Genomic DNA, 55,658 nt, shown 5'->3' with positions numbered 1-55,658 from the left:
CGATCGCCTGAGCACAGTCCTCCACGACGGTGACGTCGTGCGCGGTCGCGAGACGCTCGACACCGTCAAGGTCGACCGGGCACCCGTAGAGGTGAACCGGGAGCAGGAAGCGGATCCGCTCATCGCGTGAGAGCAGATCAGCACAGCGCTCGAGATCGATCGCGCCGCGCGCGTCGGTATCCACGAACACGGGTACGCCGCCTGCTCTGATGATGGCCAGCGTCGTAGCGAACGCGCTCAAGGGCGTGGTGAGCACGTGATCCCCCGGTCGCAGGCCAGCTGCGCGCAGACCCAGTTCCAGGGCGTCGAGTCCGCTCGCACAGCCCGCCACATGGGCGCGGCCGAACCATCCACTGAGCTCCTGCTCGAACGAGGTCACCTCCGGACCCAGGATGTACCAGCCGCTGTTGCCTACGCGCGCCGTGGCCCGCAGGACATCGTCACCCACGGACCGCCACTGGGCGGCGAGATCGACCATGCGAACGGTCATCCCGATCCTCCGATCTCGGACCAGGGGAGCGTGTGGATCCGCACGGATCACAGGGGGACAACGTTCGCCCGTTCGATGCCGAGTCGGCGGTACGCCCCTCGGGTGTCGAAGACGAACGGCACGGAATCGGCGATACGTGCGAGGTCTATCGAATCGTGATCCGTCAGGATCACTGCCGCTTCGAAGCCCTCGAGAGAAGAGGGATCGGCGACGCCGAAGCCGTGATGCTGGATCCTGGAAGGAGGGACGTGCGGATCGAGAACGCTGATCTCGGCGCCGCGCCGCGCGAGGTGATGGAGAACGTCGAGCGCCGGTGATTCACGATCATCGGAGACGTTGCGCTTGTAGGCGAGGCCGACGGCGAGCACGGCCGTGCCGAAGACGGGTAGCCCGCGGTTGTTCAGTTCATCCCAGATCCGGTGCACGACGTACTCGGGCATCTGCGTGTTGACCTGGTCCGCGAGGTCGATGAACCGGGTGGCGAAGCGCAGCTCGCGAGCCCGCCAGGCCAGGTACTGCGGATCCAACGGGATGCAATGACCTCCCACGCCAGGTCCCGGCCAGAACGGCTGGAACCCGAACGGCTTCGTCGCCGCGGCCTCGATGACCTCCCAGATGTCGATGTCTAGGGCGTGGGCGAGCGAGGCCATCTCGTTCACCAACGCGATGTTCACCGATCGGTACGTGTTCTCGAGAAGTTTCGTCAGCTCCGCGGCGCGTGCGGAGCTCACGACGTGAACGCGATCGACGAGTCGTGCGTACGCGGCGGCGCCGACCTCGCCGGACAACGCGGTCACGCCACCGATGACCTTGGGGATCTGCCCGGTCCGGAGCAGGTTCCCGGGGTCGACACGCTCGGGCGAGAAGCAGACGGCAACGTCCTCGTCGACCCGGAGCCCCGCGGCTTCCACCGCGGGCACGACCATCTCCTCGGTAGTTCCGGGGTACGAGGTGGATTCGAGGGACACGAGCTGGCCGGGACGGGCCACTCGCGTGACGGTCTCGACCGCACGCTCGATGTAGCTCATATCGGGCTGGCGGTTGCGGCCGAGCGGGCTGGGCACACACAGGAACAGGGCATCGGCCTCGGCGAGCCGCGACTCGTCATCGGTGATGTCCAGGCCATCCGCCAGGGCTTGCTTCAGTTCGGCATCCGTGATGTCCTCGACGGGAGACTCGCCCTGGCGTATGCGCTCGACCCGTTCTGCATCGATGTCGAACCCGATGGCGCGCAATCCGCGCCGGCTGGCGGTGACCGCCAAGGGGAGGCCGACGTAGCCGAGACCGACGATCCCGGAGGTCCAGGACTCGGTGCGGAAGAACTCGGTGTGTCCCTGCACGCGCGTAGCTCCGAACGGGTGGGGGGAGTCTCGCACATGCTCGCGCGAGTGAAGGCGAGACGTCTCGGAGGGCGATCCAGGCTGCTGGCTCGACCGTGCTCGACCACAGCCGCTCCGGTGGGTGCCACGCCTCGGTAGCCTCCCCGACGAGGCTGCCCGCTCAGCGCGCACGAGGTCCGCTGGACCTACGGGGAGGTACGCGATGTCGAAGGGCAGGGCCTGGCCTCCGAGCCGGATCGTCGCCGTCGGTTTAGCTGCGGTGATGGTCATCGCCGTGATCGCGGCGCTCGTACCTGGGGAGACCGAGGTCCACCCTGGCCTGGCACCGTTCGAGCGTTCAGGCATCGTCGATCCGAGTGACCTCGCGGCCGCGCAGCTCATCGAGGCCGAGCCGTGGAGTGTCACGAGTTACGTGGTCGTGCCCGGCCAGGATCCCGACCGGCTCCTGGAGATCGATCCCCCGACCGGATGGGCCGCGCCCGCATCACCGGTCGATGAACTGGACCCCCACCTCCCGCATCCCTGGCCAGAGGACTACATCGACCGCTTCGAGCAACCGTTCGCCCCGCACGTCTTCATGAAGAACGCCGCCTCGTTCTGCTCCTGGCTCGAGGAGAACCCTGCCGACCGCGCGTCCATCGAGCGGCTGGCGGCGCTCCTCGTCGAGAGGCTGGAGGCCTACCTCGAACCTTCCATCGGTGGCCAGGTGGTCGTCTACCGGTTCGAGCGGGAGTACCGCTCCGCCGTCCTCGAGCCCGGCTGGGCCAGCGCGTACGCGAACGCTCGTGCCATCCAGGGTCTACTCGTGCTCGCGCGCTGCCTCGGTGAAGACCGGTACCGCGATCTGGCAGCGGACCTCACGGGCCCGTTGACGCGCAGCGACCCCGACGGCCGGCCGAGATCGATCGCGTTCGTCACCCCCGACGGTTACCTGTGGTTCGAGGAGGCTCCACTCGTGGGCCACCCCAGCCCGATGGTGTTGAACGGCCACGTGACGACCGTGTTCGCCCTGTACTACGCCTACGAGTGGGGCCATCCGGCCGCAGACGTCGAGCGGACGCTGCTAGGTGGCATGGCCAGCGTGAAACGCTACGTGGAGTCGTTCCGGCGTCCCGGCGAGGTCAACCGCTACGACCTACTCGATCCGCCAGTTGCTGACTACGGACCCGAACGGACGATCCGTCAACAGCGCGCGCTGCACGAGATCACCGGCGACCCGTTCTTCGAGCACATGGCCGAGCTGTTCGAACAAGACCTCGCGGCCAGTCGTTCGTAGACTCGTCGCAGCGGATCGGAGCCACGTGAAGCGCGCACTGATCACCGGGATCACCGGCCAAGATGGCAGCTATCTCACCGAGTTGCTGCTGTCGAAGGGGTACGAGGTGCACGGGCTCATCCGGCGCGCATCGAGCTTCAACACCGAGCGCATCGACCACCTCTACCAGGACCCCCACGAGGAGGACGTGCGCCTCTTCCTGCACTACGGGGATCTGACGGACGGCTCCCAGCTCGCGCGGCTGATCCGCACCAAGGAGCCGGACGAGATCTACAACCTCGCCGCTCAGTCGCACGTCGCCGTCAGCTTCCAGCAGCCCGAGTACACCGGCGATGTCGACGGACTCGGCACCGTCCGGTTGCTCGAGGCGATCCGCGAGGCGGGTGTCGAGACACGGCTCTACCAGGCGGGCACCTCCGAGATGTTCGGGGCGTCGCCGCCGCCCCAGAACGAGGACACGCCGTTCCATCCCCGCTCGCCGTACGCCGCGGCGAAGCTCTACGCGTACTGGATGACCCGCAACTACCGGGAGGCCTACGGCCTCTTCGCGGTCACCGGCATCCTGTTCAACCATGAGGGACCACGTCGCGGAGAGACGTTCGTGACGCGGAAGGTGACCCGGGCGGTCGCGGACATCGTGGCGGGGAACCAGCAGAGGGTGTACCTCGGCAACCTCGACGCTGAGCGGGACTGGGGGCACGCGCGCGACTTCGTCGAGGCGATGTGGATGATGCTCCAGCAGGACGAGCCTCGTGACTACGTCATCGGCACCGGGACGTCGCAGACCGTGCGGGACCTGTGTCGTGTCGCGTTCCAGCACGTGGGCCTCGACTGGGAGCGGTTCGTCGAGATCGACCCGAAGTACTACCGGCCGACCGAGGTGGAGAAGCTCCGGGCCGACCCCGGCAAGGCGGAGGCCGAACTCGGCTGGAAGCCGAAGGTGGCCTTCGAGGAGCTCATCCACGAGATGGTCGAGTCCGACCTCGCCGGCCGTGACCTATCGATCGACGGAGCGCGCGCCATCGTCGCCGAGCGGTTCGACGGAGACCAGCGTGCCTGACCCCGTCTACGACCTCAGCGGCAAGCGCGTCTGGGTGGCGGGCCATCGGGGGCTCGTCGGGTCCGCGGTGGTGCGGAGGCTCGCCGACGAACCCATCAGCGACCTCATCACCGCGACCTCGGCGGAGCTCGATCTGACCCGCCAGGAGCCGACCGAACGGTTCGTGGCGGACACGCGCCCCGACGTGCTCGTCCTCGCCGCCGCGAAGGTCGGTGGTATCCACGCCAACCGGTCGGCGCAGGGTGAGTTCCTCTACGACAACCTTGTTATCGCGGCGAACACGATCGAGGTGGCGCGGGTCAACGGGGTCGAGAAGATCGTCAACCTCGGGTCGTCGTGCATCTACCCCCGCGAGGCCCCGCAGCCCATGAAGGAGGAGCACCTCCTCACCGGGCCGCTCGAGGCGACGAACGAGGGCTACGCGATCGCCAAGATCGCGGCGCTCGAGCTGACGAAGATGTACCGGCGGCAGTACGGCCTCGACGCCATCAGCCTGATGCCGACCAACCTGTACGGGCCCGGCGACAACTTCGACCTCGAGACCAGCCACGTCCTGCCCGCGCTGCTGCGCAAGGTCCACGAGGCCAAGGTGGCCGGGGACGACACCGTGACGCTCTGGGGAACCGGCACCCCCCGTCGCGAGTTCCTCCACGTCGACGACCTGGCAGACGCCACCGTCTTTGCGCTGCGGCACTACGCCGGCGAGGAGCACCTCAACGTCGGCGTGGGCGAGGACATCTCGATCCGCGAGCTCGCCGACCTCATCGCCGAGGTGGTCGGCTGGGACGGCGAGTTCGTCCACGACACGTCGATGCCGGACGGCACGCCCCGCAAGCTCCTCGACGTGTCACGGCTGCACGGACTCGGGTGGCGAGAGTCCATCGGCCTCCGCGAGGGGATCGAGGGCACCTACGCGTGGTACCTCGAGCACGTCGACGAGGCTCGCGGTGTCGCCTGATCGTCAGGGTTGGCCGTGGAACCAGGCGACGGTCCGTTCCAGGCCCTCACGTAGCGACACCTGCGCCTTCCAACCCAGCTCGCGCTCGGCGACCGTCGTGTCGGGACGGCGCACCTCGGGATCGTCGACGGGGCGCTCGACGTAGGTGATGGTCGATGAGGAGCCCGCGACGTCCACGACCGTCTCCGCCAGTTCGCGGATCGTGACCTCGTCGGCGTTGCCGATGTTGACCGGATCCGTGTAGTCGGAGACGAGCAGACGCAGCAGGGCCTCGATGGTGTCGTCGACGTACGCGAGGGACCGGGTCTGCGACCCGTCGCCGTGGACGGTGAGCGGTTCGCCGGCGAGCGCCTGCTTGATGAAAGTCGGGACGGCCCGCCCGTCGTCACGCCGGATCTGCGGTCCGAACGTGTTGAAGATGCGGGCGACGCGGACGTCCACACCGTGGGCGCGGTGGTAGGCGTAGGTGAGAGCCTCCGCGAACCGTTTCGCCTCGTCGTACACGCCCCGCGGTCCGATCGGGTTGACGTGGCCCCAGTACGTCTCGGGCTGAGGGTGGACCTGCGGGTCACCGTAGACCTCGCTGGTCGAGGCCAGCAGCACCCGCGCACCCTTGTCCTTCGCCAGCCCGAGGACCTTGTGCGTGCCGAGCGCCCCGACCTTCAGCGTCTGGATGGGCAAGCGCAGGTAGTCGATCGGCGAGGCCGGTGACGCGAAGTGCAGGACGAAGTCGACGTCTCCTGGGACGTGGAGGTAGTTCGTGACGTCGTGGTCGAGGAACACGAACCCGGCCCGTCCGAACAGGTGCTCGATGTTGTCGACGTTGCCGGTGATGAGGTTGTCGATCGCGGTCACGCGCGCCCCAGCCTCCACGAGGTTGCGACACAGGTGGGAGCCGAGGAAGCCGGCCGCACCGGTGACCACGGCGTGGCGCCCGGAGACGTGGCTGGCGAGGTCGAAGCTCACGCCGGATCGCGTCCGGGGACGGGTCGGCCGATGCTGTGGTACGCCAACCCCGCCGCGACCATCGCAGCCGGATCGAACACGTTGCGCCCGTCGATGAGCACCGGGTAGGCGAGCGCCGCGACGAGATCGTGCGGTTCGAGCTGACGGATCTCGTCCCACTCGGTGCAGACGACCACCGCGTGCGCCCCGGTGCAGGCCGCCACAGGTTCCTCGAACACCTCGACGTCCGGCAGGACCTCCTTCACGCCGGACGTGGCCACCGGATCGTAGATCCGAACATCGGCCCCAGCCTCGAGGAGACGATGCGCGAGGTCGATCGCGGGAGCGTTGCGCAGGTCATCGGTGCCAGGCTTGAACGCCGCCCCGAGCAGGGTCACCGTCTTGCCCTCGAGGTGCCACAGCTCGCTGGCCAGCAGGTGCATGACGTGGTCGAGCTGTCCGAGGTTGATCGCGCGGACCTCCTCGAGCAGCTTGAACTCGTAACCCACGCTGCTGGCCAGGTGAACGAACGCATCGACATCCTTCGGGAAACAGTTGTGGGTGACCAGACCGCCCGTCGTCACGATCGTGTGCGCATCGGGTACCTCGAGGGAGTACACGAGACCATCGAAGTGCTCCCGGCGCGTCTCCGTGACGCGGACCCATGTGCTGCCATCACCCAACCATCGGTGACCCGTCGGAGCGATCCGCTTGCTCTGGCGGCCGATGTTCGCCTGGATCTCGGCGGCTTCGCCCGGCGGGAACAGCCATAGCGCCGCCTCGATCTGATCGGCGCCACTGAGCCGGATCCAGTACGTGTCGACGGTGGACTTCGCGGTCCGCCCGACGCGCAGGCTCGCGACGAAGCCGAGATCGCTGAGGAGACGAAGGATGCCGTCCGCCAGCATCGGTGACACGGTCCCGTACTCGAGGATGACGCTCGGCCCATCGTTGACCAGCGACCAGCTGCCGTCTCCGTCCCAGAGGCCGCGCAGCAACGCGCGCTTGTGCTCGTAGGGCGCGTCCCAGATGAGGTCCGGCACCCGCTTCGTGTACGCATCAGCGCCCAGCTCCAGGACGTCGATGAACCAAGACGCCAGCAACCTCGATGAGATCGACACGTTCGCCGCCGTAGGGGCGCGGTAGTTCGAGACCTTCACACCCTGCTGCTCCCAGTAGGCGTGCACGAACTCGACCAGGTCTCCCTCGTCGGTGGGGTGGAACGACCAGCTCACACGCATCCGGCGACCATCGGTGGAGACGTGACCCTCTGCGAGGAACAGGCCGATCATGCGCCAGAAGTCCTCATCAAGCGGTACCAGATCCGGAACGTAGGTGCCGTTCGTGGCCGTGCCGTACGTCCCGCCTGGCGGCAGGTGGCCGAGTCCGCGCGACTCATCGAGTCGGATCGTCCCGTTGCGGAGGACGTCGTACCGTCGAGGTGTGGGGATGGCCGCAGCACGTTCGCGTACCTCGTCGACCTGGGCGGGATCCAGTCGTTGGATCACGTCACCCTCCGACACCTTCCCTGCGCCGACGGCTGCGAGAGTGCTCACCGCCACCGGGTCCGGGAAGTCCGGCGTCTGCCTCCCGCAGGCGAGGGGCAGCCAGTCGGTGGTCGTCAACTCCTCCGCGAGCTTCACGGTGGTCGCCACTGTCGCCCCGTCGCCAACCACGAAGGGGTGGTCCGTCGTACAACGGAGTCGGCGCCCCGTCTTCGTCCGTACCTCGATGAGATCACTCTGGTAGGGACGAGCTGTGGCTGCACCCACTGGCAGGTACTCCGGTCGACGGCGCTCCGGGTGCCACGCGAGCACCTCCCACCCGTCCAGACCATGCTCGGTGACGTGCGCCCAGAAGTCCGCGATCGTCATGTGGCGGGGTGCCCCATCACGGCGCACGAGGACGGTCTCCTCGCCGACGAGGCAACTCCCGCCCCAACCAAGGCCCGCGTGGAGGAACGACCGACCGATGCGGTGGTCGTAGCCCATGCCATCGGCGACCGCCTCGACGTCAGCGCCGACCGCATCGCAGATGTGGGCAACCGCGTTGATGAAGGAGATCTTCATCGCGAGGAAGCCGTTCGAAGCGTGCTTGATGAGTTCCGCGGTCTGCAGGTCGGTCTGGATGACGGGGACGTCGTGCTCGGCGAGGAGCGGCTCGTAGATGGCCCGCACGACCTCGCCGGCACGCTCACTGCCCGCCCCGATGACGATGCGGTCGGGGTAGAGCGTGTCCTCGACCGCCGAGCCCTCGCGGAGGAACTCGGGGTTGGACGCGACCTCGACGTGGACCTCGTGACCGGCCCGGGCCTGCTCGCGCGCGATGACTTGCTGAAGGCGGACACCCGTGTTGGCCGGGACGGTGGACTTCTCGATCAGCACCAGCGAGTCGGTAGCGTGGACGGCGGCCTCACGACCGACGCGCTCGACGTAGCTCAGGTTCGGCGCCCCCCCGGGCAGCGAGGGTGTGCCGACGCACACGAACGCTGCCGCGGCGCCGTCGAGGGCCGCGGTCAGGTCGTCGGTGAAGGTCAGCCGCCCTTCAGCGACACCCTCGTCGACGAGCTCGGCGAGCCCCGGCTCGTGGAACGGCATCGTGCCGGATCGCAACGTCTCGATCTTGGCGCTGTCGTCGTCCATGCCGACCACATCGTGCCCCCACCTGGCGAGGCAGGCGGCGCTGACGAGGCCGACGTGGCCGACACCGATCACGGCGACGCGCATACGTCCTCCGGACTGACGGGGAGAGGGAGGAACCTTACCGGGCGTGAGGTGTCCGCTCACCCGTCACAGCTCAGCCCTCGGGCTCGAACGGAGGCGCCACGTCCGGGTCGAGAGTGACCGGCACCGCCCCGTGGTTGTCGCGGTGGGTGTCGACGTAGCCCTCGGGCACGCTCTCGCCCGGCGAGGGCTCGTGGACGAGGCCCTGGGGGGTCTCGTCGGTGGTGGCGAACGCGGCGTCGAGGTCGCCGGTCGAGAGGAACTCGACGACATCGAACCCGAGCTCGCCGGGATCGACGGTGCCGGTCACGTTCCACAGGTAGGTTCCATCCGGTCGTGTGGCGGTGAGGTCGCGATCCTCACCCACGACCGCGTTCCCGCCGGCGTCGAGGACGGGGCGGACCCGCGGCCGCGCCGTGTGGTGATCGTCGACGTAGTCGACCACGAGCGCGACCTCGCCGCTGTCGAGGCGGACGAGCGAGCCGATCGGGAACACCCCGAGGACACCGATGAACACGTTCACCATGCGCGGGTCGAAGCCCTTGCCGGCCGCGGACTCCAGGATGCTCAGAGCCTGCTGACGTCCCGCCGCGGCCCGGTACGCGCGTTTGGAGGTGACGGCGTCGAAGCAGTCGGCGACCGAGACGAGTCGCGCCGGTATGGATGGATGGGGCCGCCCCGTGAGGCTGGGGTAGCCCTTGAGGTCGTAGGCTGCGTGATGCTCGAGCACGACCGCGGCGGCGGGGTGGTAGAGCCCCTCGGTCGTGGAGAACAGCAGCCCCGCGCCTTCGATCGGGTGGCGCTGGATCAGGCGCCACTGTTCCTCGTCGAGCTTGCCGACGTGCGTGAGGATCTCGCTGGGGACGTTGACCTTCCCGACGTCGTGCAACAGCCCGCCGATCCCGAGCGCGACGACCTGCTCGCGGTGCAGACCGACGGCGTTGCCCAACGCGACCGACAGCATGCACACGTTGATCATGTGGTAGTAGGTGTACTCGTCGTACGACTTCACGGTCGTGAGCAACAGCGCGTTGGTGGGGTCGCGGACGACCTCGTCGGCCAGCCGCTCGACCAGTGACACCGCGGTTCCGAGGTCGACCGCGTCGCCGGATGCGACCCGCACCGCCGCCTGACGCAGGACCTCCAGCCCCTCGCCGTACAGAGCACGCAGCTCCTGCAACTGCAGCTGCTGCTCGGCTACCACGTCGAGGGTCGGCTTCACCCGGTTGATGCGCAGGCCGCCGTGCAGCTGGTCAGCGGGTCGATCACCCTCGAGCATCTGGATCAGGGCGAGGACGTCGTCCTCGTCCACGCCCGGCAGGATCTCGACCGCGAAGATCCCGGCGTCCTCGAAGCGCTTCACGAGGTCGGCGGACGCGAGCGATTCGCGCGCGAGGAGCGTGGGACCCAGGTACAGGCTGCGGCGCGCGACGAAGAGCACCGGTTCATCGACGCTGTCGAGCAACTTCCGCATGTGGTCACGCAGCTGGCGCACGACGGCTGTTCGCTCGGGGTGCCCACCGGGATAGAGCGCGAAGGTCTGGCGCGCTGACGACAGTGCCCGCAGGAGCGGACGGACCGCCTTGAGCGCCGCGAGACCAGGGGCCGGCACACGGGTCACGGTCGACGCTCCCGACGCCGCGCGAGCCTTCGCGCGAGGCGCCGCAGCGACCACGGCAAGCGCGGACGGCTCGAGCGTGCTCCGAGCGTCCGCAGTGTGACGGTCACCTCCGGATCGCGGGACACCGCGAGCGCCTCGAGCGCCCGCCGGCGCGTCTCCATCGCATCGGCGTTGCGCGCCAACTGCACCAGCGCCGCCGTCGCCGCCGGCGCACGCATCGCGGCGAGTGCGCCGACCGCCGCCTTGGCGACGCCGCCGTCGTCGTCGGCGCCCAGCCGCGCGAGATAGGGAACCGCGTCGACGCCCGCGCTGCCGACGAGGCTGCGCACGACCTCACGGCGCACCGTCGAGTCGGGATGGCTGGCCGCCTTCACCAAGGCGCTGAGTGCCCCTTCCCCCCCTATGCGGCCGAGGATCGTCACGGCGTTGCGCACGACGTACCAGCGGTTGTCATCGAGCCGCTCGGCCACGAGATCGGCGTGGCCCTCGCCGAGCTCGGTCACCATGCCCAGCATGACGGCGCGGCGACCGCGGTCCACCTCCGCCGCCAGGGCATCGAGCAGACCGTCGACGGCGACGGTGTCGAAGATCGCCAACAGCGAGCGGACCTGATCGACATCGCCGTCCTCACGGGCCCACTGGGCCATGTCCGCGACCAGCTCAGGGTCGAGCACGCCCTTGAGGGCCGTGCGCACGGCCCGCTGCTTGTCGGGTCCCACGTCCGCGGTCACGACCGCGTCGACGAACCTCGACACTCCCGCCACGTCCCGCTGCGAGAGCACATCACGCAGGGCCGTGCGCCAACTCTCGAGCGCCCCGTCGAAGAGCGGCCCGGGATCGAGGACCTGCAGGTAATCGCGGAACGCGGTGAGCGCGACCGCGTTCTGCTCCTCGAAGCTCTCGGGGAAGACGGCTCGGATCGCGGCGGCGTTCGGGGCGTAGCCCGCGGCGACTCGCTGCGAGACCAGGTCCGCGACGGCCGGTCGCACATCGTTGGCAGCGGAAGCCGCGGTGACCGTGGCGAGGGTCGGACCCTCGCCCTCGTCCAGCCCCGCAGGTTCGCGCTGTCCGAACATCGCGTCGACGAGATCGACGAACGTGCTCTGCCGCCCGACCACCTGCTGGAGGCGGCGCGCGAGATCGGTCGGGTCAGCCCCTCCCTGAGCCACCAACTCCAGCAGATCGGTCAGGTCAGAGTCGGTGAGGTGGCTGAGGAAGCGCTCCGCGAGAGCGTCGGACCCCGCCCGCATCATCGCGAGCGCGGCGAACTCACGCCTCAGCTCGTCGGGGAGTGCCGAGACGACCCGTTCCACCGCATCCACGAACTCGGCGCTCCTGCCGAGCGTGTCGGGCAGTTCGGCTTCGATCCGCTTGAGACGCCGGTAGACCTGATCGGCCTTCGTCGCGGTGGAGCCCTCGAACCCCTCGAGCACGGCCGAGACGAGCTCGTCGGGCTGCAGCATCTCGTCCCACAGCGCGAGCTGCTCGGGCCCCAGCAGGTCGAGCGACAACGCCCCGGCGTCACCCGGCCGTGGCGCGACCACTCCGACGCTGACGGAGGCGATGCCGCGTGCCCGGGTGAGCGCCTCGGCGCCTCCGGGTGCTGCGACGACGTCCTCCTCCGGCAGCGAGAGGACCTCGAAGAGGCCATCGAGCTCCTCGACGGTCGGCACCGCTCTCAGGTGCAGGTGCTCGATCCCACGGACGTAGGCCGCATCGGCTAGGCGCGCGACGTGATCGTCCTCCAGGATCTCGCCGTCGGCCGTCTGGAAGTGACCCGCACGCAGATCGAAGTGGACGACCCGAGCGGCGAGGGCGGTCTCGGCCGCTTCACGGATCCGCTCGCTCGCGGCTACGAACGCCGGTTGCTCGACCTCACCGGGGTAGAGACGGTACGTGGACAGACCGAGGGCGAGCTGGCGCAGCAGGTCGAACCCCACGCGCTCTGGTCGACGCCGGGCCAACGTCCCACCTCCCACGGAACGCGGCCACGCTACCGCTCGCCCCCCCGCGCGAGCGCTCCGTCACGAACCGGCGCCCCGAACCTCAGGTCCGACAGGATCGTGTCGAAGGTGGCTCGCCAGCGTTCGAAACGCTCGACCCCGTCCGTCTGGTCCACCGTCGGCGTCGGCTGGAAGAGCACCACGATCCCCTTGGAAGGGATCACCACCACCATCTCCCGGGTCGGCACCTGCTGCTCGGACTGGTCGATGACGAGCCGCGTGGCGGGGACCCCGCCGACCTCGATGGCCTCATCCTCGAGGATCGCCCAGCCCTGATCCGACGCAAGCTCACGCCAGTCATCGGGCGTCGTCGAGGGCTCGTAGGTGAAGAACGCCCCGACGACTCCGGGGCCTGGTTCCTCGCCGGTACCCAGCGGGGCGTCGGTGAGGGCGAAGTGGGTCGCCGCCTCCTCGTGGACCACCCAACCGTCCGGAGCGGTGATGCGCGCGTCACGCCAACGGTGCTCGCCTCCGTCGTCCGAGCAGGCCGCGAAGGCGATCACAACCGGGATCGCGAGCAGGCCGATGCGGATGCGGGACAGGGAAGCCCTCGGTTCGCGGGTAGCGCGCCTAGGCCACCAAGGTGCCCTAGGTTCCGTCGTGGTGGCGCTCGGTGTCGGGGCGCCAGTGGTCCTGTGCGAGCGCCTCCAGCGCCACCGCGGTCCGGAACCGATCCGCGGGGGCGGGCGCCGCGTCCAGCTCCAACAGGGCATCGGCCCCGGTCGACCGCGGGGGGCCCTCGGGTGGGCTCGCCGGTTCCGGCTCCACGACGCCCTCGTCCGCGGTGGGTGCGCCGGGAGCGGCGGGGACGTCCGGTACCACCACGTCCGCCTCACCAGTCACGGGCGCCGGCGCGATCTCGACCGACGCTCCCGAGGAGGGGACGTGATCGAGCTCCCCCTCCTGGGCGTAGGCCGTCGTCACGGCGTCCGGCCCCGCCGCCGAGGACCGTGGGACCGGGAGGGGAGCCGCTGGTGCCGCATCGTCGAGAAGCACGACCGATACCTCGGTACCCGACGACTCGAGCGCCTCGAGTCCGGCGAGCAGCTCGACGCGCCCCGTGGTCCCTGCTCGGGCGAGCAGGTAGGTCTCCTGCGCCCCCGCCACGGCGGCGAGCACGCCGGGACGATCGACGGCGGGGAGCGCCACGATGAGGACGTCGACGTCACCGGGCGCACGATCGATCACCGCCGACACGTGCTGCAGAGCGGTCTCGGGCTCGGCACCGGTCCCGACGCGGGCCAGCAACAGCTCGGGGTCGAACCGCACCACCTCGCCCAGCGAGTGGACGCCCCGCACCACGTCGCTGATACCGGCCTCCTCGGCGGTCGAGACCAGATCCACGAGCAGGACCCGGCGCCCGACCTGACACAGACCGGTCGCCAACGCGTCGGCGGTGATGACGACGTCGACGGCTGCATCCGTGGTGGGGACGAACCAGACCCGTTGACCACCGTGCGCCGCGTAGGCGCGGTTCAGGTCGCGGACGAGCGACCCGAGCGCCTGTGGGCCACCCGGCGGCGGGACCCAGCCTGCGAGGACCGCGCCCGTCGCGCGGACGTGACGCGGCCCGCGAACGTAGCTGTCACCGGCATCGACGGCCACGGCGGCAGCGGTCGCGAGCAGCACTGCCGCGATCCCGACGGCAGCCCCGACGAGCGGTTCGGGCGGAAGCAGTCCCGGGGCGATGAGCGTGACCAGCACACCGAGGAGGCTCAGCGCGATGGCGGTCGCCACGAGCACACCCCGACGCGCACGGAGGATCTGCACGAGCTCCGCGCCCCACGATGGCAGGTCCGCGCGCAGCGTCGAGGGCGTGGTCACGTCGTCGATGACAGCCTCGTCCATCTCCGCTCAGTCGCTCGGTCAGCCACTGGGTCAGCCACCCGGTCAGCCACCCAGTCAGGGACTCCGGCTCGGCGTGGCGCTGCCGGTTCCGAGCAGGTCGAGCGTACCGAGAGGGCCGGCTGCCCCCACGGAACCGTGACGTCAGCTCCCATCGGTCACGTCGGGCGGGTTGAGCGCCGCCTCGAGGCGATCGACCGCGGAGAGGACGGCCCCGACCGCGACCGAGGTGGGCAACTCGTCCTCCCAGCACGACACGTCGTCGCCGTCGAGGTCCGCCAGGCTGGCTCCGAGGCCGAGCGGATCCTGTGCGAGCTCGGCTCGTCGCTGGTCGAACTCGTTGCCCCGTTGCGAGGCGACGAGGTCGCGCAGCTCGGTGGAGGCCGCGCTCACGTGGCGGGCTGCAGCCAACCGATGCGCGATGGCGCGTGAACACTCCGTCCGTTGTTGCAGCTGTGTCAGCGACGTCTCGAGGTCGGCTGCCGCCGCAGCCGTGGCCTCGAGGCGTGCGATCTGCTCGTTGCGCGAGCCCGACTCCTGCCACGTCTCAGCGAGCTCCAACAGCGCCACCTCAGCCTCGAGCAGGCGCTCGAGGTGGTCGAGATCGTCCTGCACGGCACCCGGGACGCCGGCGGCGTTCGAGATCAGGACATCCCAGGCGGCCGTGATCGCCTCCGTCTGGGATGGGTCGGCGGTGAGATCGACGTCACGAGCGCCGTCGATCTCCTCACGCAAGCGGGGCAGGAGCTCCGCACGGATCCCATCGATCGCCGCCAGTCGCTCGTTCGGGTCGTCGCCGTCGGCGTAGACCTCGAGCAGGCTGCTGCCGATGGTCGTCACCGCCGAGGCGAGCTCGGCCGCCGGCGGTCCGAGTTGCTGGCGCGCGGCCGCGACCGCGGCGACGCGCTCCGCGGAGGGGCCGCCGTCCGAGTCCGAGCCGGCCTGGTCACTGCACGCGGTGAGCGCGAGGACCACGAGGAGGAGGGCGGCCGGGCGACGATCGGTGAGCACGGGCCCAGCGTAGGTGGGGTCTACGCTCGCGCGGTGTTCCGATGCTGCGCCGTCGCGCTCGCCGTCATGCTGTTGTCGATGTCCATGGCCGCCCCGAGCGTGGCGGTCCCCGGGCCCGCCGCCGTCGACGACGACGGTGGGCTGCACGGTGAGCTGCGCATCTCACCCGTTGGCGCCGTGGTCGACCTCGGGCCCCAGCGGAGTCGCCGACTCGACCTCGATGTGGAGAACGGTGGGGACCTCCGGCTCGAGCTGGCGCTGACGGTGAGGGACGTCGCGGCGGATGCGGCCGGGGCCCCACGGCCTGCCGACGCCGGGGCGCTTCCCTCGGCCGGACGGTGGCTGCAGCTCCCCACGGCGACCCTCCACCTGGGACCCGGCGAGCGCGCCCTGTTGCCGCTCGCGGTGAGGGTGCCGCCTGCGACCGCGTCGGGCGGGTACGTGGCACAGGTGGTGGCTACGAGCGTCGCCACCGAGCCTGCGGTCGAGGTGGCGGCGACCGTGATCGTGCGAGTCGCGACCGGATCCGACGACGTCGGAGCGCACATCGAGGTGCCGTCCGGTGCCGACACCGCGGCCGTGGAGGTCACCCTGGACGCGCCGGCAGGAGCGGTGGTCTCCTCGGCTCGGTTCGCGGTCACGTCGTGGCTGCGTACCCGCGCGGTGGACGTCACGCTCGGGCCGACGGTCGTGTTGCCCGGCGTACCTCGCACGATCCGCCAGCCGTTCGACGTTCCGGCGCTCCCCGGTGGGTACCGCGTGGATGCCGCCCTCGACATCGCCGACGCCGCGGTCGAGCTCACCACGACCGTGTGGCTGTGGCAGCGCGGGGTCTCGCTCGCCGTCGCGCTGGGCCTGCTGCTGTTGGCCTCGACGGCGCTCGTCATCACCGCTCGGCGTCGCCGACGTCACGCCTACGCTGACTCCGAGGCGACGGAACAGGAGCGGGGATGACACATCAGGCCTCACCCCCCAGGCCGGCAACGCCGGCCCCTCCCCCCTCCAGGGGGGAGGCATGACACATCAGGCCTCACCCCCCAGGCCGGCAACGCCGGCCCCTCCCTCCTCCAGGGGGGAGGCATGACCACCACCACCTGGCCCGGCCCGGTGGCGATCGTCGGCGCCGGCGCGATGGGGCGCGGCATCGCGTACGTCGCGGCGGTCGCGGACGCCGAGGTCCGGCTCGCGGACGTGTCACAGGACCAGCTCGACCAGGCACGTCGCACGATCGAGCGTGATCTCGAGGCGGGTGTCGACCGGGGGAAGGTGACCACGGAGCACGCCGCGGCGGTGCCCGACCGCGTGACGACGACCACGGACATCGCGACGGCCTGCGAGGGTGCGAGCCTCGTCATCGAAGCGGTGGTGGAGCGCATCGACGTCAAGCACGAGGTGTTCCGCGTCGCCGAGTCCACGGCTGCCGACCACGCCGTGATCGCCACCAACACCAGCGCCCTGTCGATCACCGAGATCGTGGCGGCGCTGGAGGACCCCTCACGTGGCGTCGGCATGCACTTCTTCAACCCGGTGCCGAAGATGAAGCTGTGCGAGCTGATCCGCGGTCTGCAGACCAGTACGGACACCATGGACGCAGCCGAAGCCTCCGCTCAGCGGATGGGCAAGCAGACCGTGCGGGTCGAGGACGTCCCCGGCTTCGCGACGTCACGTCTGAACGCGCTCATCGGCAACGAGGGCTTCCGCATGCTGGAGGAGGGGGTCGCACGCCCCGAGGACATCGATCGCGCCGCGCGGCTCGGGCTCAATCACCCCATGGGGCCTCTGGAGATGGCCGACCTGGTGGGCCTCGACGTCCGCCTCGCGGTGCTCGAGCACCTGGCCGACACGCTGGGAGAACGGTTCCGCCCCACGACCGTGCACCGCAACCTGGTCGCTGCTGGCCGCCTCGGGCGGAAGGTGGGGCGGGGCGTGTACCGCTACGCCGACGACGGCTCCCGTCTGGACGAGCCCAGCGACCTGCGCTGAGGCGAGTCAGCGGGCGAGACGCAGAGCGGTCGACGTCCGCCCCGCCTCGGGAGCGTGGCGCGGCGGCGGCACGACCTCCTTCCACGCCGCCCGAGCCTCCGCCAGCGCACCTTCGACCCCCATCGATTCCCGGGCGAGGTGGACGGCCCAGGCGAGGCCCGGCGGGGCGCGGACCGCGGCCTCCTCGAGCAGCTCGACGTCGCGGGTGAGGACGCCGGCGAACAGCAGGCCCTTGGCGAGGTGGTACTCGCCCCCGACCTCGTAGCGTTCGGGGATCATCACCTGTTCGCGGTCGTCGCTGAAGCTGGGGAGCATCGACAGCGTGGCGCCCTCGCCGGTGAGCAGCTGGATCTCGGCCGCGACCCAGCCGAAGCGGATGCGCTCGATCTCGGCATCGACGCTCTCGCCCAGCAGCGCTAACTCACGGCTGGCCTGTCGGAAGCGATGACGAGCCTCGGGGCCGTTGCCCAGCCCGATGGCGTCCGCCACGAAGCCGATCAGCAGACCCGCACGGTCCTCCTGCCGCGCCGCGACCGCGAGCCCGGCGCGATCCTCGGCCTCGGCCCGTTCGTGCAGGGCGAGGTCGCGCAGGGTCTGTGCGCGTGCCGCGCGTATCCGTGCGGCGTAGGCGGGGTCGGTGATGCGGTCCCACCACGCCCAGGCACGGTCGTAGCGGCCCGCGTACGCCCACAGCAGGCCGTTGCGCCACTGCTCCTCGGCGGCACCGATGGTCTCGGAGGTGCGCCAGGAGGGCAGGGAGAGCCCGTCGACCAGTTCGGCGGGCGGCACGGGCGGGGTCTTGGTCTCTGCCACGCGGGGAGCGTAAGCCCCGGCTCAGACGCGCAAGGACAGGTGCGACGCAGCGAGGCCCCGCCGGAGCGGGGCCTCGCGGGTGGGTGGGCACCTCGTACTTAGAAGTCCATGCCGCCCATGCCGTGGTCGTGACCGCCACCACCGGCGCCGTTGTCGGCGGGCTCGGGCTTGTCGGCCACGAGCGCCTCGGTGGTGAGCAGCAGACCGGCGATCGACGCGGCGTTCTGCAGCGCCGAGCGCGTGACCTTGGCGGGGTCGATGATCCCGGCCTTGATCAGGTCGCCGTACTCGCCAGTCAGGGCGTTGAGACCGTGGCTGGCCTCGAGACCGCGCACCTTCTCGACCACGACCGAGCCCTCGAGGCCCGCGTTCGCCGCGATCCAGTACAGCGGGGAGGACAGGGCGCGACGGACGATGTTGGCGCCGGTCGCCTGGTCACCGTCGAGTTCGAGCTTGTCGAGCGCCTTCTCGGCCTGGATCAGGGAGCTGCCGCCACCGGCGACGATGCCCTCCTCGACCGCCGCACGGGTCGCCGACAGGGCGTCCTCGATGCGGTGCTTGACCTCCTTGAGCTCGGTCTCGGTGGCCGCGCCGACCTTAACCACGGCGACGCCTCCGGACAGCTTCGCGAGGCGCTCCTGGAGCTTCTCGCGGTCCCAGTCCGAGTCGGTGTTCTCGATCTCGGCCTTGATCTGGGCGATGCGGCCCTTGATGTCCTCGTCGGACCCGGCGCCCTCGACGATCGTCGTGTTGTCCTTGGTGATGACGACCTTGCGGGCACGGCCCAGCAGGTCCAGCGTGGTGTTCTCGAGCTTGAGCCCGACCTCCTCGCTGATGACCTGGCCACCGGTCAGGATCGAGATGTCCTGCAGCATCGCCTTGCGGCGCTCACCGAACCCGGGTGCCTTGACCGCCGCCGACTGGAAGGTGCCGCGGATCTTGTTGACGACCATGGTCGCCAGGGCCTCGCCCTCGACGTCCTCGGAGACCACGATCAGCGGACGACCCGACTGCATGACCTTCTCGAGGATGGGCAGCAGGTCGTGGACGGCCGAGACCTTCTGGTTCGCGATGAGGACGTAGGGGTCCTCGAACACGACCTCCATGCGCTCGGGATCGGTCACGAAGTACGGCGAGATGTAGCCCTTGTCGAACTGCATGCCCTCGACGAAGTCGAGCTCCATGCCGAACGTCTGGGACTCCTCGACCGTGATGACCCCGTCCTTGCCGACCTTGTCCATCGCGTCGGCGATGATCTTGCCGATATCGGTGTCGTTGTTGGCGGAGATGGCCGCGACGTTCGCGATCTCGTCCTGGGTCTCGATCTCGCGAGCCTGGCTCGCGATCTCCTCGACGACACGCTCGACGGCGGCGTCGATACCGCGCTTGAGCAGCATCGGGTTCGCGCCGGCAGCCACGTTGCGCATGCCCTCGCGGACCATGGCCTGCGCCAGGACCGTCGCCGTCGTGGTGCCGTCACCGGCAACGTCGTTGGTCTTGGTCGCGACTTCCTTCGCGAGCTGGGCGCCCATGTTCTCGTAGGGCTCCTCGAGCTCGATCTCGCGGGCGACGGTCACACCATCCTTGGTGATGGTGGGCGCGCCCCACTTCTTGTCGATGACGACGTTGCGGCCCTTGGGGCCCAGCGTCACCTTGACCGCGTCGGCCAGCTTGTTGACGCCGTGCTCGAGACGGCGGCGGGCTTCTTCGGAGTACGCGAGTTGCTTCGCCATGGGTGTGTTGCCTCCTGGCAGAACGTGGTGGGTTGGGTCAGCCGATGACGGCGAGGACGTCGCGGGCCGACAGGATCAGGTACTCCTGCCCGTCGACCTTGACCTCGGTGCCGCCGTACTTGCTGAAGAGGACGGTGTCGCCCTCGCTGATGTCGAGGGGGACGAGGTCGCCGGTCTGCTCCGAACGCTTGCCCGGGCCGACGGCCACGATCGTTCCCTGCTGCGGCTTCTCCTTCGCGGTGTCGGGGATCACCAGACCGGAGGAGGTGGTCTCCTCCGACTCGTCCAGCGTCACCACGACCCGGTCCTCGAGGGGCTTGATGCGGACCTTCGTGTCGGTGGTCAACGTGCATCCTCCCTAGCGTCGTGTCCCCGGCGGGGCAGGGACGGTGGTCGGGTTACGAGGGTGGCGAGGTCCTCGGGGCCAGCGATCGGCCCGGTTCCCTCGGCGAGCGCGGTCCTCGCGGTCCCTCCGAGCCGACGGCCCGGTGCGGGAACCCCGCGTTGGCACTCTCCACCCTGTAGTGCCAGAAGCTAGCACTCGTCAGGGTCGAGTGCAAACCCGCGCGTTCACCTGTAGTCGACGTGCGCTGAACGCACACGACACGTCCGGAGTGCCTGGTTGCTGGCCCTCCCCAGGGGTGCTACACCCAGTGGTGGTGTCATCGTCCGTCCGGAGGAGCAGCGTTGGCATCCTCGACGTACCAGCAGGAGCTCGGTGAGCGCCTGCGCGCCATCCGCCAGCAGCAGGACCTGACCTTGCAGGACATCGAGACCCGCACCGGCGGCGCCTGGAAGGCGGTGGTCGTGGGTTCCTACGAGCGGGGGGACCGCGCCGTGTCCATCGCCAAGCTCGCCGAGCTGGCACGGTTCTACGGCGTGCCGCTGAGCGAGCTGCTGCCGCGCCCCACCCACGCCGCCCCACCGGACTCCGAGGCCGGTCTGCCCCGCACCGTCCTCGACCTGACCCGGCTCGAGCACGCCGCGTCGGGCCGGGAGGACCTCGGCCTGATCAACCGCTACACGCGCCGGATCCAGCTCGAGCGCGGTGACTACAACGGGCGTGTGCTGACCCTGCGCCAGGACGACGTGCGGGCGCTGTCCGCCGTGTGCGACGTCGAACCGAGCGCCCTGATCGACCAGCTCCGCGACGAGGACGTCCTCATCAACGGCTGAGCTACCCCTGGCGCGCTACGGCCGGACGGCGAGGCGCCACTCCTCGCGGTCGACGAAGCCCGCAGCCTCGTAGGCGCGTAGCGCCGAGGTGTTGGCCGCGCGCACGTGGAGCGAGACGACCCGTCCCGCTTCCCCCTCGGCCAAGGCGGCCCGGACCGCAGCGGCCACGGCCGCCCGTCCGAGGTGCTGGCCGCGGACCTCGCGGGACACGACGATGCCCGACAGCTGGACCCCGTAGCGGTCGGAGGACACGGACCGCTCCACCTTCGCGACCGGCCGACCGTGGGGACCCACGCACCAGACCACGCCGCGCTTGATGGACTCCTCGATCCGGGCGGCGTACCCGCGGAAGCCGGAGGGACCAGGGTCGGGTCCGAAGCCATCGTCGACGTGCAGATCGACGGCCAGCGCGGCGAGCGCATCCAGATCGACGAGCGTGGCACGACGCAGACCCGGGTTCGGCAGGCTCGTCGCGTCGGGCACGCGCTCCGGATCGACCTGGAGCAGCCTCTGGTGGTGCACCCGCACCCCGGGATCACGGTCGGCCGCCCCGATCATGGCGTCGACGGCGGCGGCATCGCTGACCACGAGCCGCCACCGTCGCACCGGGCTGCGGGCCGACGCGAGCACCTCGGGGTCGCCGCAGGGCACCACGACCTTGCCGGGGAGCACGACACAGCACGACCACGCAGCCCCGCGACGGGCGACCCGTGCCACGTCGGCACCGAACCGCTCGAGTGCGGCCAGGGCGAACATGTAGCGCGTGGCGCCACCGACCTCGCACGGCCAGCTGGTGAGGCGTTCGACCGCGTCACCCACGTCCTCGGGCCGCAGCCTCGACCAGCGCGTGGGTCGAGGGGTCCGCAGGCGCGGGACGGCGCTCACGAGCCGAGACGGAGGTTGGGGTCGACACCGAGCTCGAGAGGCGAGCGGTCACCGGCCACCAGCAGGTTCGCCCCGAGCGCGGCGACCATCGCGCCGTTGTCGGTGCACAGCGGGATGCTGGGTGCGAGCAGGCGCAGGTCGTGCTCCTCGCAGATCGTCGCCATGCGTTCCCGCAGACGCGTATTGGCCGCGACTCCGCCGGCGATGACCACCTGCTCGATCCCCTCCGCACCCGCGGCGGCGATGGTCTTCTCGACCTGCACGTCCACGATCGACTCCTGGAACGACGCGGCGACGTCGGCGAGGTCGGGCTCCTCGCCCCGCGACTCCAGGTCTCGCAGGTAGCGGATCACGGCGGTCTTGAGGCCCGACAGAGAGAAGTCGTAGGTGCCGTCGCCGCGGAGGGGACGCGGGAAGGGGATGGCGTCGGGATCGCCACGCGTCGCCAGCCGGTCGATCTCAGGACCGCCCGGGTAGCCCAGGCCGAGGAACCGGGCGATCTTGTCGAACGCCTCCCCCGCGGCGTCGTCGATCGTCGCGCCCAGTTGCCGGAACCCGCTCGCGTCGACGACGACGAGGCTGGTGTGGCCGCCGCTGACCACGAGCGCCAGCACCGGCCAGGCCAGCTCGCCGTACTCGAGCTGGGCCGCAACGACGTGGGCCTCGAGGTGGTTGACGCCGACGAGCGGCAGATCGGCCGCGAGGGCGAGGCCCTTGGCCGCGGATACCCCGACAAGGAGAGCTCCGGCGAGTCCCGGTCCCGACGTGACCGCGATGGCGTCGACGTCGTCGAATCGCGCCCCCGCCTCGACGAGCGCGCGGTCGAGCGTGGGCAGCAGCAGCTCGAGATGGGCCCGGGCCGCGACCTCGGGGACCACGCCCCCGTACGGGGCGTGCAGGTCGATCTGCGACGCGATGACGTTCGAGCGCATCTGGAAGCGGTCCTCGACCAGACCGATGGCGGTCTCGTCGCAGGACGTCTCGATACCCAGGACCAGCACGCGTCGCTCCTACATCCGGGTCACGTTACCTGCGGCGCGGGCCACCCTCCGCTGCAGGACCGGTGCTCGAGCAGCGAGGCAGTGGCACAACATGACCGCGTCACCGCCGTCCGGGTAGTACCCAGGGCGGCGGCCGACGTCGGTGAACCCGACCGACCGGTACAACGCCTCGGCGGCGTGGTTGGTCGCGGCGACCTCGAGGATCAGCGAGGTCGCACCCCGCGTGACCGCCTCGTCGGCGAGACGCTCGACGAGCAGCCGACCGATGCCGCGGCGTCGCTGTTCGGGGGCGACGACGAGGGTGAGCACGTCCGCCTCGTCGGGACCGATATGCAGCCCCCCGAACCCCACCAGCCGGTCACCCTCCCACGCACCTACGTAGCAGCGGTCGTCGCGGACGAGCTCCTCCGCGAAGGTCCGCACGGACCAAGGGCGATCGCGGGCGAACGCCTCGAGCGCCACGACGTCGTCGAGGTGGCGTGCCCCGAGCGTCGCGAGACGTGTGGTCACGCGACGACCCCACCCTGGAACCTGCCGCGGGTATCCCACCCGACCTTGGCGTCGACCTGTCGCAGGTAGATCGGGCGCAGCTCCTCGGGGCGCGAGGTCTCCTCGCGCTCGAACCTGGGACGAGCGAGGATCGTCAGATCGGCGGCCTCGGGGCGTGAGGTCTCGGTGCCCGCGAGCTCGGCATCGACCCCGAGCAGCTCGTCGCGGTAGAGCTCGCCCGCGTCGCCGACGACGAGCACCTCCTCGCCCGCCGCCTCGATCTCGCCGGTGAGCTTGCGTGGCGACCCGACGCGCAGGTCGCTCGCGCGCTGCACGCCGCCGGGTGAGCAGCGGTAGAAGGCCCAGAACGCCTCGCCGCGCCGCGCGTCGAGCGCGACGCACAGCAGCCGGCGGGTGTGGCGGTGGCGGAACGCGAGCACATCGAGACCGGACAGCCCGACGGCGGGCAGGCCGCGGACCCGCGCGATCGTCTGGGCCATGACGATGCCGACACGCAGACCCGTGTAGAGGCCGGGGCCGAGGCCGACCGCCACGCCGGTGAGGTCCGCAATCGTGGAACCGGACTGCTCGAGGCAGAAGCGGATCGCCGGGGCGATGAACTCGCCGTGTCGCCGGCTGACGCCGAGCGCGGCGGACGCCACGACCCGGTCACGCGAGGTGAGCGCCACCGAGGACCGCGGCGTCGACGTCTCGATCCCGAGGATGAGCACCTAGCCCTCCGCCTGCAACCATGGCGCGAGGGAGTCGGCGAGGCTCGCCTGTCGCGTACTCCACGATCCGTGGCAGCGGAAGGCCACGGCACGCTCAGCATCGTCGTCGAGCCACTGGAGCTCGACCTCCAGACGGTCGGGTGGGAGCAGCCGCGCGACCGCATCGCCCCACTCGACGAAGGTGACCCGTTCGGGATCGAGGACGTCGTCGCTCAGATCCTCGAACTCGTGCAGTTGGTTGAGCCGGTAGACGTCGACGTGCACGACGCCGACGTCCCCCTCGTAGGGCCGCACCAACGTGAAAGTCGGCGACGTCACACGCCCGGTGACGCCCAGACCGCGCGCGGCGCCCTGGACGAAGCACGTCTTGCCCGCCCCGAGCTCACCGCTCAACGAGACCACATCGCCGGGTCGGAGCTGAGCCGCGACCGCCTCACCGAGTGAGCGCGTGTCGTCGGGACCCGAGGTCACACACGACAGGCGGCACATCAGCTGTCGCGCCCCGCCAGCTGCTCGCGGGCCAGGGCCGCCGTCTCCGCCCCGCCCGGCAGCTCGCCGTCGATCACGGCACGCGCGGCGTGGAAGTCGCGCCGCAGACCGTTCAGGGCGGGCTGGCTGCCGCGCAGGGCGTCGTTCAGCGAGAACGTGGGGATGAGGGTGGTCTCGAACACGTCGAGGCGGTAGCCGGCGACCTGCGACAGAGGGATGTCGCGGCGCAACAGCAGCCGCGTCACGGGCTCACCGAGCGTCAGGATCACGCACGGCCGGAGGTGGCCGATCTGCTCGAGCAGGTACGGGACGCACGCACGCAGCTGCTCGGGGTTCGCCGATCGGTTGCCACTCGGATGGCACTTGACCGCCGTGGTCACGTAGACCTGATCCCGCGCGTAGCCGACCTCGCTCAACAGGCTGTCGAGCAGGTTGCCCAGCGCGCCGAGGTAGGGCTTGCCCTGCAGGTCGTCGGGGCGGCCCGGCGCCTCGCCGATGATCAGCAGGTCCGCCTCGGGATCACCCGCGCCGAACACGACCTTGGTGCGATCGCCGTGGAGGGCACACCCGGTGCAGGACGCTGCGTCGCGTTCGAGCTCACGCCACGTCCGTCGCGGCTCGAGCCACGGGGCGCCGGTACCGGCAGCGGAGAGGCGGCGGGAGGAGTCGGACACGGGACTGGGCTCCTGTGGTACGCGATCGTTCGTGCGGATCCGTCCGGAGAGGTCGTCAGCAGCCGGTCAGCATCCCGCTCGAGCCACGCCGCTCAGGGCCACGCCGCAGCAGCTGGAAGCGTCCGACGACGAGCGCCGGGACGGACCGGAAGGGTACCGGGATGCAGCGGAGGCCGTGACCCGCTGGCCGGTCACCGCGCGTCGGCGAGGCCCGGGATGTCCGCTGCACCGTGTGCGGCGAGGGGGCCATGCCGGGCGGCCTCGGCCACCGCGTCCGCCGCGAGCGCGGCGACGAGGTCGACGTGGGTCTCGACACGCTGGGTGGCGAGGCAGAACAGCGCGTCCCCGTCGTACTGGGTGTGGGCGGGGCGGACGGCGCGCACGATCCCGGAGTGGCCGAGGTCGGCGACGCGGTACGCCCCGAGCTTGTCGAGCCGGGCGTTGGTCACGATGGCACCGATCACGGTGCTGGCGGTGGGGCCGTTCTCGCGCGCCACCTCGAACGGCAGCGCCTCCGGGAAACGGACCACGTCCGCCGGAGCGCGGCTGGCAGCGAGGACCTGGCCGTCCTCGGCGATGACCTCGCCGACCGCGTTGTTGATCACGAGCGCCCCGACGACGACCTCGCCTGATGCGCGCACCGCCCACCCCTGTCCTCCGCGCCAGCAGTGCTCGAGGCCGCCGGTCTTGGCGACGGTCGCGCCGGTCCCCGCCCCGACCGCGCCCTCAGGAGGGTCGTCGGCACTCGCGGCGTCACAGGCAGCAACCCCTGCAGCGGCATCGGGCCGGTGCTCGGGGAAGGCGATCCCCTGATCGAGGATGATCGCGGCGCCGACGATCGGAACCCTCGCGACGCCGATGTCGTAGCCGATGCCGCGAGCGGCCAGCCACGACACGACCCCGTCCGCGGTCGCGAGCCCGAACGCCGACCCGCCGCTGAGGACGGCGGCGTGGATGGTGGTGAGCTTGCCGTTGGGCCCGAGCGCCATCGCCTCCCGCGTCCCCGGCGAGGCGCCCCGCACGGCCATCGCCCCGAGGCTGCCCTCTGGAGGGAGCAAGACCGTGGTGCCGGTCGGGGCGTGGGGTGAGGTCCACACCCCCACACGCAGATCGTCCAGTCCCAGCGCCATCAGGCCGCCTCTCTCGCCGCGCGTTCCACCAGCGCGTTGAACGCGTCGGCAGCCTCGAGCGGCACCATGTGGCCCACCCCGGGCAGCTCCACGAGTTCGGCGTGGGGACAGGCGGCCGCCATGCGTCGTGCGTACCCGCCTGGGGTGACCCGGTCGCGGTCGCCGACAACGACCCAGGTCGGGACCTGCAGGCACGCCAGCGCCTCGTCCTCGTCCATGCCGAGCACCCGGGCTGCGAAGCCGAGGAACGCCTCGGGGTTGCTGTCGAGGAGCAGCTGTTCGGTCAGGTCGACGTGGTGAGGTGCCGCCGCGGCACAGAGACCGATGGACCGCACCAACAGGTACGACAGGTCGCTGCTCGCACGGTAGACCCGCCGCGAGAGCGTGATCGTGCGCTGCCCATAGCGCGTCGCGAAGCCAGCGATGAGCCGCTCGAACCGCGCCAGCTGGAGCAACCCGAAGCCCAGGCCAGCCTCCACGGCGGCGCTGGAGGCGGTCGAGGACAGGATCACCGAGCGCACGCGGCGGGCGAGCTCGGGGTGCCGTCGCAGGGCGTTCAGCACGGTCATGCCGCCGAGGGAGTGACCGACGAGCACGAGGTCGTGGTCGTCCGTGCCAGCCGCCACCGCGGCGAGCGCGTCGCCGAGGAGATCGAAGCTGTAGTCGCCTTCGGGCCCGCTGCTGCGGCCGTGGCCGGGTTGGTCGTAGGTGACGAGCCGGTAGCGCTCGCGCAGTCCCCGGACCTGTTCGATCCACGCTCGGCGCGTCATCGTCCACCCGTGGGCGAACACGATGGTCGGCGCGGTGGTGTCGGGCCCGAAGGCCTCGACCGAGAGTTCGACGCCGTCGGGTCCGTGCACGGTGGAGCGTTCGCCCTCGGGGACGGTGTCGAGCCCGGCTCCCCGTGTCGCCGCGAGCCGTGGCCGCAGCCACCGCCGTTCCGCCCCGTAGCCGACGAGCGCGCCGAGGGCTGCGGTCAGCACCGGGATCGCCAGCGGGCGTGGGTCAGCCATCGCTGTCCCGGTACTCGCGCGGCACCCTCGCCCCGAGGCCGCAGACGATCTCGTAGGTGATGGTTCCCACGAGGCCGGCCCACTCCTCCGCCGTGACCGCCTCGTCCCCGCGGCGGCCGAGCAGCACGACCTCGTCGCCCTCGTCAGGTCGGTCGTCACCGCACCAGACGAGCAGTTGATCCATGCACACGGTGCCCACGATGGGGCGGCGACGCCCGCGGAGGATCACGGCGGCGCGGTTCGACAGCAGCCGCGGCACGCCGTCGGCGTAGCCGATGGGTAGCGTCGCCAGCCAACCCTCGTCCGGGGCGGCCCAGGTGTGGCCGTAGGACACCGCGCTGCCTGCCGGGATGCGCTTGACGAAGCTCACCTCGGTGATCAGCTCGAGGGCGGGTCGCAGCTCGTGGTCGGCCGCCGCGACCGCGTCGCTCGGGGACAGCCCGTACGCGGCGATGCCGGCGCGGACGAGGTCGCGTCGCGCGCGGGGGTGGATGAGCGCCCCGGCGGAGTTGGCGGCGTGGGTGATGGCGGGGCGCAGGCCCGTCGCGGCGGCTCGGGTCAGGAACTCGTCGAAGCGATCGAGCTGCTCGTCGGTGACGGGGTTGCCGGGCTCGTCGGCACAGGCCAGGTGCGTCCAGACGGCCTCGACCTCCACGTGGGACCATCCGGGCCGAGCGGCGAGGATCGCGTCCCAGTCGCCGCGTGGGACGCCGACCCGGTGCATCCCGGTGTCGACCTTGAGGTGGGCGCGGGCGCGGGTTCCAGCGTCTCGCGCCGCGTGGTCGAGCTGCTCGACGCGCTCTGGTGTGTAGATGGTGATGGCCAGGTCGGCAGCGATCGCCGCGCCGAAGCTCGACGCCGGCGGCTCGGCGAGGACGAGGATGGGCGCATCGATGCCCGCAGCGCGCAGCGCCTGGCCCTCCTCCACCAGCGCGACCGCCAGCCACGTGGCCCCGGCGTCGACCGCGGCGGTGGCCACGACGGCAGCGCCGTGCCCGTACCCGTCGGCCTTGACCACCGCGCAGACCTCGGCAGGAGCAGCGATGTCACGCAGCACCGTGACGTTGTGCCGGATCGCCGCGAGGTCGACCACGGCGCGGGTCGGACGGTGCTGATCCGAGGTCACCGGCGACGACCTTCCAGCGGCCACCCGGGATCGTTGCATGCCAGCTCGGCGGTTCGGGCGAGCGCGGCAGGCACCGAGGCCAGGATCGCCGAGCTGCTCGGGCGTTGGGCCGCACGAGCGCCGGCGAGCTCACCGGCCAGGCCGTGCCACCAGCAGGCACGGGCCACTGCGAGCGGGACGTCGTCGGCGGTGGCGATGGCGGCGGCGATCACGCCGGCCAACACGTCGCCGGTGCCGCCCGCACCGAGTGCCGGGCCGCCGGTCGGCGTCACCCAGACCCGCCCGTCGGGGGCGGCGACCAGGGTGCCGGGGCCCTTCGCCACGATGGTCGCGCCGTACCGCGCCGCGAGCTCGGGTACCCGCTGGGTGCGGTTCGCCCACGCGTCGGCGCCATCCGTGCCGCCTCCGATACGCGCCAGCTCGCGCTCGTGCGGGGTGAGTACGAGGTCGCCGTCGTGCTGGCCCAACGCGGCGGGGTCGTCCCGGTGCACGTTCAAGGCGTCCGCGTCGAGGACGGCGCGCCGCGCTCCTCGCCGGATCGCCGAGACGACCGCAGCCGCTCCTTCACCGTGGCCCAGCCCAGGTCCCGCGACGACCACGTCGCTGTCGTGTGCCGCTTCCCTGACGGCCCCAGCGGCATCCGTCGCGATCCAGCCCCCGTCGTCCGGCAGCGGCAGCGTCATCGCTTCGGGGACCTGCGCGGTGACGGCCGCACGGGCTGCCGCCGTCGCGGCGACGGTCACCAGACCCGCCCCGCCAGCCGCCGCACCCTGCGCGGTCAGCACGGTCGCGCCCGGCATGTGCGTCGATCCGGCGACCACGAGCACGCGGCCACGCGTGCGCTTGTCCGCGGCCGGGGCGAGCACCGGCGGGGCGGCGCCCGCCGCGGTGAGGGCTGCCCACGACACGTCGGGCGGGGCGTAGCCGGGGCCGAGGTCGCCCACCACGACGCGCCCCGCGTGGGCGGCACCCGGGTGCAGCACAAGGCCGCGCTTCACGCCACCGAACGTGACGGTGAGGTCGGCCCGGACCGCGCCCTCGGGAGCGGACCCGTCGTCGGACGAGACCCCGCTCGGGATGTCGCAGGCCACGATCGGCACACCGCGGTCGTGCGCGGCGAGGAGCGCAGCGGTGGCAGGAGCGATGGGATCGCGGGGCGAGCCGGAGATCCCGGTGCCCAGCAGCGCGTCGACCGCGACGTCGCACCAAGCGAGTGCCGCGTCGAGCTCCGAAAGATCGCCGACCCGACCGCCACGGTGCAGGAACCGATCGCGGTTCTCGCCCGCCTCGCTGGTCGTGTCGACGTCCGTGCCGTGCGGGGCGATCACCCAGGAGCAGCCACCCAGCCTGGCAAGCCGTCGGGCAGCCGCCCAGCCGTCACCGCCGTTGTTGCCCTTGCCGACGAGGATGGCGACGCGGAGGCCGTAGGCCCTCCCCGCGAGCGCGACGACGCCCCGGGCGAGGTGCCCTGCGGCCTGCTCCATGAGGCCTTGCCACGTCGCCCCGCCGGCGACCGCAGCCTCGTCACCCTGGCGCGCCGCGGCGGCGTCGAGCAGAGGAACGGACGGTGCAGGCGTCGCGCGGACCGCCGTCACTCCACCGTCACCGTCTTGGCGAGGTTGCGGGGCTGATCGACGTCCGCGCCCCGCAGCGTCGCGACGTGGTAGGCGAACAGCTGCAGCGGCACGACCGCCAGGATCGGCACCGCCAGCTCGTGACTCGCCTCGGGGATCGCGACGATGTGGTCGGCGTGCTCCTTGAGCTCGGCCAGCGAGCCCTCGGTGCCGATGGCGATCACGTGCGCCCCGCGGGCCTTGACCTCCTGGATGTTGCTCACGATCTTGGACAGCACGTGTCCCTGCGTTGCGACGGCGACGACGAGGCTGCCCTCCTCGATCAGGGCGATGGGGCCGTGCTTCATCTCGCCGGCCGGGAACGCCTCGGCGTGCAGGTAGCTGATCTCCTTGAGCTTCAGCGCGCCCTCGTAGGCGATGGGCAGGCCCGCGTGCCGGCCGATGAACATCGTGTACCCGGTGTCCTTGTACCGCTCCGCCAGCTCCGCCAGCTGAGCATCGCTCTCGAGCGCCTGCTGGACCTGGTCGGGCAGGGCCTGGAGCCGGCGCAGGATGTCCTCGCACTCGGAGGGGTACTTGGCGTTGCGCTGCTGGGCCAGGAACAGCCCCACGAGGAGACAGCCCACGATCTGGGTGACGAACGTCTTGGTCGCGGCGACGCCGATCTCGGGGCCGGCGTGGGTGTAGAGCACGGCGTCGGCCTCACGGGCCAGGGTCGAGCCGACGACGTTGCAGACCGCGAGGACCGGGGCGCGCTGATCGCGAGCGTGCGCCGCAGCGGCGATCGTGTCGGCGGTCTCTCCCGACTGGCTGATCGCGATGACGAGCGTGTGCGGGTTCAGGATGGGGTCGCGGTAGCGGAACTCGCTCGCGACCTCGACCTCGACCGGGATCCCGGCCCAGTGCTCGATGGCGAGCTTGCCGACCATGCCGGCGTGCAGCGATGTCCCGCACGCGACGATGAACACTTTGTCGACCGCGGCCATCTCGTGGGCGTCGATGCGCAGCTCGTCGAGGTGCAACGACCCGCCTGTGAGTCGCTCCCGCAGCGTCTCTCGCACCGCCTCGGGCTGCTCGTGTATCTCCTTGAGCATGAAGTGGGCGTAGCCCTGCTTCTCGGCGGCGGACAGGTCCCAGGTGACCTCGTACTCGTGCGGCTTCGCCGGCTCCCCCTCCAGGTCGATCACCTCGACGGCCTCGGGGGTGATCCGTGCGATCTGGTCGTCGAGCAGCGCGGCGACGTCGCGCGTGTGGGCGATGAGCGCTGCGGCGTCCGACGCGCAGTAGCCGACACCGTCGGCGTGGGCGACGAGCAGCGGAGCCTCGCGCTTGGCGACGACGAGCACGCCGGGTTGGTCGGCGTGCGTCACGCAGAGCGCGAACGCTCCCTCGAGCTGGTTCACCACGCGACGGACGGTCTCGAGCAGGTCGGGTTCCCCGGCCTCCGCGAGTTGGTCGTAGCTCCGTGCCACGAGGTGCGCCACGACCTCGGTGTCGGTGTCGGACTCGAAGCGATGATCGGGGCCGAAGGTGGCGCGCAGCGTCTGGTAGTTCTCGATGATGCCGTTGTGGATCACCGCCACGCGCCCGGACGCGTCGAGGTGGGGGTGGGCGTTGCGGTCGTTGGGCTCGCCGTGCGTGGCCCACCGGGTGTGGCCGAGTCCGACGGTGGAGACGATGGCCTGCCCGTCCAGCGCCCGCCGCAGGTTCTCGAGCTTGCCCGCGCGCTTGACCACACGCAGGTCACGGTCGTGGTGGAGCACGACGCCAGCCGAGTCGTAGCCGCGGTACTCCAGACGCGCCAGTCCCTCCATGAGGACGTGGAGCGCATCTTCACGTCCGGTGGTGCCCACGATGCCGCACATGGGTGTCCTCTCTGGAGGTGGCGCCCGAGGGGCGGCCGATCAGGAGGAGGGTAACGGTCGCCGTGCGGTCGACCCGGACGCTCGCCGGCAGGTCGGACGGCCTCACGAGCCGTGCCGTTCCCGGTACGTCTCGACCTTCGTGCGGTTGCCGCACACCTCCATCGAGCACCACTTGCCCGACCGGTTGCGCGAGTGGTCGTAGAACGCCCACCGGCAGGTGTGCCGTTCGCACAGCTTCAGCCGCTCCCACGATCCGTCGCGCATCGCCTCGAAAGCGCGCGCGAGCAGCACGCCGAGGCCACCGCGGAGACCCGCCGCCGTCGGCGCCAGGCCCACGCCCGTCGGCTCGAAGCGCACGGCCAGGCCGGTGCGTTCGGCGGCGTGAGTGAGGACCCCGAACGCGTCGGCGTCCTCCCCTCCCCCGTGACCGCGATCCAGGAGACGACGGAAGGCCTCCCGGACCGCCCGGACCTCCGTCACGACCTGAGCTTCGCCCGCACGATCCGAGACGGCGACCAACCCGTGCGTCACGAACCATGCCTCCACAGCCTCGAGGTCGGTCAGCGCTTCCTCGTCGTCCTCCACGTCGTAGGTGTTGATGAAGTCGCGCACGACCTCGAGCTCGTCCGGAGCGGATCGGGAAGCCAACCTCGCACCTCCTCCGTGATGAGCCGGCGACGTAACCATCGTTCGCTCTTGACAGGGTAGCATGAAACCAGTACAACTGCTACATCGGTTACATGCTCGAGGAGGCGACAACGGTGCACCCGGTGACCGCGGAGATGATCAGCCGTTTGCAGCATGAGGACCGGCTCCGGGACGCCGACGCCACCCGTCCGCTGCATCCGATCCGGGTGCGGCGTCAGCGCGTCCGGCTCCGCGTCGGCAGCTGGATGATCCGCGTCGGGGAGCGTCTGACCGTCTCCGAGCACCGCTACGAGACCGCGACGTGACCCGCGTCGTGGCCACGCCGGTGGAACTCGACATCCAGGTCCTGACCCCGGAGCGGTGGGACGACCTCGTCGCACTCTTCGGGGACCGCGGGGCGTACAGCGGCTGCTGGTGCATGTGGTGGCGGCTCAGCGGCCGCGAGTTCGAAGCCCACGGCAACCGCGGCAACCGGGCGGCGTTCCACGAGCTCGTGTCCAGAGACCGTCGTCCGGGCCTGCTCGGCTACCTCGAGGGAGTGCCCGTGGGGTGGGTGAGCGTCGCCCCGCGACCCCAGTTCGGCCGGTTGCTGCGGTCGCCCCTGCTCGGGCCCACGTCCGAGGACGCCGTCGATGACACCGTGTGGTCCGTCAACTGCTTCTACGTGGACCGTCGGCACCGTGGCACCGGGGTCGCCACCGCCCTGCTGGACGCGGGGGTCCGGCACGCGGCGGAGGGCGGGGCGCGGTGGGTGGAGGCCTACCCGATAGATCCCGACGTGCAGCGACGGTCGAACGCCGACAGCTTCACCGGAGTCGCCGCGATGTTCGAGGCCGCCGGGTTCCGTGAGGTGGAGCGCCGCAAGCCCGCACGGCCGATCTACCGACGTGAGGTTGGCGCGAACACCGCGGGGTAGTCACCGTGACGTGGCGGCCTGGCGCGCCTCGTCGACCACCTCGTCGGACACCGCGTCGCTCGTCCCGAACACGTGGATGCTCTCCAGGGTCTCGCGGTGCGCCTCGAGCCACCGTCGGGTGTCGCTGCTGAGCGTGTTCGGGTCACGGGTTAGCAGGATCGGCGCGAGTTCGGCTTCCTCGCCGGCGTGGGGAGCGCCAGCGGCCGCGTCGGCGAACACGTCGCCCCGCGCGAGGTTGACGTGTTCGACCGGCTGACCCAGTTCACCGAGGCGTTCCAGGTACTCGTTTGCTAGCAGCGTCGCGGTCTCGGTCCGCGTAGCGCCACCGATCCGCTCGGCCGTGATGCACCCCGTGTCGTCACGGCAGATGGCCTCGATCTCGCGCACCACCACATCCGAGACCGCAGCGCGGCCCCCGACCACGATGACCTCGCTGATGGAACTCTCCTGTTCGAGCCCGTCGCGGGCGGCTTCGTGGAGGCGGTCGGGCGTGGTCAGCAGAAGCGGCATGGCCAGCGTGTAGGCCAGCGGTCCGGCCACGAGCGCGTCGACGAAGTCAGCGCCGGTGGCCACGATCCCCGTCGTGCTGTGATCCTGAGGGGCCTTACCGACGATGTGCCGGGCGGTCCAGTACCGGTCCGGCCCCGCGATCCGGTACACATCCTCGACGCTGGGTATGGCCCGGATCTCCTCCTCGACCCGGTGCGAGACGGCGATCTCGTCGCCCAAGATGGCCACCCTCCAAGCGAGATCCTCGATGGCTGCGCGCGTCGCCGAGTGCAGCTCATGCGTCGGAGTCAGCAGCAGTGGCCCACCCCCGTTGTAGTAGCCAGCGACGAAGCTCGCAGCCAGGGCGTCGGGGAAGACGTCCCCCCGCGCGACGTAGACGTCGTACCTGCGATCAGGACCCGGTGGGAACGTCGCGCGGGCGACGATCGCCGCGGTCTCGTACCGGTCCGCGCCACCCAGCCGTTCCACACGGACCTGCTCATTGCCACTCGCTGGCACGGCGGGCAGCAGACACAGCAGCGTCGCGACAGCGAGGCGTCGGCTCAAGCACGACCGGTCCCCCCGTCGCCTTGTCCATCGTTCACCGTTCACACGGCGCTCCTGAGTACCTACGCCGGGTTGAGCACCTCGCGGACGACCGCGGCGATGCGGTCGGCTGACGCCTGCGCGTCCTCGTCGGTGGGAGCCTCGACCATGACCCGCACGAGCGGCTCGGTGCCCGAGGGACGGACGAGGACCCGCCCGTCCTCGCCGAGCTTGCCCTCCTCGGCCGCGACCGCTGCCCACACGTCGTCCGCGTCCTCGAGTGCACCGCGATCGCTGACCGCGATGTTCACGAGGACCTGCGGCAGCCGCGTCATGACCTGGCTGAGACCGTCCAGGTCCTGCCCGCTGTGCTTGACGACGGACAGCAGCTTGACCGCGGACAGCAGACCATCGCCAGTGGTCGCCTCGTCGAGCTGGATGATGTGGCCCGACTGCTCGCCGCCGAGCACCAACCGTCGTTCGCGCATCGCCTCCAGCACGTAGCGGTCACCGACAGCGGTCTCGAGCACCTCGACGTCGAGCTCACGCATGGCCTTCTTGAAGCCGAGGTTGGTCATCACCGTCGTGACCACCGTGTCCTCACGGAGGGCTCCCGACTCCTTGCGGTGGCGGGCGAGGATGGCGAGGATCACGTCGCCATCGACGAGCGCGCCGTCCCCCGTCACGGCGATGACGCGGTCCGCGTCACCATCGTGGGCAACGCCCACGTCCGCCCCGGAGTCCTGCACCGCTGCCTGCAGGACCTCGGGATGGGTCGAGCCCGCTTCGCGGTTGATGTTGGCACCGTCCGGGGCGCAGTTGATAGTCACGACGTCGGCACGGAGCTGACGGTAGACCTGGGGACCGATGCTGCTCGCCGCCCCGTTGGCCCCGTCGACGACGATGCGCAGGCCCGACAGGTCCGTCTCGGCGGCGCCGGTGAGGTGGGATACGTAGCGGGCGACCGCCCCGTGGTCGCTGTAGCGGCGACCGATGTCGATCCCCCTCGGCCGGGGCAGGTCGTCGCGTCCCAGCAGTCCCTCGAGCCGATCCTCCTGCTCGTCGGTGAGCTTGAAGCCCTCGTGGTTGAAGAACTTGATGCCGTTGTCACCGACGGGGTTGTGCGACGCGCTGATGACTGCCCCGGCGGCTGCCCCGGTGGCGGGCGTGATGAAGGCGACGCCGGGAGTCGGTAGGACGCCGACGGTGACGGCGTCACCACCCGCGGACGTGATGCCGGCAACGAGCGCCGCTTCGAGCACCTCACCGGACCAGCGCGGATCACGGCCGATGACGACGCTGGGACGTCGTTCATCGTCCTTGAGGACCGCCACGAGCGCACGACCCAGAGCGAGCGCGAGCTCGGGGGTGAGATCGACGTTCGCGACACCGCGAACGCCGTCCGTACCGAACAACCGACCCACGGTGCCTCCGTGTGACCGCGAGCTACCCCAACGTGTCCTGTCCTACCGCCCTCCGGGCTACTTGAGGACGGCCCTGTTGTCCTACCGCCCTCCGGGCTACTTGAGGACGGCCGGTTGCCGAGGTCACCGCTTGCTGTACTGCGGAGCCTTGCGCGCCTTCTTGAGGCCGTACTTCTTGCGCTCGACCTTGCGCGCATCACGCGTCAGCAGACCGGCGGCCTTGAGCGGACCGCGCAGCTCGGGATCCTCACCGACGAGCGCACGGGCGATCGCGAGCCGCAGCGCCCCGGCCTGGCCGGTGATGCCACCGCCGTTGATGCGAGCGATGACGTCCCACCGTCCGTCCTGCTCGACGGCGGCGAACGGCTCGGTCACCTGGAAGCGGTGCTTCTCGACCCGGAAGTAGTCCTCGAGCGGACGCCCGTTCAGGAGGAACTGACCACTGCCCCGACGGATCCGCGCGCGGGCGACCGCCGTCTTGCGGCGGCCGACGTAGATGTTGTCTGCCATGGTTGCCTCTGTTCCGTCCTACCGCCCTTCGGGCTGCTTGAGGACCTTCATGTTGTCCTACCGCCCTTCGGGCTGCTTGAGGACTACGGCAGCTGCTTGGGCTGCTGAGCCTGGTGGGGGTGCTCGGGGCCCGCGTAGACCTTGAGCTTGTTGATCATCTGCCGGCCGAGCCGGTTCTTGGGCAGCATCCCGCGGACGGCCCGCTCGATGACCTTCTCCGGCGACTCCTCCAGGAGGCGGAGGAACGGGACGGAGGTGAGCCCGCCCGGGTAGCCGGAGTGGCGGTGGTACTTCTTGTCCTCGAGCTTGTTGCCCGAGACCGCCACCCTGGCAGCGTTCACGACGATGACGTGGTCACCGACGTCGACGTGGGGAGCGAAGATCGGCTTGTGCTTGCCGCGCAGCACCTGGGCGACGCGGCTCGCAAGACGCCCGAGGGTCTGGCCCTCGGCGTCGACGACGAACCACTCGCGCTCGATGTCCTGCGGGCGCGGGGAGAAGGTGCGCATGCTGCCGGTTCCTAGTGTTGTGCTACCGCTTCGCTGCTTGAGCACTCGTGGTGGGCTCGCGAGGCGCGGACCGGCTCCGGCGGGAGCGGTGGAGGCCTGGAGCGTGAACGCGCGGTCCACAGGGGACCGCGTGGATCGAGGGTACCGGGTGCCTCGTGGAGGGGTCAACCGACCCGTAGCGGTGCCGCCGGGAACCTGCGTCCGTACCCCACGCCCTCGAGCGTCAGCCCGTGAGCAGGAGCGACGGGCCCCGCCGCGGAGCGGTCGCGCGCCGCCAGCACCTGCGCCATCCACTCCGGCGGCCGCTCGCCCCGTCCGACGAGGACCAGGCTGCCCACGATCGAGCGGACCTGCTGGTGGCAGAACGCCGGACCACGGAGGCGCACGTCGACCACCCCCTTCGACGTGCGCGCCACCGTGATCGCGTCGAGGCGCCGCATGCGGTGGCGTTCCTGCGAGCGGCGACAGAACGACGCGAAATCGTGCTCGCCCACGAGCACCCGTGCCCCCGTGCGCATCGTCCCGATGTTGAGCGCGTCACGCACGTGCCAGTAGCGGTACCGATCGCGCGGATCGATGGCCGGCACGTCCGAGATCGCGTAGCGGTAGCGCCGCTCGGTGGCCGAGAACCGGGCGTCGAAGTCGGTGGGGACCTGCCGGATCGACCAGATCGTCATGGCCTCACCCACCAGCGCGTCGAGACGGTTGCGGAGGTCGTGCAACGAGCCGAGCACGCGGCTGGCACGCGGGACCGACGGATCGACGTCGAGGTGCACGACCTGCGCGAGCGCGTGGACCCCCCGGTCGGTCCGTCCGGCACAGGTCGTGGGGACGGCCTGCCCGAGGAGCCGCTCGAGCGCGGCCTCGAGGGAGCCCTGGACGGTCTCGTACCGCGGTTGCCGCGCGAAACCGTGGAACGGCGTGCCGTCGTAGGCGAGGTCGATGCGCAGCCTGATCGGCGGCGCCTCCACCGTCAGGCGCCCGCATCCTTGCCGGTGGCGCCACCGGCATCGGGTTCGTCCGCGACCTCGTCGACGGGGTCGCCGACGGTCGGCTCGTCCGGGGCGGAGTCGGGCGCGGTGTCCTCGGCGACGTCGTCCGGAACGTCGTCTCCGCCCACGTCCTGCACGTCTGTGCGTGCTACCGCTTCCGCTGCTTGAGCATCCTCGTCGGCCTCCACGATCTCATCCGGCAGGTCGGGAACGAGCTCCTCGTCCTCCTCGCCGAAGTCCTCGAGATCCTCGTCGTCGTAGTAGCCGAGCTCCGGCTCCTCGCGGCGGCGGCGCAGGCGACCCAACAGCCCACGGGCACGCCGCTCGCGCCCCGCCTCGACGAACTCTTCGCCGGCACCCTCGGCACCCTGCTCGACCAGCTCGATGAGCGCCATGGGAGCGTTGTCGCCCTTGCGCGGACCGAGCTTGAGGATGCGGGTGTAGCCGCCGTTGCGGTCGACGAAACGGGGGCCGACCTCCTCGAAGAGGTACGCGACGACATCGCGATCGCGCAGCGTCGACAGCACCTGTCGGCGAGCGTGCAGATCACCACGCTTGGCCTTCGTGATCAGGCGCTCGGCGTAGGGGCGCAGCGTCTTGGCTTTCGCCACGGTCGTCGTGAGGCGACCGTGTACGAACAGGTCCGACGCCAGGTTGCTCAGCATGAGCTGCTGGTGCGCCGGACCGGCGCCGAGCCGTGGCCCTCGCTTCGGCTGGGGCATGGACGTGCCTCCTGGTGGTGCTCAAGTAGCGACAGCGGTAGCACGGTCTGCTGGTGCTCAAGTAGCGACAGCGGTAGCACGATCGGGTGGTGCTCAAGTAACGAGGGGCGGGATCACTCCGCGAGCGACAGTCCGAGCTCGGCCAGCTTCTCCTTGACCTCGTCGATCGACTTCGCCCCGAAGTTGCGGATCTCGAGCAGGTCCTGCTCGGTCTTGCGCCGCAGCTCTCCGACGGTGCCGACCCCCTCGCGCTTGAGGCAGTTGTAGGACCGCACCGACAGATCGAGATCCTCGATCGGGAGGGAGTCGTCGGGCGAACCCAACGCCTCGAACGCGTCCTCGGGCGAGACGACGATCCCGCCGGGGCCCGTGACCTCGAACTCGGCGAACTGCTCGAAGAGCACCTTCAGCGTCTCACCGGCGGACGACAGGGCCTGTGCCGGCGTGACCGAACCGTCGGTCTCGACATCGATCACGAGCCGGTCGTAGTTGGTCATCTGCTCGACCCGGGTCGATTCGACCCGGTACGACACCCGCCGGACGGGGCTGAAGACCGAGTCGACCGGGATGACGCCGATGGGCTCGTTGCCGGCCTTGTTCTCGTCCGCGGTGCGGTAGCCGCGGCCGCGCTCGACGGTCAGGTACATCTCGAGATGACCGTTGGCGTTCAACGTCGCGATGTGCAGGTCCTCGTTGATGACCTCGATCTGCGACGGCGCGAAGATGTTCTCGGCTGTCAGCACACCCGGACCGTCACCACCGAGGAAGATCTCGACCGGCTCGTCCGCGTCGGAGCTCACGACGAGGTCCTTGATGTTCAGGATGATGTCGGTGACATCCTCCTTGACGCCCTCGATGGCACTGAACTCGTGCAGGACCGCGCCGCCCTCGGGGCCGGCCGCCTGCGCCGAGGTGAAGCGGATGCGGGTGACCGCGGCACCGGGGATCGACGACAGCAGCGTGCGCCGCAGCGCGTTACCGAGCGTGTACCCGAAGCCGGGCTCGAGCGGTTCGATCGCGAAACGCGATCGCTGACCGTCTTCGAGCTCCTCCTCCTCGAGACGCGGACGGTAGGCGATGAACGGCGAGCCTCCCGGCGTCGTGCCCAGGGAGATCTCCTCTGTTTCCTCGTAGAAACCGAAGTCCGACATGTGGCTGTTCCTTCGCTGGCTAGGTACGTCCGCGACCTCCCACGTCCAGTTGGCGCGGGCGGTCCTCCGGGGCTACTTGCTGTAGAGCTCGACGATGAGCTGCTCCTGCACCGGCACGTCGATCATCTGACGGGCGGGCAGCGAGCGGACCGTGATCTGGCGCGCCTCGGTATCGGTCGAGAGCCAGTCCGGCACGGGGTGGCGTCCGAAGATCTCGAGCGACCCGATCACCTGTGTGATGTTGCGCGACTTCTCCCGGAACGTGATCACGTCCTCGGGACGGACGCGGTACGAGGGGATCGAGACGGTGCGTCCGTTCACGGCCACGTGACGGTGGCGCACGAGTTGGCGCGCCTCGTCACGTGAGCGCGCGAGGCCGCCGCGGTAGACGACGTTGTCGAGGCGCATCTCGAGCAGCTGGAGGAGGGTCTCGCCGGTCAGACCGGTGCGGCGGTTCGCCTCCTCGTAGTAGTTGCGGAACTGCTTCTCGAGCACGCCGTAGATGCGCCGAGCCTTCTGCTTCTCGCGGAGCTGGAGCAGGTACTCCGACTCCTTGATGCGGCCGCGGCCGTGCTCACCGGGCGGGTACGGACGGCGCTCGATCGGACACTTGGCGGAGTCGCACTTGGTGCCCTTGAGGTACAGCTTCTGGCGCTCACGACGGCAGAGCCTGCAGTCGGGGCCGGTGTAACGAGCCATTTGGTCTTCCTCGGTACGGCGCTAGCGCGGGTGGTCGGGCGATCCGTGGCGGGTCGGGGCCGAGCGGGCGGGGGGTTCCAGGGGTCTCAAGTAGCCCGGAGGGCGGTAGACCCCATCGGACGGGGTCAGACGCGGCGCCGCTTGGGGGGGCGGCAGCCGTTGTGGGGGACGGGGGTGATGTCGCGGATCGAGAGCACCTCGAGGCCCATGGCTGCCAGGGTACGGATGGCGGTCTCGCGACCGGCACCGGGACCCTTGCAGAGCACGTCGACCTTGCGGACACCGTGCTCGAACGCGGCCTTGGTCGCCTGCTCAGCGGCGAGCTGAGCCGCGAAGGGCGTGCTCTTGCGGCTGCCCTTGAAGCCCGCGGCACCGCCGGAGCTCCACGACAGCACGTTGCCCTGCTGATCGGTGAAGGTGATCAGCGTGTTGTTGAACGTCGCGCGCACGTGGACCTGCGCGTGCAGGACGTTCTTGCGTTCCTTCTTGCGGGGTCGTTGCTTCTTCTGTGCCATGGGTCAGTGCTTCCGGGTGCGCTTGCGGATCCCGCCGACGGCGCGGCGCGGACCCTTGCGGGTGCGGGCGTTGGTGTGCGTGCGCTGACCGCGGACCGGCAGCCCCAGGCGGTGGCGGATGCCCTGGTAGGAGCCGATCTCGATCTTGCGCTTGATGTTGTTGGCGACCTCGCGGCGGAGGTCACCCTCGACGCGGTAGTTGTTCTCGATGTGCTGGCGCAGACGCTGCACCTCGTCGTCCGACAGGGCACCGACGCGCGTGTCGGGATCGACGGCGGCGGCATCGAGGGTCTGCTCGGCACGGGTGCGGCCGATGCCGTAGATGTAGGTCAGGCCGATCAGGACCCGCTTCTCTCGCGGGAGATCGACGCCGGCGATACGTGCCATGTGGGGGGTTCTCCTGTCGGTGGAGGGGTCAGCCCTGGCGTTGCTTGTGGCGGGGGTTAGTGCAGATCACGCGCACGCGGCCCTTGCGCCGGATGATCTTGCACCGGTCGCACATCTTCTTCACGGAGGGATGGACCTTCACGGTTCGCTCCTCAGTATCGCTCCCCTACCGAGCTTCTCGGTTGTGCTACCGGCCTCCGGCCTACTTGAGCTTCTCGGTTGTGCTACCGGCCTCCGGCCTACTTGAGCACTCACTTGTAGCGGTAGGTGATGCGGCCGCGGGTGAGGTCGTAGGGGGACAGCTCGACGACGACGCGATCGCCGGGGAGGATGCGGATGTAGTGCATCCGCATCTTGCCGGAGATGTGTGCGAGCACCTTGTGCCCGTTCTCCAGCTCGACCCGAAACATGGTGTTCGGCAACGGCTCGATCACCGTGCCCTCCACCTGGATCGCTTCCTCTTTCTCGGCCAACGCGTTCGTTCTTCCCATTCGCTTCGTGCTACCGCTTCGCTACTTGAGCACTGTTATCGGGTGTTCGGTCTCCGGGCCGGGTCCGGCCTCGGGGTCACGGCGCCGCTCGCGCGGGCTGCGCGGAGCCCGTTGGAGTAGGGGACGTGACGAAGGCCCCGCCGGTACGGCAGGGCCGCCCGGAGAGGCTACCAGCCCCCTCCCGTGGCGTCCACCGCACGACCTACCTCGTGCTACCGCTTCGCTACTTGAGCACGGGCCCACTGCGCCGGATCGACGGGCTCGTCCGAACGGGCGGTGAGGACGCGCGGCCCGTCAGGAGTGACGGCGACGGTGTGCTCCCAGTGCGCCGAGGGCGACCCGTCGACCGTCACGACGCCCCAGCCGTCAGCCAGTCTGCGCGTCGCGGCGCCGCCGAGGTTGAACATCGGCTCGACGGCCACGACCCAGCCGTCGGCCACCCGTGCCCCACACCCGGCGGTCCCGTAGTTGGGTACCGACGGGTCCTCGTGGAGGGCGCGGCCGATGCCGTGGCCGACGTACTCGCGCACGAGTCCGTAGCCGCCCGCGACCGCGACCTGCTCGATCGCCGCCCCGATGTCGCCGAGGGCGCGACCCGACCGCACCTGCGCCAGCCCCTGCCACAGCGCCGATCGGGTGTCCTCGACGAGCGCGCGGACCGGCTCCGGAGCCGCGGCGTCGCCACCCACGATCACGGTGATGGCCGAATCGGCGTGGTAGCCGTCCACGATCGCGCCGCAGTCGATCGACAGGACGTCACCCTCGGACAGCACCGTGGCGACCGACGGGATGCCGTGGACCACACCGGCGTTAGGCGACGTGCACAGGGTCGCGGGAAAGCCCCGGTAACCCTTGAACGATGGTGTCGCCCCACGGGCCCGGATCTTCTCTTCGGCGAACGCGTCGAGCTCCAGCGTGGTAGCACCGGGGAGGGCGAGGCGCACGAGCGCCTCGAGGACATCGGCGACGACGCGACCCGCACGCGCCATCTTGTCGAGCTCCGCGCTGGTCTTGCGGACGATCACCGGCCGGAGGTGTCGTGACGGGGTTCCTCGTACTCGCTGAGGACCCCGAGGGCACGATGGGTCACCTCGTCGAGGGAACCGATCGCCTCGACGTCACGGAGTAGACCCCGCTGCCAGTAGAAGAACTCCAGGGGCTCGGTCTGGCGGTGGTACACGTCGAGGCGGTTGAGCACGACCGCCTCCTTGTCGTCGTCGCGCTGGTACAGCTCGCCCCCGCAGCGATCACACACGTCCTCGTCCGCGGCAGGCGAGCTCTCGACGTGGTAGATCGCGCCACAGTTGCGACACGTGCGGCGGCCGGTGAGTCGGCGCACGATCTCGTCCTCGGTGATGGCGAGTCGCAGCACGACGTCGATGGGTCGGCTGAGCCCCGACAGCAAGGTCTCGAGCGCCTGTGCCTGTGGGACCGTGCGCGGGAAGCCGTCGAGCACGAAGCCGGGGGCGGTGTCGGACTGCGCGAGGCGATCCTCGACCATGGCGATCACGACGTCGTCGGGCACGAGCTCGCCGGCGTCCATGTAGCTCTTGGCCTTCGAGCCCAGCTCGGTCTCGTTCTTGACGTTGCTGCGGAAGATGTCGCCGGTGGAGATGTGGGGGACCCCGTAGGCGCCGGCGATACGGACCGCTTGGGTCCCCTTCCCGGCCCCGGGGGGTCCCAACAGGATGACACGCACCGGCGCGGTCCCTTCCTCCGGCGGAAGCTCGTCGGCGGCCATGGTCGCGTCTGCGGTCACGTCAGGAAGCCCTCGTAGTTCCGCATCATGAGCTGGCTCTCGACCTGCTTCATGGTCTCGAGCGAGACCCCCACCATGATCAGCAGCGACACGCCGCCGAGGGGGAAGGCCTGGATGTTGGCGACCGCCAACGCCACGAACGGCGTGACCGCCACGACCGCGAGGTACAGCGAGCCCGGCAGCGTGATCCGGGTCAAGATGCGGTCGAGGTACTCGGCCGTCGCCCTACCGGGTCGGATGCCGGGGACGAAGCCGCCGTACTTCTTCATGTTGTCGGCAACCTGGACGGGGTTGAAGGTGATCGCGGTGTAGAAGTACGCGAAGAAGATCGTCAGCAGCGCGAAGACGAGGATGTACACCGGGCTGCGCGCGTTCGTGAGGTAGCGGTCGTTGAGGTCCTGCAACCACGGCCAGCCCGTGATCGAGGCCGCCAGGACCGGCAGGTACATCAGCGACGACGCGAAGATGACCGGGATCACCCCGGACTGGTTGACCTTGAGCGGGATGTAGGTCGACTGTCCCCCGTACACGCGGCGTCCCACCTGCCGGCGGGCGTACTGGACCGGGATGCGCCGTTGACCCTGCTCGATGAACACCACCGCCACGGTGATGAGGATGCCCAGGACCAGCACCATCGTGACCGCGTCGTAGCCGTTGGAGATGCGGACGAGGTTGCCGTCGGAGGGGACGCTGGCGAGGATCGCGACCATGATGATCAGCGACATCCCGTTGCCCACGCCACGCTGGGTGATCAGCTCACCGAGCCACATGATCATCGAGGTCCCGGCGGTCAGCGTCAGGACGATCAGCGCGACGGTTGCCGTGGTCGCCTCCGGCATCACGTTGGCACCGAAGAGCTGGCCGTTGCGTGCTAGCACGGTCAGACCTGTCGACTGCAGCACGGCGAGGACCACGGTCGTGTAGCGCGTGTACTGGGTGATGCGGCGGCGGCCCTGCTCGCCCTCCTGCTGCAGCGTTTCGAGGCGCGGGATCACGACCGCCAACAGCTGCATGATGATGCTCGCGGTGATGTAGGGCATGATCCCCAGCGCGAACACCGCCATCGCGGCCAGCGCCCCGCCCGAGAACAGGTTGATGACGCTGACGAAGGTGTTGGCGGTGCCCTGCGCGACCGCGTCCCGCAGCAGATCGACGTCGACCCCGGGCACGGGGATCCACGAGCCGATGCGGTAGACCCCGATGATCAGCAGGGTGAAGAGCAGCTTCTTGCGCAGGTCGGGGACCTTGAACGCGTTCACGAAAGCGCGGAACATGTTCTCCCTCAGGTTGTCCTACCGCCCTCCGGGCTGCTCGAGGGCTCCTTGGATCGCGGTGGCGGAGGGTACGTGGTCACAAGCCGACCGTTCCCCGTCGCGGCAGGCTAGCTGGCGACGCTACCTCCGACGGCTTCGATCTTCTCACGCGCCGTGGCGGAGATCCGATCGACCTTCACCGTCAGCGACTTCGTGACGTCACCGTGTCCCAGCACCTTGACGGGACGGCCCTTCTTCACCAGCCCGCGCGCGAAGAGGCTGTCGAACGACACCTCGTCACCGGCCTCGAAGTGGTCGTCGAGCCGACCGACGTTGATGATCGAGTACTCCACCCGCTGCACGTGGCTGACGAACCCCGCGAGCTTGGGCTGGCGCCGTTTGAGCGGGACCTGACCACCTTCGAAACCGGCAGGTACCTGTCCGCGCGCCCCGGTGCCCTTGGTGCCTCGACCGGCGGTCTTGCCACGCCGCCCACGATCACCGCGACCGACGCGGATGCGCTTGCTCTTGCTGCCCTCAGCGGGCTTCAGGTGGTGCAGCTTCACGACTGATCCTCCTCGACCTCGGTCCACTCGACGAGGTGCGACACCTTCGCGAGCATCCCGCGGATCTCCGGGCGGTTGGGCTGGATCACGGTGTGACGGATCCGCTTGAGACCGAGCGAACGCACCGTGGCCCGCTGGTCAGCCGGTCGGCCGATCGTCGACCGGGTCTGGGTGATGCGCAGCGAGCTCACGCCGCACCTCCGCGCAAGGTCTCGATCATCGCGCGCGGAGCGACGTCCTCGAGCGGCTTGTCACGCAGCGCGGCGATCTCCTCCGGGCTGCGGAGCGCCTTGAGACCCTCGATCGTGGCTCCGACGACGTTGACCGGGTTGGAACTACCGAGCGACTTGGCCAGCAGGTCCTGGATCCCGGCGGCCTCGACGACGGCCCGGACCGGGCCACCGGCGATGACCCCGGTACCGGGAGCTGCGGGCTTGAGCAGCACGCGTCCCGCTCCGAGCTCGCCGATCACGGGGTGCACGATGGTCGTGCCCACCATCGGGACGCGGAAGAAGCTCTTCTTCGCCTCCTCGACGCCCTTCTGGATGGCGGACTGCACCTCCTTGGCTTTGCCGTGCCCGACGCCGACCTGGCCCTTGCCGTCACCGACGACCACCAGGGCCGTGAACTGGAACCGCCGGCCACCCTTGACGACCTTGGCGACGCGGTTGATCGAGACCACGCGCTCGTCGTACTGCTCACGGTCCTGTTCGCGTCCGCGACGGGGTCCGCGACCCGGACCACCTCTTGGCTTCGCCATGCTGGAACCTCTTCTGTCTCTATGGGTGTGCTACCGCTTCCGCTACTTGAGCACTGTCTGTGTGCTACCGCTTCGCTACTTGAGCACTGTCTGTGTGCTACCGCTTCGCTACTTGAGCACTGTCTGTGTGCTACCGCTTCGCTACTTGAGCACTGTCTGTGTGTAGGTCGGTCAGAAATCGAGGCCGGCTTCACGTGCCGCCTCGGCCAGAGCCTTCAGGCGGCCGGCGTAGCGGCGTCCACCACGGTCGAAGACCACCTGGTCGATGCCGGCCTGGGTGGCGCGCTTGCCGATCAGCTCCCCGACCTGGCGAGCGGCCCCGACCTTGCCGTCGTCGCCCCGGTCCACGCCCTCGTCGAGCGACGATGCGGCCACCAGGGTGTGACCCTGCTCGTCGTCGATCACCTGGGCGTAGATGTGGGTGTTGCTGCGGTAGACGGCCAGCCGGGGTCGCTGCGCGGTCCCCCGTACCCGCTTGCGCAGGTGACGGTGACGGCGCTCGAGCCCCGCTCGCTTCCTCTTGGGATCCATGGTCGTGCTCCTGTAGCGGTCGTCGGCGTCAGACGCCCGCGGTCTTGCCGGCCTTGCGGCGGACGTACTCGCCCTCGTACTTGATGCCCTTGCCCTTGTACGGCTCCGGTGGACGAACCTTGCGGATGTTGGCGGCCACCTGGCCGACGAGGACCTTGTCGATGCCGGAGACGACGATACGGGTGGGTACCGGGACCTCCAACGTGATGCCTTCGGGAGCCTCGATCACCACCGGATGGCTGTACCCGACCTGCAGCTCGAGATCCTTCCCGCTGGGAACCGCGCGGTAACCGACGCCGACCAGCTCCAGGGTCTTGCTGTAGCCGTTGGTCACGCCCTCGACCATGTTGGCGATGAGGCTGCGGACCAGACCGTGCCGCGAGCGGTGCATGCGCGTCTCGCCCTGAGGGGTGACCGTGATCGCCCCTTCGTCGTCCCGCGCGATGGCGACACCCTCGGGCATCGTGCGTACGAGTTCACCCTTGGGGCCCTTAACGGTCACATCGAGGCCCTCGAGGGTCACCTCGACGCCGTCCGGTACCGGGACGGGGAGCTTGCCGATCCGGGACATGGGTGCTCCTTACCAGATGTAGGCGACGACCTCGCCGCCGCGGCCCTGCTTGCGGGCCTCGCGGTCGGACATGAGTCCGGCGTTGGTCGACAGGATCGCGGTACCGAGCCCTCCGAGGACCCGCGGCACCTCGTGGCGCTTCACGTACACGCGCAGGCCGGGCTTGCTGATGCGCTTGAGCCCGCCCAGCACACGCTCGCGGTTGGGTCCGTACTTGAGCCGGATGTGCAGCGTCTTCTGGGGGGTGGTGTCCTCGACCGAGAAGTCCTGGATGTACCCCTCACCCTTGAGGATGTCCGCGATCGATGCCTTCATCTTCGACGACGGCATCACCACGTCATCCAGGTACGCCAACGACGCGTTCCTGAGACGGGTCAGCATGTCAGCCACCGGGTCGGTCATAGTCATGAGTGGTGCCTTTGGGGTGTCTCTCGGAAACCACCGTCTCCGGTGGTTTCGGTCCTGAAACCACCGGGCGACGGTGGTTTCCGGGAAGCTGCGGTCAAGTCGAAGTGAGCGGCCCGCGCGCTGACGCGGGTTTCCGTTGCAGTCGGGAAACCCGCGCATGCGCTGGTTTCCGGGAAGCACGGTTCCAGTCGAAGTGCCGACGCGGCAACGCTCACCAGCTCGCCTTCGTGATGCCCGGGAGCTCGCCCCGGTGGGCCATCTCCCGGAAGCAGATCCGACACAGCATGAACCTGCGGTAGACCGCTCGCGGACGACCGCAGCGTTGGCAGCGGGTGTACTCGCGCACGCCGAACTTCGACTTGCGCTTGGCTTTCGCGATCAGGGCTTTCTTCGCCACGTCAGCTCACCTCCTCAGGGGACTTCGCGAACGGGAAGCCGAACGCGGTCAGGAACGCTCGGGCATGGTCGTCGCTCTCTGCGGTCGTCACGATCGTGATGTCCATGCCGCGGACCGCATCGATGTCGTCGTAGTCGATCTCGGGGAAGATGAGCTGCTCCGTCACCCCGAACGTGTAGTTGCCGCCCCCGTCGAACGAACGCGGGTTGAGGCCCCGGAAGTCCCGGATCCGGGGGAGCGCGATCGACAGGAGCCGGTCGAGGAACTCCCACATGCGGTCGCCGCGCAGCGTCACCTTGGCGCCGACGGGCATGCCCTCGCGGAGCTTGAAGCCCGCGATCGACTTGCGTGCCCGGTTGAGCCGCGGCTTCTGTCCCGTGATGGTCGCCAGGTCGCGCAGGGCACCCTCGACCGCCTTCGGCTCGGAGATCGCCTCGCCGAGTCCGACGTTCACGACGATCTTCTCGAGCCTCGGGACACGCATGATGTTGTCGATCCCGAGCTGTTCCTTCAGCGCGGGGACGATCTCATCGTGGTACCGCAGCTTGAAGCGCGGGACGTAGATCGTGTCGGTGTCGCTCATCTCGTTCCCTCTTGGCTGGTTGCCATCAGAACGTGGCGCCGCACTTGCGGCACTCACGCATCTTGCTGCGGCGCTCACCCTCCTCGGTCAGGGTGAACCCGACCCGGACGGCCTGATCGCAGCTGGGGCAGACCGGCATCACGTTGCTGATGTGGATCGGCGCCTCGGTCTCGATGATCCCACCCTCCTGGGCACCCCGCTGGTTCTGGCGCATGGACTGGTGTTTCTTCACGTAGTTGACGCCCTCGACCAGCACGCGGTCACGGTCGGGCCAGACCTTCACGACGCGGCCCTCCTTGCCGGAGTCCTTGCCGGAGATCACGCGGACGCGGTCGTCCTTACGGATGCGCTTCATCACAGCACCTCCGGAGCCAGCGAAACGATGCGCATGAACCTGCGGTCCCGCAGCTCACGCGCGACGGGCCCGAAGATGCGCGTGCCGCGTGGGGTGCCGTCGGGTCGGATCAGGACGCAGGCGTTCTCGTCGAATCGGATGTAGCTGCCGTCGGGGCGCCGCTTCTCCTTGGCCGTCCGCACGACGACACAGCGCACGACCTCGCCCTTCTTCACGTTCGAGGCGGGGATGGCGTCCTTGACCGTGCCGACGAACTCGTCACCGACCGAGGCGTACCGCCGCCCCGAGCCCCCCAGGACCCGGATGCACAGCACCTCCCGGGCCCCCGAGTTGTCCGCGACCTTCAGCCGCGACTCCTGCTGGATCATCGCTTGAGCTTTCCTGCGTTGGAGCTTGCTGGAACGGTGTTCTTCGGAAACCACCGGATGCGGTGGTTTGCGAGGGTCATGGAAACCACCGCATCCGGTGGTTTCCTGGAAAAGCCAACGCTACTTCGCACGTTCCAACACCTCCGCCAGACGCCAGCGCTTGCTCTTGCTGAGGGGGCGTGTCTCGACGATGCGGACGGTGTCACCGACGTTGGCGTCGTTGGCCTCGTCGTGCGCGTGGTACTTCTTGGTGCGCTCCATCGTCTTGCTGTACAGCGCGTGCGTGGTGCGGCGCTCGATGCGGACCGTGATGGTCTTGTCGCGCGCGTCACTGACAACGACGCCGACGCGTTCCTTGCGTGTCGTGCGCGCTCCGGTCGTGTCGTTCACGTCGTTCACCTCGCGATCTCGGCAGCGAGCTCACGCTCGCGCATGACGGTCAGGACGCGCGCGATCTCGCGCCGGACCTGCTTCAGACGGGTGGTGTTGTCCAGCTGGCCCGTGACGACCTGGAAGCGGAGGTTGAACAGCTCCTCCTTCTGCTCGCGCAGGTGCTGCGCGAGTTCGTCGTCGGCCAGTTCTCGTAGTTCGGCGGCGGTCACTCGGCTCCCTCCCGCTTCACGAACTTGGTCTTGACCGGCAGCTTGTGGGCGGCCCGGCGCATGGCCTCGCGCGCGAGCTCCTCGCTCACGCCCGAGAGCTCGAACATGATCCGGCCCGGCTTGACCGGAGCGACCCAGTGGTCCGGAGCGCCCTTCCCCGATCCCATGCGGGTCTCGAGTGGCTTCCGGGTGATCGAGCGGTCGGGGAAGATGGTGATGCGCACCTTCCCGCCACGCTTGATGGCGCGGGTCATCGCGACACGCGCAGCCTCGATCTGCCGCGCGGTGATCCACCCTGGTGTGGTCGCCTTGAGGCCGTACTCACCGACGTAGACCTCGGTGTGGCCCTTCGACAACCCGCTCATGGGGCGGGGCCGGTGCTGCTTGCGGTACCTGACGCGCTTGGGAGCGAGCATCACGCACCTCCTTCTTCGTCCGCTTCCGGCGACGCCTCTTCCTCGACGGCTGCCGCGCGGTCTGGCTTGGTCTCGATCTGCGGTTCACGCGGCTCCTCTGCCGCGTCGACGCCGGGCTCCGGAGCGTCGGCTGGCGCAGGTGCGTCTGCGACGTCCTCTGGAGCCATCGCCCCGGACTGACCGGGAGCCGACTCCGTGGTGGCCTGCTCGACGTCCGACTTGGCAGTCTCGCCGGGCTCGCTGACGGTCGCGGGTTCCTCGCCGCCGGTCGCGGACTGGTCGGTCGGGGTCGCCGCGGTCGGCGGTGCGGTCGCCTCGGCCTCGGATGGGGTCGGGGCGGGCTCGGCGGACGGCTCGGAAGCCGTTGTCGCCTCGGCCGGTGCCGCTTCGGCTGGTGCGGGCTCGGCGGGCGGCTGCGGTTGCGGGCGACGGCCGATACCCGTCACCTTCTGGGCCACCTTCGCCGCCTTGCGCGCGGCCTGGCGGCGAGGACGGTCGTCGGCGGGACGGCCCTCAGCGACCGCCTTGGCGCGCTCCATGGCGCGCAGGGCCTCTCGCTCCTCGCCCGACCCGATCTGGTCACCGGTGTAGATCCAGACCTTCACGCCGATGCGACCGAAGGTCGTCCGTGCCTCGTCGAAGCCGTAGTCGACCTTGGCACGCAGCGTGTGGAGGGGCACGCGGCCCTCGCGGTACCACTCGGTGCGGCTCATCTCCGCGCCGCCGAGGCGGCCGGACACCTGGACACGGATCCCCTTCGAACCGGCCTTCATGGCCGACTGCACTGCGCGGCGCATGGCGCGCCGGAACGAGACACGGCCGCGGAGCTGCTCGGCGACGTTGAAGGCGACGACCTGCGCGTCGAGGTCGGGCTGCTTGATCTCGATGATGTTGAGCTTGATGCGCTTGCCGGTCAGCTTCTCGAGGGCCCCGCGGATGGCGTCGGCCTCGGTGCCCCGGCGGCCGATGACGATGCCGGGACGCGCTGCCTGGACGCTGGTCTCGATGTTGTCACCGGTGCGCGTGATGTCGATCCGCGAGATGCCCGCGTGGCGGACGCGCTCACGGATGTACTCGCGGACGCGCTCGTCCTCGTGGAGGTACGCCGAGTAGTCCTTCTTGTCGGCGATCCACTTGGACTTCCAGTCCGTGGTGACACCCAGCCGGAACCCGTAGGGGTGGATCTTCTGGCCCATCGGTTCTACTCCTCGTCGCCGGTGTCGGCTGGTGCGGGGGCCTGCGCCGCGAGCTCGGGCTCGCGCGTGGCCACCACGATCGTGATGTGGCTGGTCCGCTTGCGGATCCGGTACGCGCGACCGAGCGCGCGGGGCTGGTAGCGACGCAGGGTCGGTCCCTCGTCGGCGAAGGCGTTGTCCACCCACAGCTCGTCGGGGTCGAGACCCTCGTTGTTCTCCGCGTTGGCGATGGCGGACGTGAGCACCTTCAGGATCGGCTCGGCGGCGCCCTTGTCGGAGAACGCGAGGATCCGACGCGCCTCCTCGACGTGCTCGCCGGAGATGAGGCGCGTCAGCTGCCTCGCCTTCGTGGGCGAGACCCGGACGAACTTCGCGGTCGCTCTGACTTGCATGGTGGGACTGTCCTCTCCGCTACATGCGCCGCTTGGCGGCGGCCTTCTCACCGGCGCCGCCCCACTTGATGACGCGGGTCGGGGCGAACTCGCCGAGCTTGTGGCCGACCATCGACTCGGTGACGTACACGGGCACGTGCTTGCGCCCGTCGTGGACGGCGATCGTGTGACCGACCATCTCGGGGAAGATGGTCGAGCGACGTGACCACGTCTTGATCACGCGCTTCTGACCCGAGCTGTTGAGCTGCTCCACCTTCTTCATGAGGTGGTCGTCGACGAACGGGCCCTTCTTCAGTGAGCGGGGCATCAGCGGCGCCTCCTGCCGCGACCACGGCGGCGGATGATCATCTTGTCGGACGCCTTCTTGGGCTTGCGCGTCCGTCGTTCGGGGTTGCCGTGCTTGTCGACCGGGTGGCGGCCGCCGGAGCTCTTGCCCTCACCACCACCGAGGGGGTGGTCGACGGGGTTCATGGCGACGCCACGGGTCTGTGGCCGCACGCCCTTCCACCGCTTGCGGCCGGCCTTGCCCAGCTTGATGAGCTCGTGCTCCTCGTTACCCACCGAGCCGACCGTCGCCCGGCAGCGAGAGTCCACGAGTCGGATCTCGCCCGAGGGGAGTCGCAGCGCGGCCGTCTTGCCTTCCTTCGCGAGGAGCTGGATCGACGCCCCGGCGCTGCGCCCCATCTTGGCGCCCCCTCCGGGACGCAGCTCGACGGCGTGCACCGTGGTTCCGACGGGGATGTTCATGAGCGGCAGGGCGTTGCCGGGGATGATGTCGGCTTCGGGGCCGGATTCGAGCTTGCTGCCGACCGCGACGTTCTTGGGCGCGAGGATGTAGCGCTTCTCGCCGTCGTGGTAGTGCAGCAGGGCGATCCGCGCGGACCGGTTGGGGTCGTACTCGACCGCGGCGACGGTCGCGGGCACGCCGTCCTTGTTGCGACGGAAGTCGATGACGCGGTACTTGCGCTTGTGGCCCCCGCCGCGGTGACGCGACGTGATGCGGCCGTGCGTGTTGCGACCGGACTTGCGCGGCAACGGTCCGACCAGCGACTTCTCGGGGCGGCCCTTGGTGACCGACTCGAAGTCGCTGACGGACGCGCCACGGCGGGCCGCGGTCGTCGGCTTGTACTTGCGGATACCCATCGTCGCCTCCTCCCTACACCTGTGCTACCGCTTCGCTACTTGAGCACTACCTGTGCTACCGCTTCGCTACTTGAGCACTACCTGTGCTACCGCTTCGCTACTTGAGCACTCACTGTGCTACCGCTTCGCTGCTCGAGCACTCACAGCCCAGCGCCGAAGATCTCGATCTCGTCACCCGGGGCGAGTTGCACGATCGCCCGCTTGACATCCTTGCGCTGGCCGACCACCCACCCGCGACGCTTGCGCTTGCCGCGGCGGTTCATCGTGTTCACGTTGAGGACCTTGACCCCGAAGATCCTCTCGACAGCGATCTTGATCTCGGTCTTGTTGGCGCGGGGGTCGACCTCGAAGGTGTACTTGTTGTTGTCGAGCAGCCCGTACGTCTTCTCGGAGACGACGGGGCGGAAGATGACATCGCGCGGGTCCTTCACGGCTACTCCTCCTCACCCGTGTCGTCCGGGGCCTCGGTCGTCGGCTCCTCCGCCGCGGGCGCCTCGGTCGTCGGCGCCTCCGCCGCGGGCGCCGCGGTGGGGACGATCTCACCGACGTTGCCCGTGCGCTTGCCGGTCCCGATGAGCTCGAGCGCCGTCTCGTCGAACAGGACCACGTCGCTCCACAGCACGTCGTAGGTGTTGAGCTGATCGACGGTGATCAGGTGCACGTGCTGCAGGTTGCGGAACGACCGGAGCGTCGGCTGGTGCAGATCGCCGAGCACGACCAGCACCTTGCGATCGGCCGCGTCGAGAGCGGTCAGTGCCGCGACCGCGTCCTTGGTCTTCGGGGCGGCGAAGGCGAACTCACGGATCACCACGAACGCGCCGTTGTTGACGCGGTCGATCAGCGCGGACCGCAGCGCAGCACGGCGCACCTTCTTGTTGACTCGCTTGCGGTAGTCCCGCGGTGTCCGCGCGTTGGCGTGTCCGCCGCCGACCCACTGGGGACTGCGGATCGAGCCGTGACGCGCCCGTCCGGTCCCCTTCTGGCGCCACGGCTTGCGGCCGCCACCACGCACCTGGGAACGGGTCTTGGTCTTGTGCGTCCCCTGACGAGCCGCGGCGAGCTGTGCGGTCACGACCTCGTGCATGACGTGGACGTTGACCTCGCCCTCGAACCACTCGGATGGCAGTTCGGCGGTCCCGATGGACTCGCCCTGGAGGTTCTTGATATCGACGCTCGGCATCAGGCGTCACCACCCTTCGCCTTGATCGTGCGGATCGCGGAGCGGACGAACACGACTGACCCGTTGGGGCCGGGAACCGCACCCTTGATGAGCAGCAAGTTGCGCTCGGCATCCACGCCGGCGATCTGCAGGTTCTGGATGGTCACGCGTTCGTGGCCCGCGCGGCCAGCCATGCGGTGGCCCTTGAAGGTCCGGCCGGGTGTGGCGCAGGCGCCGACGGCTCCAGGGTGGCGGTTCTTCTTCTTCACGCCGTGCCCGTCGCCCATGCCGCGGAAGTTGTGCCGCTTCATCACGCCTGCGTAGCCCTTGCCCTTGCTGGTGCCGGTTACGTCGACGATGTCACCCTCGTTGAACACCTCGGCGACCCCGAGCGTCGCTCCGAGCTCGGGTAGCTCGTCACCCTCGTCCAGTCGCAGCTCGGCGAGGCTCAGGGCGGTCTGGACACCGGCCTTCGCGAGGTGACCGGCGGTCGGCTTGTTCACGCGCTTGCGCTCTCCGTAGGCGAGCTGGATCGCCGTGTAGCCGTCGGTGTCGACGGTCTTGACCTGCGTGACCGTGCAGGGTCCGGCCTGGATCACCGTCACCGGAACGACCCGGGCTTCGTCATCGAAGACCTGGGTCATCCCGAGCTTGGTGCCGAGGATGCCTCTCCTGGCCATGTCTCATCCTTCATCTTGCGCTCTACCGCTGTCGCTACTTGAGAGCGATCTACTCCTGCGCTCCACCGCCTGGCGGCTACTTGAGAGCGATCTGCGGGTTCTGGGTTGGCACGGATCCGTTCTAGAGCTTGATCTCGATGTCGACACCCGCCGGCAGCGACAGACCCATCAGCTTGTCGATGGTCTTCTGCGTCGGCATGTGGATGTCGATCAGGCGCTTGTGCGTGCGCATCTCGAAGTGCTCGCGGGAGTCCTTGTACTTGTGGGGCGACCGGATGACGCACCACCGGTTGATCTCGGTGGGCAGTGGCACCGGCCCCACGACGTGCGCCCCCGTGGCCTCGACCGTGTCCACGATCTCCCGTGCGGACCGATCGAGCACCTCGTGGTCGTACGCCTTGAGGCGGATCCTGATCTTCTGGTCGGCTGCCATCAGCTGACCACCTTGGTGACCTTGCCGGCCCCGACGGTGCGGCCGCCCTCACGGATGGCGAAGTTGAGGCCCTCGTCCATCGCGATCGGGGCGATCAGCTCCACCGTCATCTCGGTGTTGTCACCCGGCATCA

The 55,658-nt window shown here is 69.8% G+C and carries 67 protein-coding genes and 1 pseudogene; 8 read left to right on the top strand and 60 right to left on the bottom strand.

Annotated elements, in window-relative coordinates; translation table 11 throughout:
- Window positions 1-537 precede the first annotated feature (537 nt).
- Window positions 538-2,100: a nucleotide sugar dehydrogenase gene (locus KY469_02580; protein ID MBW3661959.1), complete on the bottom strand. Its 1,563-nt coding sequence runs from the start codon at window positions 2,098-2,100 to the stop codon at window positions 538-540.
- Here KY469_02580 and KY469_02575 point away from each other — a divergent pair.
- The 3 genes from KY469_02575 to KY469_02565 are packed head-to-tail and all read left to right on the top strand — an operon-like array spanning window position 2,093 to window position 5,124.
- Complete coding sequence (locus KY469_02575; protein ID MBW3661958.1) at window positions 2,093-3,106, top strand: hypothetical protein; 1,014 nt, start codon at window positions 2,093-2,095, stop codon at window positions 3,104-3,106. The two genes, KY469_02580 and KY469_02575, sit on opposite strands and share 8 nt — an antisense overlap.
- 25 nt (window positions 3,107-3,131) lie before the next feature.
- Window positions 3,132-4,166 carry a GDP-mannose 4,6-dehydratase gene (gene gmd / locus KY469_02570; GenBank protein MBW3661957.1) on the top strand — a complete coding sequence of 345 codons (1,035 nt, stop codon included), beginning with the start codon at window positions 3,132-3,134 and terminating at the stop codon, window positions 4,164-4,166.
- Window positions 4,159-5,124 carry a GDP-L-fucose synthase gene (locus tag KY469_02565; protein ID MBW3661956.1) on the top strand — a complete coding sequence of 322 codons (966 nt, stop codon included), beginning with the start codon at window positions 4,159-4,161 and terminating at the stop codon, window positions 5,122-5,124. The genes gmd and KY469_02565 overlap by 8 nt, the downstream gene beginning before the upstream one ends.
- Before the next feature lie 3 nt (window positions 5,125-5,127).
- Here KY469_02565 and KY469_02560 read toward each other — a convergent pair whose 3' ends face one another.
- The 7 genes from KY469_02560 to KY469_02530 form a co-directional block, all read right to left on the bottom strand.
- Complete coding sequence (locus KY469_02560; protein MBW3661955.1) at window positions 5,128-6,090, bottom strand: SDR family oxidoreductase; 963 nt, start codon at window positions 6,088-6,090, stop codon at window positions 5,128-5,130.
- Window positions 6,087-8,795: a nucleotide sugar dehydrogenase gene (locus tag KY469_02555; GenBank protein ID MBW3661954.1), complete on the bottom strand. Its 2,709-nt coding sequence runs from the start codon at window positions 8,793-8,795 to the stop codon at window positions 6,087-6,089. Before KY469_02555 ends, KY469_02560 begins: the two co-directional genes overlap by 4 nt.
- Before the next feature lie 70 nt (window positions 8,796-8,865).
- The gene (locus tag KY469_02550) at window positions 8,866-10,413 is read right to left on the bottom strand and encodes an HD-GYP domain-containing protein (GenBank protein MBW3661953.1); all 1,548 of its coding nucleotides are present in this window, start codon (window positions 10,411-10,413) and stop codon (window positions 8,866-8,868) included.
- Window positions 10,410-12,353 (bottom strand): HEAT repeat domain-containing protein, encoded by a 1,944-nt coding sequence (locus KY469_02545; protein ID MBW3661952.1) that lies wholly within the window; start codon window positions 12,351-12,353, stop codon window positions 10,410-10,412. Before KY469_02545 ends, KY469_02550 begins: the two co-directional genes overlap by 4 nt.
- 53 nt (window positions 12,354-12,406) lie before the next feature.
- Window positions 12,407-12,919, bottom strand: coding sequence for a hypothetical protein (locus KY469_02540; protein ID MBW3661951.1), 513 nt, complete (start codon window positions 12,917-12,919; stop codon window positions 12,407-12,409).
- Window positions 12,920-13,004: 85 nt separating this feature from the next.
- The gene (locus tag KY469_02535; GenBank protein ID MBW3661950.1) at window positions 13,005-14,264 is read right to left on the bottom strand and encodes a hypothetical protein; all 1,260 of its coding nucleotides are present in this window, start codon (window positions 14,262-14,264) and stop codon (window positions 13,005-13,007) included.
- 141 nt (window positions 14,265-14,405) lie between these two features.
- Window positions 14,406-15,272, bottom strand: coding sequence for a hypothetical protein (locus tag KY469_02530; protein MBW3661949.1), 867 nt, complete (start codon window positions 15,270-15,272; stop codon window positions 14,406-14,408).
- A gap of 33 nt (window positions 15,273-15,305) precedes the next feature.
- Here KY469_02530 and KY469_02525 point away from each other — a divergent pair, with 33 nt between their 5' ends.
- Together KY469_02525 and KY469_02520 are read left to right on the top strand one after the other, a co-directional pair.
- The gene (locus tag KY469_02525; protein MBW3661948.1) at window positions 15,306-16,226 is read left to right on the top strand and encodes a hypothetical protein; all 921 of its coding nucleotides are present in this window, start codon (window positions 15,306-15,308) and stop codon (window positions 16,224-16,226) included.
- 126 nt (window positions 16,227-16,352) lie between these two features.
- Window positions 16,353-17,255 (top strand): 3-hydroxyacyl-CoA dehydrogenase, encoded by a 903-nt coding sequence (locus KY469_02520; protein ID MBW3661947.1) that lies wholly within the window; start codon window positions 16,353-16,355, stop codon window positions 17,253-17,255.
- A 6-nt stretch (window positions 17,256-17,261) separates the two neighbouring features.
- On the opposite strand, the gene KY469_02515 is transcribed toward KY469_02520, so the two are convergent.
- The 3 genes from KY469_02515 to groES form a co-directional block, all read right to left on the bottom strand.
- Complete coding sequence (locus KY469_02515; protein ID MBW3661946.1) at window positions 17,262-18,068, bottom strand: hypothetical protein; 807 nt, start codon at window positions 18,066-18,068, stop codon at window positions 17,262-17,264.
- 98 nt (window positions 18,069-18,166) lie between these two features.
- A complete protein-coding gene (gene groL, locus KY469_02510; GenBank protein ID MBW3661945.1) occupies window positions 18,167-19,801 on the bottom strand; it encodes a chaperonin GroEL in 1,635 nt (544 codons plus the stop codon).
- 37 nt (window positions 19,802-19,838) lie between these two features.
- A complete protein-coding gene (gene groES, locus KY469_02505) occupies window positions 19,839-20,147 on the bottom strand; it encodes a co-chaperone GroES (GenBank protein ID MBW3661944.1) in 309 nt (102 codons plus the stop codon).
- A 341-nt stretch (window positions 20,148-20,488) separates the two neighbouring features.
- Here groES and KY469_02500 point away from each other — a divergent pair, with 341 nt between their 5' ends.
- Window positions 20,489-20,977, top strand: coding sequence for a transcriptional regulator (locus KY469_02500; protein ID MBW3661943.1), 489 nt, complete (start codon window positions 20,489-20,491; stop codon window positions 20,975-20,977).
- 15 nt (window positions 20,978-20,992) lie between these two features.
- Here KY469_02500 and KY469_02495 read toward each other — a convergent pair whose 3' ends face one another.
- The 12 genes from KY469_02495 to KY469_02440 form a co-directional block, all read right to left on the bottom strand.
- Window positions 20,993-21,796, bottom strand: coding sequence for a GNAT family N-acetyltransferase (locus tag KY469_02495; protein MBW3661942.1), 804 nt, complete (start codon window positions 21,794-21,796; stop codon window positions 20,993-20,995).
- Between the two features lie 62 nt (window positions 21,797-21,858).
- Entirely contained in the window at window positions 21,859-22,863 is a 1,005-nt protein-coding gene (gene tsaD, locus KY469_02490; protein MBW3661941.1) for a tRNA (adenosine(37)-N6)-threonylcarbamoyltransferase complex transferase subunit TsaD, read from the bottom strand.
- Between the two features lie 9 nt (window positions 22,864-22,872).
- A complete protein-coding gene (gene rimI / locus KY469_02485; protein ID MBW3661940.1) occupies window positions 22,873-23,373 on the bottom strand; it encodes a ribosomal protein S18-alanine N-acetyltransferase in 501 nt (166 codons plus the stop codon).
- A complete protein-coding gene (gene tsaB, locus KY469_02480) occupies window positions 23,370-24,083 on the bottom strand; it encodes a tRNA (adenosine(37)-N6)-threonylcarbamoyltransferase complex dimerization subunit type 1 TsaB (GenBank protein MBW3661939.1) in 714 nt (237 codons plus the stop codon). The genes rimI and tsaB overlap by 4 nt, the downstream gene beginning before the upstream one ends.
- Window positions 24,084-24,572, bottom strand: a complete 489-nt coding sequence (tsaE, locus tag KY469_02475) for a tRNA (adenosine(37)-N6)-threonylcarbamoyltransferase complex ATPase subunit type 1 TsaE (GenBank protein MBW3661938.1) — start codon at window positions 24,570-24,572, stop codon at window positions 24,084-24,086.
- Window positions 24,572-25,246, bottom strand: coding sequence for a uracil-DNA glycosylase (locus KY469_02470; GenBank protein MBW3661937.1), 675 nt, complete (start codon window positions 25,244-25,246; stop codon window positions 24,572-24,574). Before KY469_02470 ends, tsaE begins: the two co-directional genes overlap by 1 nt.
- Window positions 25,247-25,437: 191 nt before the next feature.
- On the bottom strand, window positions 25,438-26,376 hold the full coding sequence (locus KY469_02465; GenBank protein ID MBW3661936.1) for a P1 family peptidase: 939 nt from the start codon (window positions 26,374-26,376) through the stop codon (window positions 25,438-25,440).
- Complete coding sequence (locus KY469_02460) at window positions 26,376-27,389, bottom strand: alpha/beta hydrolase (GenBank protein MBW3661935.1); 1,014 nt, start codon at window positions 27,387-27,389, stop codon at window positions 26,376-26,378. Before KY469_02460 ends, KY469_02465 begins: the two co-directional genes overlap by 1 nt.
- The gene (alr, locus tag KY469_02455) at window positions 27,382-28,554 is read right to left on the bottom strand and encodes an alanine racemase (GenBank protein MBW3661934.1); all 1,173 of its coding nucleotides are present in this window, start codon (window positions 28,552-28,554) and stop codon (window positions 27,382-27,384) included. The genes KY469_02460 and alr overlap by 8 nt, the downstream gene beginning before the upstream one ends.
- Window positions 28,512-30,110, bottom strand: a complete 1,599-nt coding sequence (locus tag KY469_02450) for an NAD(P)H-hydrate dehydratase (protein ID MBW3661933.1) — start codon at window positions 30,108-30,110, stop codon at window positions 28,512-28,514. The genes alr and KY469_02450 overlap by 43 nt, the downstream gene beginning before the upstream one ends.
- Window positions 30,107-31,954 (bottom strand): glutamine--fructose-6-phosphate transaminase (isomerizing), encoded by a 1,848-nt coding sequence (glmS, locus tag KY469_02445; GenBank protein ID MBW3661932.1) that lies wholly within the window; start codon window positions 31,952-31,954, stop codon window positions 30,107-30,109. The genes KY469_02450 and glmS overlap by 4 nt, the downstream gene beginning before the upstream one ends.
- Window positions 31,955-32,056: 102 nt before the next feature.
- Window positions 32,057-32,641, bottom strand: coding sequence for a CGNR zinc finger domain-containing protein (locus KY469_02440; protein ID MBW3661931.1), 585 nt, complete (start codon window positions 32,639-32,641; stop codon window positions 32,057-32,059).
- 83 nt (window positions 32,642-32,724) lie between these two features.
- Between KY469_02440 and KY469_02435 the strand changes: the two genes are divergently transcribed.
- Window positions 32,725-32,907 (top strand): hypothetical protein, encoded by a 183-nt coding sequence (locus tag KY469_02435; protein MBW3661930.1) that lies wholly within the window; start codon window positions 32,725-32,727, stop codon window positions 32,905-32,907.
- Between the two features lie 20 nt (window positions 32,908-32,927).
- Window positions 32,928-33,518 (top strand): GNAT family N-acetyltransferase, encoded by a 591-nt coding sequence (locus KY469_02430; protein MBW3661929.1) that lies wholly within the window; start codon window positions 32,928-32,930, stop codon window positions 33,516-33,518.
- Here the strand turns inward: KY469_02430 and KY469_02425 are convergent, their stop codons facing one another.
- The 37 genes and pseudogenes from KY469_02425 to KY469_02245 form a co-directional block, all read right to left on the bottom strand.
- Window positions 33,519-34,574, bottom strand: coding sequence for a cell wall-binding repeat-containing protein (locus KY469_02425; GenBank protein MBW3661928.1), 1,056 nt, complete (start codon window positions 34,572-34,574; stop codon window positions 33,519-33,521). It abuts the gene before it with no gap.
- A gap of 62 nt (window positions 34,575-34,636) precedes the next feature.
- On the bottom strand, window positions 34,637-35,977 hold the full coding sequence (gene glmM / locus KY469_02420) for a phosphoglucosamine mutase (GenBank protein ID MBW3661927.1): 1,341 nt from the start codon (window positions 35,975-35,977) through the stop codon (window positions 34,637-34,639).
- A gap of 123 nt (window positions 35,978-36,100) precedes the next feature.
- Window positions 36,101-36,487, bottom strand: coding sequence for a 30S ribosomal protein S9 (gene rpsI, locus KY469_02415; protein MBW3661926.1), 387 nt, complete (start codon window positions 36,485-36,487; stop codon window positions 36,101-36,103).
- A gap of 83 nt (window positions 36,488-36,570) precedes the next feature.
- Window positions 36,571-36,996 (bottom strand): 50S ribosomal protein L13, encoded by a 426-nt coding sequence (gene rplM / locus KY469_02410; protein ID MBW3661925.1) that lies wholly within the window; start codon window positions 36,994-36,996, stop codon window positions 36,571-36,573.
- A gap of 164 nt (window positions 36,997-37,160) precedes the next feature.
- Window positions 37,161-37,967 carry a tRNA pseudouridine(38-40) synthase TruA gene (truA, locus tag KY469_02405; protein MBW3661924.1) on the bottom strand — a complete coding sequence of 269 codons (807 nt, stop codon included), beginning with the start codon at window positions 37,965-37,967 and terminating at the stop codon, window positions 37,161-37,163.
- Window positions 37,968-38,359: 392 nt separating this feature from the next.
- Window positions 38,360-38,710: pseudogene (rplQ, locus tag KY469_02400) on the bottom strand (50S ribosomal protein L17).
- A 113-nt stretch (window positions 38,711-38,823) separates the two neighbouring features.
- On the bottom strand, window positions 38,824-39,861 hold the full coding sequence (locus tag KY469_02395) for a DNA-directed RNA polymerase subunit alpha (GenBank protein ID MBW3661923.1): 1,038 nt from the start codon (window positions 39,859-39,861) through the stop codon (window positions 38,824-38,826).
- Between the two features lie 72 nt (window positions 39,862-39,933).
- Window positions 39,934-40,560, bottom strand: coding sequence for a 30S ribosomal protein S4 (gene rpsD / locus KY469_02390; protein ID MBW3661922.1), 627 nt, complete (start codon window positions 40,558-40,560; stop codon window positions 39,934-39,936).
- Between the two features lie 125 nt (window positions 40,561-40,685).
- Window positions 40,686-41,075 (bottom strand): 30S ribosomal protein S11, encoded by a 390-nt coding sequence (rpsK, locus tag KY469_02385; GenBank protein ID MBW3661921.1) that lies wholly within the window; start codon window positions 41,073-41,075, stop codon window positions 40,686-40,688.
- 3 nt (window positions 41,076-41,078) lie between these two features.
- Window positions 41,079-41,462 (bottom strand): 30S ribosomal protein S13, encoded by a 384-nt coding sequence (gene rpsM, locus KY469_02380; GenBank protein MBW3661920.1) that lies wholly within the window; start codon window positions 41,460-41,462, stop codon window positions 41,079-41,081.
- 28 nt (window positions 41,463-41,490) lie between these two features.
- Window positions 41,491-41,604: a 50S ribosomal protein L36 gene (gene rpmJ / locus KY469_02375; GenBank protein MBW3661919.1), complete on the bottom strand. Its 114-nt coding sequence runs from the start codon at window positions 41,602-41,604 to the stop codon at window positions 41,491-41,493.
- Between the two features lie 109 nt (window positions 41,605-41,713).
- The gene (infA, locus tag KY469_02370; protein ID MBW3661918.1) at window positions 41,714-41,953 is read right to left on the bottom strand and encodes a translation initiation factor IF-1; all 240 of its coding nucleotides are present in this window, start codon (window positions 41,951-41,953) and stop codon (window positions 41,714-41,716) included.
- 212 nt (window positions 41,954-42,165) lie between these two features.
- The gene (gene map / locus KY469_02365; protein MBW3661917.1) at window positions 42,166-42,978 is read right to left on the bottom strand and encodes a type I methionyl aminopeptidase; all 813 of its coding nucleotides are present in this window, start codon (window positions 42,976-42,978) and stop codon (window positions 42,166-42,168) included.
- On the bottom strand, window positions 42,975-43,652 hold the full coding sequence (locus KY469_02360; protein ID MBW3661916.1) for an adenylate kinase: 678 nt from the start codon (window positions 43,650-43,652) through the stop codon (window positions 42,975-42,977). Before KY469_02360 ends, map begins: the two co-directional genes overlap by 4 nt.
- A gap of 56 nt (window positions 43,653-43,708) precedes the next feature.
- Entirely contained in the window at window positions 43,709-44,986 is a 1,278-nt protein-coding gene (gene secY / locus KY469_02355; GenBank protein ID MBW3661915.1) for a preprotein translocase subunit SecY, read from the bottom strand.
- Window positions 44,987-45,093: 107 nt separating this feature from the next.
- Window positions 45,094-45,531 (bottom strand): 50S ribosomal protein L15, encoded by a 438-nt coding sequence (gene rplO / locus KY469_02350; GenBank protein ID MBW3661914.1) that lies wholly within the window; start codon window positions 45,529-45,531, stop codon window positions 45,094-45,096.
- The gene (gene rpmD, locus KY469_02345) at window positions 45,528-45,722 is read right to left on the bottom strand and encodes a 50S ribosomal protein L30 (GenBank protein ID MBW3661913.1); all 195 of its coding nucleotides are present in this window, start codon (window positions 45,720-45,722) and stop codon (window positions 45,528-45,530) included. The genes rplO and rpmD overlap by 4 nt, the downstream gene beginning before the upstream one ends.
- The gene (gene rpsE, locus KY469_02340; GenBank protein ID MBW3661912.1) at window positions 45,719-46,291 is read right to left on the bottom strand and encodes a 30S ribosomal protein S5; all 573 of its coding nucleotides are present in this window, start codon (window positions 46,289-46,291) and stop codon (window positions 45,719-45,721) included. The genes rpmD and rpsE overlap by 4 nt, the downstream gene beginning before the upstream one ends.
- 171 nt (window positions 46,292-46,462) lie before the next feature.
- Window positions 46,463-46,822, bottom strand: a complete 360-nt coding sequence (rplR, locus tag KY469_02335) for a 50S ribosomal protein L18 (protein ID MBW3661911.1) — start codon at window positions 46,820-46,822, stop codon at window positions 46,463-46,465.
- A 28-nt stretch (window positions 46,823-46,850) separates the two neighbouring features.
- A complete protein-coding gene (rplF, locus tag KY469_02330; protein MBW3661910.1) occupies window positions 46,851-47,393 on the bottom strand; it encodes a 50S ribosomal protein L6 in 543 nt (180 codons plus the stop codon).
- Window positions 47,394-47,402: 9 nt separating this feature from the next.
- Window positions 47,403-47,801, bottom strand: a complete 399-nt coding sequence (gene rpsH / locus KY469_02325) for a 30S ribosomal protein S8 (protein MBW3661909.1) — start codon at window positions 47,799-47,801, stop codon at window positions 47,403-47,405.
- 211 nt (window positions 47,802-48,012) lie between these two features.
- A complete protein-coding gene (locus KY469_02320) occupies window positions 48,013-48,198 on the bottom strand; it encodes a type Z 30S ribosomal protein S14 (protein ID MBW3661908.1) in 186 nt (61 codons plus the stop codon).
- Window position 48,199: 1 nt separating this feature from the next.
- Complete coding sequence (gene rplE, locus KY469_02315) at window positions 48,200-48,781, bottom strand: 50S ribosomal protein L5 (protein MBW3661907.1); 582 nt, start codon at window positions 48,779-48,781, stop codon at window positions 48,200-48,202.
- A 25-nt stretch (window positions 48,782-48,806) separates the two neighbouring features.
- Window positions 48,807-49,136: a 50S ribosomal protein L24 gene (gene rplX / locus KY469_02310; protein MBW3661906.1), complete on the bottom strand. Its 330-nt coding sequence runs from the start codon at window positions 49,134-49,136 to the stop codon at window positions 48,807-48,809.
- Window positions 49,136-49,504 (bottom strand): 50S ribosomal protein L14, encoded by a 369-nt coding sequence (gene rplN / locus KY469_02305; GenBank protein ID MBW3661905.1) that lies wholly within the window; start codon window positions 49,502-49,504, stop codon window positions 49,136-49,138. The genes rplX and rplN overlap by 1 nt, the downstream gene beginning before the upstream one ends.
- A gap of 120 nt (window positions 49,505-49,624) precedes the next feature.
- Window positions 49,625-49,894 (bottom strand): 30S ribosomal protein S17, encoded by a 270-nt coding sequence (gene rpsQ / locus KY469_02300; protein MBW3661904.1) that lies wholly within the window; start codon window positions 49,892-49,894, stop codon window positions 49,625-49,627.
- Window positions 49,895-49,899: 5 nt separating this feature from the next.
- Window positions 49,900-50,106: a 50S ribosomal protein L29 gene (gene rpmC, locus KY469_02295; protein ID MBW3661903.1), complete on the bottom strand. Its 207-nt coding sequence runs from the start codon at window positions 50,104-50,106 to the stop codon at window positions 49,900-49,902.
- Complete coding sequence (gene rplP, locus KY469_02290) at window positions 50,103-50,522, bottom strand: 50S ribosomal protein L16 (protein ID MBW3661902.1); 420 nt, start codon at window positions 50,520-50,522, stop codon at window positions 50,103-50,105. Before rplP ends, rpmC begins: the two co-directional genes overlap by 4 nt.
- Window positions 50,522-51,718, bottom strand: coding sequence for a 30S ribosomal protein S3 (gene rpsC, locus KY469_02285; protein MBW3661901.1), 1,197 nt, complete (start codon window positions 51,716-51,718; stop codon window positions 50,522-50,524). Before rpsC ends, rplP begins: the two co-directional genes overlap by 1 nt.
- 5 nt (window positions 51,719-51,723) lie before the next feature.
- Window positions 51,724-52,110, bottom strand: coding sequence for a 50S ribosomal protein L22 (gene rplV, locus KY469_02280; protein ID MBW3661900.1), 387 nt, complete (start codon window positions 52,108-52,110; stop codon window positions 51,724-51,726).
- A 19-nt stretch (window positions 52,111-52,129) separates the two neighbouring features.
- On the bottom strand, window positions 52,130-52,417 hold the full coding sequence (rpsS, locus tag KY469_02275; GenBank protein MBW3661899.1) for a 30S ribosomal protein S19: 288 nt from the start codon (window positions 52,415-52,417) through the stop codon (window positions 52,130-52,132).
- Complete coding sequence (rplB, locus tag KY469_02270; GenBank protein MBW3661898.1) at window positions 52,417-53,253, bottom strand: 50S ribosomal protein L2; 837 nt, start codon at window positions 53,251-53,253, stop codon at window positions 52,417-52,419. The genes rpsS and rplB overlap by 1 nt, the downstream gene beginning before the upstream one ends.
- Window positions 53,254-53,393: 140 nt before the next feature.
- Entirely contained in the window at window positions 53,394-53,684 is a 291-nt protein-coding gene (gene rplW, locus KY469_02265; GenBank protein ID MBW3661897.1) for a 50S ribosomal protein L23, read from the bottom strand.
- Window positions 53,685-53,686: 2 nt separating this feature from the next.
- A complete protein-coding gene (gene rplD / locus KY469_02260) occupies window positions 53,687-54,433 on the bottom strand; it encodes a 50S ribosomal protein L4 (protein MBW3661896.1) in 747 nt (248 codons plus the stop codon).
- A complete protein-coding gene (rplC, locus tag KY469_02255; GenBank protein ID MBW3661895.1) occupies window positions 54,433-55,092 on the bottom strand; it encodes a 50S ribosomal protein L3 in 660 nt (219 codons plus the stop codon). Before rplC ends, rplD begins: the two co-directional genes overlap by 1 nt.
- A 121-nt stretch (window positions 55,093-55,213) precedes the next feature.
- On the bottom strand, window positions 55,214-55,525 hold the full coding sequence (gene rpsJ / locus KY469_02250; GenBank protein MBW3661894.1) for a 30S ribosomal protein S10: 312 nt from the start codon (window positions 55,523-55,525) through the stop codon (window positions 55,214-55,216).
- Window positions 55,525-55,658 (bottom strand): elongation factor Tu (locus KY469_02245; GenBank protein MBW3661893.1); only part of this gene is annotated, 134 nt, incomplete at its 5' end. The genes rpsJ and KY469_02245, both read right to left, overlap by 1 nt.

The sequence above is a fragment of the Actinomycetota bacterium genome (assembly GCA_019347575.1).
Lineage (GTDB): Bacteria > Actinomycetota > Nitriliruptoria > Nitriliruptorales > Nitriliruptoraceae > JAHWKY01.
The sequence above is the reverse complement of the archived record's forward strand: the minus strand, read 5'-3'. Positions and strand labels throughout refer to the sequence as shown.

Coding starts and splice junctions, on each gene's coding strand:
- KY469_02575 (MBW3661958.1), top strand. CDS start 2,093: ATGGTCATCGCCGTGATCGCGGCGCTCGTACCTGGGGAGACCGAGGTC.
- KY469_02580 (MBW3661959.1), bottom strand. CDS start 2,100: ATGACCATCACCGCAGCTAAACCGACGGCGACGATCCGGCTCGGAGGC.
- KY469_02555 (MBW3661954.1), bottom strand. CDS start 8,795: ATGCGCGTCGCCGTGATCGGTGTCGGCCACGTCGGCCTCGTCAGCGCC.
- KY469_02535 (MBW3661950.1), bottom strand. CDS start 14,264: ATGGACGAGGCTGTCATCGACGACGTGACCACGCCCTCGACGCTGCGC.
- KY469_02520 (MBW3661947.1), top strand. CDS start 16,353: ATGACCACCACCACCTGGCCCGGCCCGGTGGCGATCGTCGGCGCCGGC.
- groL (MBW3661945.1), bottom strand. CDS start 19,801: ATGGCGAAGCAACTCGCGTACTCCGAAGAAGCCCGCCGCCGTCTCGAG.
- tsaE (MBW3661938.1), bottom strand. CDS start 24,572: ATGTGCCGCCTGTCGTGTGTGACCTCGGGTCCCGACGACACGCGCTCA.
- KY469_02465 (MBW3661936.1), bottom strand. CDS start 26,376: ATGGCGCTGGGACTGGACGATCTGCGTGTGGGGGTGTGGACCTCACCC.
- KY469_02460 (MBW3661935.1), bottom strand. CDS start 27,389: ATGGCTGACCCACGCCCGCTGGCGATCCCGGTGCTGACCGCAGCCCTC.
- alr (MBW3661934.1), bottom strand. CDS start 28,554: ATGCAACGATCCCGGGTGGCCGCTGGAAGGTCGTCGCCGGTGACCTCG.
- glmS (MBW3661932.1), bottom strand. CDS start 31,954: ATGTGCGGCATCGTGGGCACCACCGGACGTGAAGATGCGCTCCACGTC.
- KY469_02440 (MBW3661931.1), bottom strand. CDS start 32,641: ATGGTTACGTCGCCGGCTCATCACGGAGGAGGTGCGAGGTTGGCTTCC.
- rpsI (MBW3661926.1), bottom strand. CDS start 36,487: ATGGCAGACAACATCTACGTCGGCCGCCGCAAGACGGCGGTCGCCCGC.
- rplM (MBW3661925.1), bottom strand. CDS start 36,996: ATGCGCACCTTCTCCCCGCGCCCGCAGGACATCGAGCGCGAGTGGTTC.
- KY469_02395 (MBW3661923.1), bottom strand. CDS start 39,861: ATGTCGGACTTCGGTTTCTACGAGGAAACAGAGGAGATCTCCCTGGGC.
- rpsD (MBW3661922.1), bottom strand. CDS start 40,560: ATGGCTCGTTACACCGGCCCCGACTGCAGGCTCTGCCGTCGTGAGCGC.
- rpsK (MBW3661921.1), bottom strand. CDS start 41,075: ATGGCACAGAAGAAGCAACGACCCCGCAAGAAGGAACGCAAGAACGTC.
- rpsM (MBW3661920.1), bottom strand. CDS start 41,462: ATGGCACGTATCGCCGGCGTCGATCTCCCGCGAGAGAAGCGGGTCCTG.
- infA (MBW3661918.1), bottom strand. CDS start 41,953: ATGGGAAGAACGAACGCGTTGGCCGAGAAAGAGGAAGCGATCCAGGTG.
- secY (MBW3661915.1), bottom strand. CDS start 44,986: ATGTTCCGCGCTTTCGTGAACGCGTTCAAGGTCCCCGACCTGCGCAAG.
- rpsE (MBW3661912.1), bottom strand. CDS start 46,291: ATGGCGAAGCCAAGAGGTGGTCCGGGTCGCGGACCCCGTCGCGGACGC.
- rplR (MBW3661911.1), bottom strand. CDS start 46,822: ATGGATCCCAAGAGGAAGCGAGCGGGGCTCGAGCGCCGTCACCGTCAC.
- rplF (MBW3661910.1), bottom strand. CDS start 47,393: ATGTCCCGGATCGGCAAGCTCCCCGTCCCGGTACCGGACGGCGTCGAG.
- rpsH (MBW3661909.1), bottom strand. CDS start 47,801: ATGACTATGACCGACCCGGTGGCTGACATGCTGACCCGTCTCAGGAAC.
- rplE (MBW3661907.1), bottom strand. CDS start 48,781: ATGAGCGACACCGACACGATCTACGTCCCGCGCTTCAAGCTGCGGTAC.
- rplX (MBW3661906.1), bottom strand. CDS start 49,136: ATGAAGCGCATCCGTAAGGACGACCGCGTCCGCGTGATCTCCGGCAAG.
- rplN (MBW3661905.1), bottom strand. CDS start 49,504: ATGATCCAGCAGGAGTCGCGGCTGAAGGTCGCGGACAACTCGGGGGCC.
- rplP (MBW3661902.1), bottom strand. CDS start 50,522: ATGCTCGCTCCCAAGCGCGTCAGGTACCGCAAGCAGCACCGGCCCCGC.
- rpsC (MBW3661901.1), bottom strand. CDS start 51,718: ATGGGCCAGAAGATCCACCCCTACGGGTTCCGGCTGGGTGTCACCACG.
- rplV (MBW3661900.1), bottom strand. CDS start 52,110: ATGCAAGTCAGAGCGACCGCGAAGTTCGTCCGGGTCTCGCCCACGAAG.
- rpsS (MBW3661899.1), bottom strand. CDS start 52,417: ATGCCCCGCTCACTGAAGAAGGGCCCGTTCGTCGACGACCACCTCATG.
- rplB (MBW3661898.1), bottom strand. CDS start 53,253: ATGGGTATCCGCAAGTACAAGCCGACGACCGCGGCCCGCCGTGGCGCG.
- rplD (MBW3661896.1), bottom strand. CDS start 54,433: ATGCCGAGCGTCGATATCAAGAACCTCCAGGGCGAGTCCATCGGGACC.
- rplC (MBW3661895.1), bottom strand. CDS start 55,092: ATGGCCAGGAGAGGCATCCTCGGCACCAAGCTCGGGATGACCCAGGTC.
- rpsJ (MBW3661894.1), bottom strand. CDS start 55,525: ATGGCAGCCGACCAGAAGATCAGGATCCGCCTCAAGGCGTACGACCAC.